Consider the following 57671-nt stretch of genomic DNA (forward strand, 5'->3'; position numbering starts at 1 on the left):
TCAATCCCTTACAGATGAGGGCTATACATTCGTCACGGTAGATGAGCTTCTCAACTATTCCGAATGATACACGCCGCTAAGAATCTGCACCTCCTTTTGTGCAGATTCTTACTATATAAAAAGCAGCAGTTCTTCCCACTTTTTATATAGTCTTATCATTATAATTTGTATAACTTTCTCACTCTCTTCAAATTTTGCTTTCCACATCGCATAAAGCCTACTACTCCATAATTAAAACAATACAGTTATATAATGTCATTAGATGTTTAATTTTTCAGAAATGTCTATAAATATTTTTTCAGTAAAATATAATCACCATCTCTGCTAAAATATGCTATTATACCTTTAGTATAATGTCCTATTTTTATTTAGGTAAAAATAGAGGAAATATGAACTATAAAAGGATGATGAATATGCAAAATATCCAACAATTATTCCAGAGCGAAGATGGAAATATCCAACAAAGAGAGAATTTTTTATCCCTATTAGAGAAAATTGTTTCCTCATTAGATGAATTAAAGAATCCAAATAAGACAACTCTTGGCCCAATAAAAGAACGATCTGCTAATTTTTATCAAGAGCTTATACAAGAACATCAAGTGCCAACAACTGGTATTGGGCTAGAACAAGTTGTAAAAGAATTGACACATTTAATGCAAGGACATCCTTATCATACACGTAACTTTGTTACCAATGTTTTACCAATGGCAAGTATTCCTGGTGTGTTAGGCCAGTTTACGAATGCGCTATTGAATGGCAATAATTTATGGGATGTTTATGGTCCTGCTGCCGCTGAGTGTGAGGTTAAAGTAGTAGCCATGATGTCTAAATTAGTAGGCTATGATTATACAAAAAGCTTTGGCTATACAACATGGGGTGGACAAGGTGCCGTTTTCAGTGGACTTCGTCTTGCCATTGCAAAACAATTCCCTCAAGCAAAAGAAGATGGTGTTCCTAATAATTTATATTGCTTTGCTTCAGAGAATGCCCATTACAGTCTTTTAAAATCGGTAGAAGCAGTAGGGATTGGTAGTAAACACTTAGTGCGTGTAAAAGCAGGCAAAGATCACTCGATGGATGTGGAAGACTTACGTGCACGTATGACAGAAGTCATCGAAAATGGCGGCATTCCCGTCTATGTAGTAGCGACAACAGGTGCAACTGATCAATTTGGTATTGATGATGTACAAGCCATCAAAGAAGTCACAACAACGCTTGAAAAGAAATACAACTTACAACCAGTACATATTCATGCTGATTCGGCTTTAGGTGGTTTTTATGCCTTCTTCAATGATTATGATTTTAATAAAAATCCACTCCAATTCGAGGTGGAGGTTTTACAAGGTTTAGTACAAATCCATGAACGTATGCAACATCTAGCCATTGCAGATAGCCTGTGCTTTGACTTCCAAAAGCTTGGACAAACACCTTATTTAACTAGCCTATTCTTAATTAAGGAAGGTAAAAGTTTACAGCTACTGGATATTGAAGACTTTGATACGCCATATGTCGGCAATCGTGGTTATGGCTCTTATCATACTGGTTATACATTAGAATGCTCTCGTATGGGTAGCTCCATCGCTATTTTTGCTGCATTGCAGGCGTTTGGTAAAGAAGGCTATCAACAACTATTAGCTAATTATGTACGGGTGAATTTAGCATTCCGTGCACAATTAACTGAGAAAACCCCTATGCTACAGGTAGTTAATGAAGCCAATATTGGGCCAGTCACAGCGTTTCGTTTATATCCAGACGGCATGAATTGGCAAGCTGAACAGGCTGGTCATTATACACAAGACCAAATTGAACACATAAACGGCATGAACGCTTCATTTTTTGAAATTATCGGAGAAGGTCGAGACGAAGTATTCTATGGTGACACAACGCGTGTCTGCACGGTTAGCACGAGTGATACAACACAACAGGTTCCGGTTGCAGCGGCAAAATTCTTCTCCATTTCACCTTATACGGAGACAGACCATATCCCTAATATGATTCATTTCTTACAGCAAAAGCTTAAAGTACTGGAGGCGTCACACATTGCGTATCGTCACTAAATTTAAGAGTTCTTTACTCTATAAATATATTGCTAGTTTCACTATTCCAATAGCGATTATTTCCTTGCTCTTTAGTGTTGTGTTATTTGCAGTTTCTTACCGCATTATTGACAATTTTGTTATTAAACAATTCGAATCTACTTTAGAGATTACATCGAATACGATTTTTGAAGATATTGAGAAAAATGATGTAAAAGCAGCGGATAACGGTAGCCCTGACAAATATAAAAAACTTTTAGATCAATTGAATGCTACGGTTAAAAAATATGATGTCGAAAACGCCTATGTCCTTTCTAAAGCAAATGGTAAAGAGCATATCATCGCTCTAAGTAATACCGACAATCATCAGCAAGATTATGTATTTAGTAAAGAAATGCATGAAGCCGTAGCCACTGGCACCACTCAAACGAGTGATATTTACAAGGATGAATACGGTATCCATAAGTCCATTTTTATCCCTTTTAAAGATACGGATATTATTTTCGGTTTAGATATGGATGCTTCCTTCATTTCTAAGCTACAAACGGAAACACTTTGGATTTGTATTATTTTAACGATTGTCTTTGTGATTTTTGGTATAATCGTTGCTTACTTTATTAGTGTGGGCATTACGAAGCCAATCAAAAAAATGACGCGCTATGTTGGTCAAGTTGCACAGGGTGATTTAGCTGTCGAACCACTTCAAATAAAAGGTTCCAATGAAATTGCCCAGCTTTCATCAGGCATTGAAAATATGACGGAAGATTTGCGTTCATTAATTAAACAAATCGCCCAAAACGCTGAACAAGTAGCCGCAATGTCGGAGGAATTAACAGCAAGCTCCGAACAAACAAGTGCATCCATTCAGCAAATTACCTCTTCTATGCAAGAGGTGGCAGCGGGTTCTGAGAAGCAAACCTCTTCGATTGAGGAAGTGGAAAATCATATTACAACCATTTCAAGCAAAATGTCAGAGGTTGTGACAAGTGTAACTGATGTTACAGATAAGGCATTCCAAGCATCTGCTATATCAGAAAAAGGCAATACAACGATCCAAGATGCAACTGAAAAAATGGCCGTGACATCCCAAGCCATCCAAGAATCAGCAACTGTCGTAGAACGATTAAGCACGTACACAAATGAAATTGGTGATATTGTGACATTGATTACGCAAATTACGGATCAAACCAATTTACTTGCTTTAAATGCTTCGATTGAGGCAGCGCGTGCAGGCGAACACGGTAAAGGCTTTGCAGTTGTAGCGGAGGAAGTGCGTAAGTTAGCTGATCAATCATTAGAGGCAACAAACAGTATTCGTACTCGAATTGAAACGATTAAAGAAGAATCTGCACAAGCCGTCAAATCTATGGCTATCAGTAGCAGTAATCTTGCCGAAAGCTCAACAACTTTCAATGCATCTGGAGAGGCATTTGCTGATATCTATTCCCAAGTCACTGCACTGACGAGAGAAATGGACCATGTCAAAAACGTGATGTCCAATATCAATGAAGGTGTTAGCAGTATCGCTAGTTCTGTTGAACAAGTTGGCGTTGTAGCTGTACAAGCTTCGGGCAATATTCAAAACGTAGCAGCTGCCTCTGAGGAACAATCCGCAAGTATCGAAGAAATAACTGCTTCTTCTAATAACTTAGCTGAAATGGCTCAACAACTCCACAATATCATTCAAAAATTCAAGTTATAAAATGAACAAATCCGCAATGCCATAATCGGGCATTGCGGATTTCTTTGTGTGATTTTAAAATATAGAATTATACTGCAAAACTTTAAAAAGCTCCTAACAAAATGGTAGAAGATTAGGCAATAATGCTTTTCACAACTTTTGAAATAACGGCACCTTCAGCTTGACCTGTAAGCAATGGTTTAGCAATTTTCATGGCTTCGCCCATGTTCATTCCTTTTTCAACACCCGCTGCCACTAATTTCTCTGCAATTTCTTCTTCTGATAATTGCTTTGGTAAAAAAGATTTCAAAAGTGTCAATTTGGCTTCCTCTTTTTCAATCAGGTCTGCTCGCCCAGCCGTTTGTGCACCTTCTAAAGCCTGATTCGTTTGTTTGACCTCACGATTAATAATGGCCATTTCTTCCTCAGGTGTCAATGTCTCTCCCTTTTCTTTTTCAGCAGAATCTAATGCTGACTTTAAAAGAGATAATACACCCTTCGCTAAAGTATCTTTCTCTCTCATTGCCGTTTTTAATTGTTCAAATACTTCTGTTTTTAACAATGATCTCACTCCTTCTAACCGTCTATATCAGAAAAATTATAGCATAAAAATCATGAAGGATTACAGTTCATTGCATTTCTGCTAATTTTACTTTGTAATGTAGCATTCCTTGTAGCTCGCCTTGATAAGAAAAAACCCCTTGCTGAATTAATTGGCGCAGACGATATTCAATCCATTCAACCTCTCTCAATTCTTCCATATGACCCAGTACCTCTCCAATTAACCTAGCTGCAACTTGATAGTGGACTTCCTCTTGCTCTTCCTGTAAACGTCTAGCACAGGCAATAATAAAGTCATCCTCTCTATCTTCATTGTTATTGCCCCAAAGTTCATGATATTGCCAGGTGTGTATGCAATGGTAATCATCCATTAACAAATTTAAACCTTCTTTGCATAAGGACTCCCGCAATGCTTTTTTTAATGGCCGTCCTTGAGATTGTTCATAAAAATAAAGTAAATTCTCTGTGCTGACCTCTCCAGTGGATCTTGGATAATTATCCTCTGCTAACTGTGGTAAAGTATACAACTCATGAAATAACTGAAAAGTGTCTAATACATAGATATCATTTATTTTTTGTTCGAGCATCGCCAAAACCAGTCGAAGGCCTATTTGTTCATGAGCATTTTGACAAGTCCAAATCATTATTTCCTGATGAGGTGGTATATTTTTTATTTTCTCTACAGCTGCCTTCATCTCTCGCTCAAAAATGATCAATCCGTCATCATCCATTACATAACGCTCTTCCAACCATTGAAAACGAGCTTCAATCCCGCCCCATGTATGTACATCTTTCAAAGGACCAACAGAAAAATTACCTGGCATAACAATGATTTCCTCGGTCTTAGCATAGTCAGTATGACGAAAGGCTGCTTTCAAGCTCCCCCCAGGTGAATGACCGAATACAATATGAACCGTTTGTACCTTTGATAGATCCCGCTCCTCAGCTTGCTGTAATAAAAACTGCAGCATGCTGTCCCTTGACTGTTCATTTATTAAAGTTAAAAGAAGCATCGTCTTCGCATCAGCTTCACTCAATTGTTGTATCGACTTTTTTAATTGGTTGATCTTCTCCATATTCTGTACTCCTTTATATAAAAACAGCTAATCTTATCATACCTTTTAATACCTCTAATTACCAATTTAGTAATTTTATAAAATTATATGTTACTACTATTGCAAGTGTTTTTTTTTGGTCGGAGCGGGGGATTGCTTACTTTGAGCGGCTTTCTTACTTTTTGGAGCGGGGCTTCACTTCTTTTGAGCGGCTCTCTCTTTTTGGAGCGGGGCTTCGCTTCTTTTGAGCGCCTTTCTTACTTTTTAGAGCAGTTCTTCGCTTCTTTTGAGCGGCCCTCTCTCTTTTTGGAGCGGGGCTTCACTTCTTTTGAGCGGCTTTCTCTCTTTTGGAGCGGGGCCTCGCTTCTTTTGAGCGCCTTTCTTACTTTTTGGAGCGGGGCTTCGCTTCTTTTGAGCGCCTTTCTTACTTTTCGGAGCGGGCTTCACTTCTTTTGAGCGGCTCTCTCTCTTTTTGGAGCAGGTCTTCACTTCTTTTGAGCGGCTTTCTTACTTTTTGGAGCGGGGCTTCACTTCTTTTGAGCGACTTTCTTACTTTTTGGAGCAGGTCTTCACTTCTTTTGAGCGACTTTCTTACTTTTTGGAGCGGGGGCTCACTTCTTTTGAGCGGCTCCCTCTCTTTTTGGAGCGGGGCTTCACTTCTTTTGAGCGCCTTTCTTACTTTTCGGAGCGGGGCTCGCTTCTTTGGAGCAGCTTTCTCTCTTTTTCGAGCGGGGCTTCGCTTCTTTTGAGCGGCTCTCTCTCTTTTTGGAGCGAGGGCTTGCTTTCTAAGCAGGTTCTCTCTTTTGGAGCGGGGCTTCACTTCTTTTGAGCGGCTTTCTCTCTTTTTGGAGCGGGGCTTCGCTTCTTTTGACCGCCTTTCTCCTTTTTTGGAGCGGGGCTTCACTTCTTTTGAGCGCCTTTCTTACTTTTCGGAGCGGGGCTCGCTTCTTTGGAGCAGCTCTCTCTCTTTTGGAGCGGGGCTTCACTTCTTTTGAGCGCCTTTCTTACTTTTCGGAGCGGGGCCTCACTTCTTTTGAGCGGCTTTCTCTCTTTTTGGAGCGGGTATTCACTTCTTTTGAGCGGCTACCTCTCTTTTTGGAGCGGGGCTTTGCTTCTTTTGAGCGGCTACCTCTCTTTTTGGAGCGGGGCTTTGCTTCTTTTGAGCGGCTACCTCTCTTTTTGGAGCGGGGCTTCGCTTCTTTTGAGCGCCTTTCTTACTTTTTTGGAGCGGGGGCTCGCTTTCTAAGCAGGTTCTCACTTTTGGAGCGGGGTTTCTCTCTCTTTGAACGGTTACCCCTTCACAACTAAAGAAAACATCCACTTCCTTATAAAAAAACATACTACCAGTAGCAGCTCATCCATAGTGGACCTACTACAGTAGTATGTTACTTAGTCAACGTTCGTTAAAAATACTTTTCCTTTTTTAGACCTCTCAACAGCATCGATTGCCTTATGAATGTCCAGTAATGGATAATGGGCATGTACTTTCATCATTTTTAGTGAACCATTATGTACAAGATTTACAAGATGTTGCATCGTTTGTTGCCATTTTTCTATTGACGTCTGATGTTGCCAATGACGCAAATGGAACATCCTCGCTTGTACCTTTGCTTCCTTCACAATGTTTGTCCAATTTACCTGAATACCCGACAAAAGACCAATGGCTAAAAAAATTCCACCGGGCTTTACGCAGAACGCAAGTTGATTGCCAGCCTCTCCTCCAATGGAATCAATTGCTGCATCTGCCCCCTTACCATTTGTTAATGCCATAACGGTTTCATAGAGTGGCATTCGAGAGGTATCGATGACAAAAGTTGCACCAAGTTGCTGTAATTCTTCAGTATGCTGATTACTGCGTGTCACTGCAATAAGTTGAAATCCTAGCAATTTCGCAAGTTGAGCATAGAGATGTCCAATGGCTGAGCCACATGCATTTACTAATAAAACATCGTTTGATTGTAAATGGAGAACCTCTGAACAAGTTACGAAAGCTGTGATCGGATTAATATACATTTGCGCTGCAGTAAAATCATCCATTGTGGCAGGAATAGACACTGCAAAATCAGCTTGAGTTTTCACTATTTCCTGCCAAGTTCCCTCTCCCCGTAATGGTAATACGCGCTGGCCAATAAGCTTGGGTGAAACAAGTGGTCCAACATCTTCAATAATTCCTACGCCTTCATAGCCAGGCACTGTTGGTAAAGTGATTCTATGAGCATATTTCCCCCATATCGGTATTAAATCTGAGGGATTGATTGGTCTTGCTAGCATGCGAACAAGAATTTCTTGACCTTGTGGAGGTGCAATGGTTTTATTCTCTAGCCTTACCACCTCTTGCGGATTTCCAAATTCATAAATTTTTAAGCATTTTGCTTTCAACGATTCTAGCTCCTTTATTCATTACGTATAAAACAACATCATACCAGGAGCATTTATTTCACGTTCCTTAAATCCAAGCTTCTGATAGAAAGGTTGTTTACCTTCAGCACAAAATAATTGAACCCATTTTATATTTTCTTTCTGACATTGCTCTAAAAGAGTATCCATCACCATAGTGCCAACTCCTTTTCGCTGATAATCAGGGTGCACCATCACATCACAGATAAAGGTTTGATAGATACCATCAGAAATAATACGTCCATATCCAATTAGATTGTCGTCATCATAAATAGACGTACTGAACCAGCTATTGCAAATAGCCTTGTATAATTGTTCATACGTATACAGCCCTTTTGCATTCCAGCCCGTTGTTTGGTGCAATGCTTTATACGACTCTATCGTCGGATTTGTTTCTTTGATTACATACATCTAATACCACTCCTCATTTTGAATAAATATACAAAATAAAGCATATTTAATCAATAATAAGTTTATGATGTTAGAGTTGGACAAGGGTTAGTTGACCTTTTTCATCCATATTTAATTGTAAAGCTTCATCTAGTTCAATACAAATCGGGCTGATTACCGCTTTCTTATCAGAAAAATACCAAAGACGTTCACTCGGCCCTAATAGTATATTGGCTCCGTCTTCATAGTTGCCCAGAAAATTAAGACCATCTAGTTGGATTTTCTTGTTTGCTATAGGCTTTATAGCATATTTTTTTAACTGTTCAGCTATTGCTAGAATGTCATCTGTCGTTAAATTGATTTCCCCAATATGTAACACTTGCTCAGTAGAAAAATAGGCTGCATCATGTTTTGAATTTATTTCTTGTCTTGCAATAAACTCCACTATATTGCCTTCAGGATCGTAAAAATAACATGAATAAGCTTTTAAAAATTCAAAATAGACTTCATCCTGCCCCTCTGAATCCAGCAAACCTACATGCTCCTTTGCCCAAATTTTTGCCTGTTGAAATAAGTTGCTAGGAATATTTAATGCAAAATGATACTGCTTTGGAATATAAGAATAAATCTTTTCAAATGTTATCCTACTTTCACCCACGGCTATTGTAAAATGGTCAGCTGTTCTTTCTAGCAAAGCAAAGCCTAACAAATCAACATAAAACTGCTCCATTTTTTGCACATCGTGAACATATAATTTTACCTTCGTAATCTTCATTTTTAAGCACCCCTTTACACTCCCTACTATACAAGCAGCTGATAAGAATAGCTTCATGCGAAAGAATGAAATTCAATGTAGAACGATTCAAGCAGCTCTCGGTCTCCCCTGCTATTTGGTTGCGAAATCACGAGGAATTCTACATCTTCCTGTGAATCGTTTTGCATTGGTTGTTGTAAACGCGGAGGAAATTCAATTCCCTCGTGTTGTTTCTAATGTTCTATTAATTTTCATCCTTTCTTCATTTCATATTACAACTATTTATAAGTATTTTTACCTCTTTTTTAAATATTTTTACCTATGTTTACCTTGTAAGTAAAAAGAACTAAACTTTAAATATCCCTTCCCGATATATCTTCTATAAATTAGACAGTCTATTTTTTATCTTTAGTATGAAAGGGAGCTATTTATGAAGTCGATCAAACAAAAAATCATTAGTATATCATTGATTTTATTTGCATTACCTTCTTTTATTATTGGATACATTGGATATAGCCAATCAAAGGAACACCTTACAAACTCAGGTGAAATTACCTTGAAAAATAGTGTAGAAATGACCATTCGCATGATCGATAGCTTGAATAAGGAAGTTGAAAAAGGAAGAATGACGCTTGAAGAAGCACAAGAGCAAGCAAAAGTTGCTTTAATCGGTTCAAGAAAGTCTGATGGCACACGAGAAATTGAAAACCCTGTGGATCTAGGAGAAAATGGTTATTTTTTCGTTTTAGATAAACAAGGGCTTGAAGTAGCAAGTCCTCTTTTTGAAAATGAAAACACATGGGATATGGAAGATGCAAAAGGTAAGCTTTACATCCAGAATATCATCCAGCATTCACAATCGGAGGGCACCTTTACAACATATTATTGGCAGCACCCAACAAATGAAGAAAAAATCGAAGAAAAGATTGCTTATAGTAAAATGGAACCTGATTGGGGTTGGATCATTGTTGCTACAACCTATACAATGGATTTCTATAAACCTGTTGATTCCATACTTTATACCATGCTGATGACAATAGGTATTTTTTTAATCATTGGTACCATTATCACCCTATTATTTTCAAAGCATTTGGCATCACCCATCAAAACTATTGCAATCCAACTTAGCGAGATTGCAGAAGGAAATCTTCAAATTGACACTATAAATGTCAACAGAAAGGATGAAATTGGTCAATTAAACAATTCATTAATTCAACTAAAAGGAAATCTTGCTACAATGATTAGCAACATTGTAAATGTCTCTAAACAGGTGACCGTTCAAAGTGAAGAAATGACATATACCGCTGAGGAAGTTGGAATAGGTTCAAGACAAATCGCTCTTACAATGAACGACCTTTCCAATGGTGTCGAAGAGCAAGCACATTCTTCCACATCATTGCTGGAACAAATAAGTGCGTTCTCTAAAACCATACATGTTGTTGCAACAGAAGGGGACAACATTAAAGATCAATCTCAAAAAATGTTGACCATCACCAATGAGGGAAACCAACATATGACTTCCTCCATTGAACAGATGACAATTATTGATAGGCAAATTAAAAATTCTTTAGAAATGGTACAAGGACTTGATCGTAAGGCTAATCAAATTACGGAGCTTGTGAACGTTATTAAGGATATTTCCGAACAAACGAATTTACTCGCTCTAAATGCTGCCATTGAAGCAGCGAGAGCTGGTGAACATGGTCGGGGTTTTGCGGTTGTAGCAGGTGAAGTACGGAAGCTAGCAGATCAGGTTAATTTCTCCATCACGAATATTACCTCTATTGTGATAGATATTCAATCAGCGTCCAAGCAAGTTGTCGCAACATTAGAGGATAGCTATCAAAAAGTAGCATTTGGTACGCACCAAATTGATGTAATGGGTGGGGCCTTCCATCATCTAAAAGAGATAATTGAAGCCATTAGTATCAAAGTAGATTCAATGGCGAACTCCATGACGGCTGTTTTAGAGAATACGCACGTTATTAACGCTTCAATTGATACGATTGCCGCTGTATCGGAAGAAACGGCGGCTGGAATTGAACAAGTGACTGCCACAACTGAACAATCTAGCAGTTCCATGGAAAGTGTGGAGGTTAGTGCAAAATTATTAAAAGAGCAAGCGACTACATTAAATGACTTAGTACAACAATTTAAACTTTAGCTGTCCAAAGGAATCACGTCTATGTTCGTGATTCCTTTTGATTTTCCTCATCCAATAAATTCCGCTAAGCTGATTTTCTTTTTTTGAAAATCTGCACGGATATGCTGTAACTCGGCCTCTAACTTTAAGGCACCTGCTTCAATTCCCCTATAAATTACTAGTGGGGGCTGCTCTAAAGCCTTTCTCGCTTGTGAATAATCATAAGATAATAATTTTTTTAGCAACAATAATGTCTTTAGCTTATCTTTTCCTTCCCCAGTAATAGTTAGTTCATAGTACGCTACAGAACTTTCTACTGGCAGCATATCCTCTAAACCAGGTGGAATCAGTACACTTTCAAGGAATAAAATTAGATTGTCATAAGCCATTGAGAAATGCCAACTGCCTGTCCCATGAGTAGCGGTAAAAATAGCTGTATCACCTCTTGTTAAATCCAGACAATAGGGATCGCCTTCATCTGTAGCGATGACTAAATAATCATGTGGCCAATCCACAATCGCCTCATCTGTCACTGGATTATAATTATAGCCATCCTGCCCACGTATTAAATCTCTTGCTCCATAGATCTTTAGATTAATATAATCACCTGTAGCCCATGTGACCCTTTCAATGACATAATGTCTCAAAAAATAAACATACTCTGCTGGCAATGACCATCCACTATCCATAAAATGGCTAATATCCTCTTCGGCTTGATGATGAAAAACCATTGGATAGGCTGATTCCCGCTCTTGAAACTCTTCGATAAAATCACGCATTTGCTCTAATACTGCATCGAGTTTCTTTTGTAAATCTTTCAATGGGATTTCCTCCTTTTAGTTGCCAAATGTCTTTCTTTGCATTTTAACACATTCCATCATTAACCAATTAAGGGGAACATGTTATAATCATAAAAATAGACTGGTAGTATGCATAACGGGCACAAAAATAACGGATGGGAGCGATCTGTCATGTCACAACATACGAATGAACAGACAATACAGCAAGCCAACACGGAATTTTTGAAAGCACTTCGCTATTTGGATTATGGCAAGGTAACACAAGGGGAACAATGTCTCAAACAAGCCACCCATTTAGCAAATCTGGTGGATGACCATCTCACATTTATTCGAGCCGCCATTTGCTATGGAGAGTTGCTATGGCATGCTGAAAAATATGATGCCTCCGATCATTGGTTACAGCTTGCACTAGATCGATTGCCCACAGTACAGCAAGATATAAATGGTTTACTAGATGTGGATGTGCAACGAGCTCGATCCCTACTAAACCATAGACGACACCCATCATAAGGAGCAAGCAATCATGAAATTACTTATTAGACGTCCAAACCAATCGGACATCCAGGCGTTACACCAATTCTTTTCTCTTGTCATTCAAGATACTTTTGCAAAAGAAGGCATTGCCGAGCTAGTGGACGATCAACAGCATGAATGGAAAACGAAAAAACAGTATGTAGCAATGGATTTAGAGAGCCAGGGCGAAAAAAGATTTTTCTGGTTAGCTTTGAGCGAAGAAACCGATGAAATAATAGGCACTATCGAATATGGTGAAGCCAACGAAATCATCCAACAAACGATCAAAGAAGATCTATCCCAATGTCCAGAAATCGGTACCATATTTGTTCATCCGAACTATCAAAATCGTGGTATTGGCACCATGCTATTAGAGAAAATGCTAATGACGTTAAAAAATCGAAGGGTTCTTGGTTTTTGTTTAGATAGTGGGTATAAACAAGCCCAAATCATCTGGCAGAAAAAATTTGGCCAGCCAGATTTTGTCCTTGAAAACTATTGGGGAACAAATAATCACCATATGATTTGGAAACGAACATTGCCATTTCGACTAAAGGAGTAAAAAATGTCCTATCAGATTCTACCAGAACTACATGTAAACAGATTTTATGTCAATAACATGCTCTATGCATACAATGTAAAACACTTTCCAAAAGATTTATAAGGTCGATATTAGGAAATACACACACTAATGGTAGACGAAAAGCTTTATAGTTTAGGGCATGGATCTAACCATTGATAACAATTGAACAAATTGCAATGGATACTCAGTGTGATTTCATTAAAGTTGACACAATTAGCTTTCAAGCGTTAACATTTTATGAAAATCATCATTATGAAATATATGGGACTCTTGATCGCGTGGGAAGAGGCTTTAAACATTATTAAAAAAAAGACATTAGGATAGATTTTAAATAAACCATTACGATGGGTCAGTATCTTTATTGGTAAGTAATAAAGAGATTATTAATGCCAATACTTATTATGTTTGGAGGGAAATGAAATGTTAAAATTCATTGATGATTTAGCCGGTGCGGTTTTCGATGTTTTTATGTTGTTTTGTTATTTCTTTGCAGGCGTAATAATTGTAGGAGTCCCCATTTTTTTATTGGCTAAGTTTTTTCTATTGTTTTACTAAATTCCAAAAACAGGTGTCACTAAAAAAGGAATCACTCAAAATAGTGATTCCTTTTTTTGGTTGGTTGCTGGCAATCAATAGTACTATGATAAACTTTTGGAATTATTTCGTTACCACTTCCATGTGCAATTATGAATGGAACATAATATTCTGTTCATACACAGCAGAAAAGTTACCATTTCTTTCATCAACAATTCTTCTATACGTTATCTAAAAAGACGCATAAATTAAGGGGTCACTACCATACCGAACTCATTTTACTCAAGCTGCCTAAGGAAATAACCATGTCTAACTTTTAGGGGTCACTTCAATTATGGAGTGGTCTTTTTACGAATTATTAAAGCTTTCGTTTGCCATCCATGTAACGCAAAATCAACACTACATCCCAAAAATGCAATATTTTTTTACGTTCTTTCATTGGAGTTTAACAACACCTCTTTCTTTATGTACGGCTGTCTGAAAAACAAAAATAGCGGTAATGCCAATGATAAACCAACTGTAAACAAAGTTAATAGACATATCCACTTTTCTTTAATGTTATATTTTCTTGACTCATTGAACATAAAGATTATAAAAACAAAGCATGAAATAAAAAAGTCAACAGCGAAGAAGGTGGATATTGAGTTTGTAAATAATAAATCTATTAATAACCCTAAATCAAATCCGTTTTCTTTCAAGAATTTCACCAAAAAATAATACGGAAATACTGTGCCGATAATCGCAAATAATAAGTACACTTTTCTCATTTAAAATTAATTCCCCTCTCTATGATTTTCACAAATATTATACTTCTTAATGAAACTCTTTTAGTTTAATAATACCTATAAATAATTAATTTTAATAAATATTTCCATTTGTCATTCCAGCCAATTTTCTAACTAGGGTTTATCATGCACTATTGATTGTGGATGGCTATCACGTTCATTCAACCAGTTATAGAAAGGTACTGGACGTTCATTAGCAGGAGTTTCTTCTATAGACAGGGATTTACTTTGCTTCATATTAGAACGCTCGACAGCCTTGTTATATGCGCCTGTGAATACGGCTCTTAATGTGCTTGTAACTGTCAGAATACCCTCTTTAATATCCATAGCGATTTTAAATAGCACGTTCTTAGCTTTTATAAATTCATCCAAAGAATTTACTTGTGCAGCGAATACAACCTTGTGTAGTTCTTGCTAGATTTGTTGAAAATGAATGAACTACTAAAGATGAAACAGCGAAAGCTGATAAAATCTTCTTTGATACCATAATAAATGCTTTTTTTCTTTTTATTCTTAATATGCTAATTAATTACATCTTAACATTTAAGATATTAATATAAAAACTATATATTTCAAGAGAATATTGTAAAATTATTTCTAATACTGAGAAAAGGTGGATTGATTATGAATTCAATATATAAACCATTAATTTTAGCGGTGGTAGTAGGGTTATACGTATATATAGCCAGTAAAAGTGAAAATAATCTGATACTAAATTTTGTCATACTTTATATTATAATTACAATAGTTTATTTATTATTTAGAAAAATTGAAAAGAAAAGAAAAAGAGTAAGGAGAAGATAACTTAATTAAAAGTAGGAGATTCGAGACTCTGTGAAAACTGAAAAAAAGCAGCTGATAGTAGCCAAAACAAAAAATGCCCAGGTACTCAATAAAAACGAGTATCTCGGCATTATTATTAACTATGCTAATTGAAAGTGGACAACCCACAAAAACTGTTCAGAAAAGATTAGGACACAGCAGATCCGCAATTACTGAAGACCGCTATGTCCATTTAACACAGAAGATGGCAAGAGATGCTGCCGATATTTTTAATTCCATCGCTAAAGATTTATAAATTGCTGGCACAATTTAAATGCGGTGCAAATCGGTGACAATCTCCACCCAACTGATACAAAATAATTTGATTAAACCCTTATAAACGCTGTTACATCAATGTTACTTCGAATCATCCATCTTCAGCACAGCCATGAATGCCTCTTGAGGGACTTCGACTGAGCCTACTTGTTTCATACGTTTTTTACCTTCTTTTTGTTTATCAAGAAGTTTTCGTTTACGAGAAATATCTCCACCGTAACATTTCGCTAATACGTTTTTACGGATGGCTTTAATTGTTGAACGTGCCACGATTTTTTGTCCAACTGCTGCTTGAATTGGTACTTCAAATTGTTGACGTGGGATTAATTCTTTTAATTTTTCTACGATGATTTTGCCACGATCATAGGCAAAATCACGGTGTACGATGAAGCTTAATGCATCGACTTGCTCACCATTTAGTAAAATATCCATCTTCACTAATTTCGATGGCTGGTAACCAATAAGTTCATAGTCGAATGATGCATAGCCCTTTGTATTTGATTTTAAATAGTCAAAGAAATCATAGACAATTTCGGATAATGGCATTTCATAAATAATACTTACACGTGATGTATCAATATAGTCCATCGTCATGAAATTACCACGCTTCATTTGACAAAGTTCCATAACCGCTCCCACATAATCATTTGGTACCATGATTGTTGCTTTCACATAGGGTTCCTCAACACGATCAATTTTTTGCGGGTCGGGCATAAAGGATGGATTATCGACTTTAAGTTCAGAACCATCTGTCATATGGACCTTGTAAATTACGGAAGGTGCTGTTGTAATTAAGTCGATATTAAATTCACGCTCAATACGCTCTTGAATAATTTCCATATGTAGTAATCCTAAGAATCCACAGCGGAAACCAAAACCAAGTGCTTGCGATGTCTCTGGCTCATATTGTAGAGCAGAGTCATTTAACTCTAGCTTTTCTAACGCTTCACGTAAATCATTATATTTGGCTGTATCAATTGGATACAAACCACAGTAAACCATTGGGTTCAAGCGACGATAACCAGCTAATGGCTCAGTTGCAGGACGATTCGCATAGGTTACAGTGTCCCCTACACGTGTGTCACCTACATTTTTGATAGATGCTGTTAAATAACCTACATCACCCACTGTTAATTCAGCCTGTGGCACAACCTTTGGTGTATGTACCCCAACTTCAATAACCTCGAATTCTGCACCTGTTGCCATCATGCGAATTTTATCGCCAGGCTTGACAGTACCATTGATGACACGAATCGAAATGATAACACCTTTATAGGCATCGTAAACCGAGTCAAAAATTAAAGCTTGTAGTGGCGCGTCTGGATCACCTGTTGGCGCTGGTACCTTCTCTACGATTTGCTCCAGAATATCCTCGATACCAATACCTGCTTTTGCAGAAGCTAAAACTGCTTCAGAAGCATCTAATCCGATTACATCTTCTACTTCTTGACGTACACGCTCAGGGTCAGCTGCAGGTAAATCAATTTTATTTATTACAGGTAAAATTTCTAAGTCATTGTCAAGTGCTAAGTAAACATTTGCTAGTGTTTGTGCTTCAATACCTTGAGCTGCGTCCACAACTAAAATGGCACCCTCACAAGCAGCTAAACTACGTGATACTTCATATGTGAAATCGACGTGCCCTGGTGTGTCGATTAAATGGAATGTATACACTTCGCCGTCTTTTGCTTCGTACTTTAATTGAACTGCATTTAACTTAATTGTTATGCCTCGCTCACGCTCTAAATCCATTGAGTCGAGGAGCTGTGCCTTCATCTCACGGGAAGTTAAAGATTTTGTTTGCTCTAAAATACGGTCAGCAAGCGTTGATTTCCCATGGTCAATATGTGCAATAATAGAGAAATTTCGTATATTCTCTTGTCGTTTTAAACGTGCTTCTCGGTTCATCTTTTCCACTCCTAATTAAACTATAATGAATTATACTATGAACGTTATGCAAAGTACAACAGCAACTAGACTAGAAAGCCTATAATATCAATACTTTCAGTGTTTCATGTCGTTTTTAAATTTTACAGTATTAAGTATATAAATACAGAGAAATCAACTGTGGAAGCACACGATGTGTAACAGTTTAGATGGAAATGCGTCTACTGGACAAGAGGAGGAATTGCGTTGAAAAAATTCATAGTAGGATGGTTGGTGCTTCTTGTCTTAGCTGGATGTGGCACAACAAAAGACCATGTAAACAGTAAAGAGACGGCCACAATTGAAGGATATGTGACAGCCGCTCAAGCAAGCAGCTTTCTCGTTGTAAGCAATGAACCTGTCCCTTCAAATGATTCCAACACACAATTTGTAGATGCACTATGGGTAACAACAACCAAAACGTTAGAAATAGGGGATTATGTTCAAGTATGGGCGGATACGATTGATGAATCTTACCCTGGTCAAACAAAGACAGAGAAGATTGAGGTTTTACCCACAACTGTGAAAAGCACGCTTTCTACAAAAGATATCATCATCCATGTAGCAAAAAAACTTGAACACAATCCCCTTATTACAAACATAAACTATGATAGTAAAAAGAAAGAATGGACATTGTACTATTTTCCACGTACTGAAGGAACAGATCAATTGGTCCAGCTTACTATACAGGATCGACAACCAATAGAATAAATATAGGCAGAGCGAATAGTCTGAAGGTCAACTGTTTTGAAATCGTAACTCTCCAAGAAAAGATGTCAGATATAGAAAAAGTCAGCTACGCAGGTAAAACTGTGTATACTGACTTTTTCTTTATTTTAATTGTTTAAGGATTGTTGAATGAGCTTTGTTAAAACTTCTACCCCTTTTTTCTCTAAATGTACTCCGTCAGGGGCAAAGTATTCAGGGTGATTGATTGCAGCTGCATGCCAGTCAATTAGTGTGATTCGCTCATGTTCCTGTGCTTTTTGCAGTAAAGCTTCATTCACTTTTGCTTCCCATGAACGCGGCACACGTGTATTCACTAAATAAATATCGGCATTTGAAAATGCTCCAAGGAGTGTATCCATTTGGTTAGTTGTAAAATAACCATTTGTCCCCAATTGTAGAATGACTGCATAATTAGGCTGATTAAAACTTGCATAATTTGGTGCAAGTTTGACAGCTTGCGAAACTTGTCGGCCTATTTTTCCATCGATTGTAATCGTCGGATACATAGTATGTAAGCTCGGTGCAATATCAATCATTAAGGAATCGCCAATCGCTAGTATGCCACGATAAAATTCATCCTTTTCAGGCTCTGTCATTGTGTTATTTTCTTCTTGCTTAGGCGTTTCAATCTCCTGAACATCTTCTACTCCCTCTTCCTTGTTTGGAGAAGGCTTGTCGGTTGAGGTTTCAGCTTGTTTGTCATGCTTGTTCAGATCGGCTGTAGGCTCATCGCCATTAATTTTTATCGTTGTTGGAAACGTTTTAGATGGGTTTTGCTGACTTTCGCCTACTACGCCTGTTATTCCTGTGAAAAATACAAGCAGAAAAAGCGGAACCATAACTGTTGATATTTTTCGTGGAAAAGAAAGGCTTCCCCATTTATTTTTATTACAAACCAGATATTTTTGACAATAGACTCGGAATCCATCTTTCCGAATAGGCATCTCAATGAAGCGATAGGATAGCTCTGCAATCAGCAAGATTAGTAAAAGCTGTAGGAAGATGCGCCAATAGGAGGGGTTCCCGATTTCATGAATGGGTGTCCCTAAAACCATGACAGGATAATGCCATAGATAAATGCCGTAGGAACGAGAGCCTAGCCAACATAGTGGCTTCCATGCCAATATTTTTCCTAGTATGCTAACAGGATGACAAATACATGCAATCAAAACAGCAGCATTCAAGCAAAATAAAAACATACCCCCTCTATAAAGAAAGGACTGATACTCATCAACATACACTATGCTTACTAAAAAAATAGTAAGTGCAATGAAGCTCATAGTATTTAGTTTCTTCACATGGTTTGCTGATAATTTTTGAGAAGATAGTCTTTTCATTGGCCAAACAAGGGCTAGCCAACAGCCTATTAACAATTCAAAACAGCGTGTGTCCGTCCCATAATAGACGCGACTTGGATCAGTACCTGGCTGATAGAGTATCGCCATTACGAACGCTGAACAAAGGGCGCCACAAAAGACGATGTATGCTAGTTTACTTTGTTTTTTAACAACAAAAAGCCCAATCATTAAAAGCAATGGCCAAATCAAATAAAACTGTTCTTCAATGGCTAATGACCATAAATTTTTTAAAGGTGACGGAGAACCGAAACTATCAAAATAAGAGAGTTTATGAAAAATGAACCACCAGTTACTTGAATAAAAAATAGAGGACAAAGCATCCCCACGCAAAGTATGGAGAAGCTCTTTATGAAAGAGCATTGCCCAAACAAATGATGTAACAATCATAACGTAGGCTGCTGGAAGTAGCCTTCTCAATCGTCCGACCCAAAATTTCTTTAGGCTGACTGTTAATTGATTGCCCCTTAAAGGTAAAATGGTAGAGGTGATTAAATAGCCCGATAATACAAAAAAGATATCTACTCCTAAAAAGCCACCTCTAGCCCAACTGAAGTTAAAATGATAAGCAATAACTGCTAATACGGCTAATGCTCGAATCCCGTCTAGTCCAGGAATATAACGATGATTTAATGACTTGCCTGACATACTATTCCTTCCTTCAATAATCTCTCAATTTCGTTTCGGTATAATGGTGTTGGTTTTTTTCTAGCTGTCCTGTGAGAAGTTAATCTAAAAGTCGTCACGACCTCTGACAACCGCCTGAGGCTTTGGATAAATGATGTTAGTTACATCCTTATGCCACAAGAAGTAACGCTTTTTGATGCTATTCCCTTCTGCATCAAGATAAAACCTGTTGTCGCGTAATAGAACCTTTTGATTGAAAATCATCCCCTCTCTATTATTTTTTGTTTGTTCACTTATATGTTTGACGTTTGAAATACGATAAAAGTTTGAGAGAAAAATGAAACGTTATCACTTTTTGTCTTCTAAAAAATTCATATGTATGTTTGCTATTGACTTGAAAAGGCATTCCCAAAAATGGTATATACTTCAAAAGTAAACTTGCTTTACTTGCATATGCCTTCATTTAACGTTTTATCATGAAAATCGAGAGCCAACTTGAAAATTATAAGACAAGAATGAAGTGATGGAAAGACAAATAAAGAGAATTTTTTCTGGAAATTTTATTATCATACAATATTAAAAAAGTGAGCCTACAAGAGTCCCACTTTTTAATATGATTGGTTTATTTTTTTGAATCATTTACAAAAGCTTTTGATATGGCTTTACCTATGACAGCAATCGTACGATTAACCTCTTCCTCTGTGTTGCCAATTCCGCCAATCTCAATAATCATCATTTGCTTTGCTAAATCTTGATTGTATCGTCCATCAACACCATCACCACTTTTAGAAATAACCCCTTTAGAGATTTTTGGTACGATGGCATTTAATGTGGATGATAGACTTTCAGCATACGCTGTATTCCAGCGGTAATTGGCATGTTCTGCCCCAACAACAATAGCGATTTTCGCATAGTTTTCCCCATTATATGAGATCGTTGTAAGATCATGTTTTAATGAGTCACGATGTAAATCAAGTATTAAATCATAATTATTTGTTTCTAAATGCTTACTTAGGTAAGGCCTCATCACATTATAAGATTCGTGATATCCTTTACCTTCTTCTTGTAATTTCTTCATAATATCTACATCAAGAACATCCGTCTTTAAACCATTTACATTAAAATGATTCACAATCTTATCCTTCAGGCTCATAATATTGACCGTTTCATGAGAAGTCGCTACCTTACCACTCACTGCTTTCACTATCGGTTCGTATGCTTCATGCGTATGAGTAAATAACACTAACACTTTAAATGGGTCCGGGTCTAGGGCTTGATCTGGTTCAGGCTCTTGCGTTTGTTCCAGTACACTTTGTTCAGCTAAATTGGTAGCGGCAAACACGACTTGCTTATCTTCTGATTGTTTGATCGGAGTCGATGCTTGCTTGTTGAACGGAAGTTGCCCAGCAATGACAGGTAATACGAAAAAGAACAATAATATACCAAATGACCATTGTAGTTTTTTTAGCAAAGTCACACCCTCCTCCCCATATCGTATGGAGGGGGGGTGTTAATTAGAACGAAAATAATTTTCTTGTTTTACGCATAAATAAGCGTGTTTTAGAAGGACTTTTATAAGCATTGTTTTTTGATTTTTTTATAAATCACTTGCCCAATCCATTAGCATAGAAGCCACTAATTTTGCATAGCGATCAATCCAATAGTCTGCTTCTTTTGGTGTCACCATTAATTGGGTGTGGGAGCCAGCGAAGGTTTCCTCAAACAGCTGCTGCCGTTCCTCTTTTGTCCATGTCGCCCATTCTCCAAAAATAGGTTGTACTAACGTCATATCCAGTTCCTTGTTGATATCTGGTTGCCACGAGGATAAGGAAAGCTTCGATGACGGTTTACCGCGTTCAGCCACACGGGCAGCTATCGAACGAAGCATTGTTTCTACCGCATCCGCAATTAATACGGGTGCATCTACTACTGTCGGTATACCAATCGCTGTTACTGGAATGCCAAGCATCTCATAAGAAATTTCTTGCCGTTGGTTGCCAACCCCTGAACCTGGGTGTATACCCGTGTCAGTTAATTGAATCGTTTTACAGAGTCGATTACTCGCTCTTGTTGCAAGTGCATCCACTACAATGATCAATTTCGGTTGTAGACGCTCTGCAATAGCAGCCACAAACTCTCCTGTTTCGTAGCCTGTTTGTCCTGTTACACCAGGAGCATACATAACAAATTTTTCATCAATGACATCTAAACTATGCAGATGGTCAATTAAATAGGGACCTATTGCATCCGGTGTAATGGTACGATTTCCTAAACCAACTATTAAAATTTTATCGTTTTCTTGCCAAGCAAGATCAGCATGCATTTTTTTGAAATTTACAAGCAATTCTTGCTCAAGTTGTGCAAAACCTTCTTGATCTTCTAATGTCAGCGTCGGGACAGAAAGTGTAATATACTGCCCTTCTTTTTTACCAATTTGTTTTTCCCCTTCAGCGTCTACAAGAACATCTGTAATTTTTACTCTACCAGCATTCCGATCTTCAATTTGAATGCCACTTGATTGTTCAAGCTTTTCTTTTTGCTCTTTCGTCTGATGGACAACTACCTCTTCTGATTCATCGATTAAATCTGTTCGTTGCCAATTAAAATTTTGCATACAGTTCACCTCAAGCTGTAGTTTGTTCAAACTGTCAAGTAAATATTCTTTGCATTTATCTATTGCAATTTGGCCAAGCGTTTGTTAAAATGATTTTTGTTGTATTGACACAAGAAATCAATGAGAAGATATCATCTCGTACCTAATTTAGGAGGTGAAATATATGCCAAACATTAAATCTGCGATTAAACGCGTAAAAGTTAACGAAAAAGCTAACATTGCTAATTCTCAAGCTAAATCTGCAATGCGTACTACAGTGAAAAAAGCTGAAAACGCTGTTGCTGCCAACGCTGAAAACAAACAAGAACTTTTACAAGCAGCTTTCAAATCTTTAGATAAAGCAGCTTCAAAAGGACTTATCCACAAAAACGCGGCGGCTCGTAAAAAGTCTCGCCTTGCTAAAAAAGCGTAATTGTTTAAAGGATCAGGTACTCTATTAGGAGTAGCTGATCTTTTTAATTTTATAGAGAACTTAAAAAGCTGCCCCATATTGGACAGCTTTCTTTGTTATAGTTGGCGCAATAAAAATAGCTCTAAATAGCGCTCTCGATTCCCACCAGTCGATTTTAGCTGTAAATCAACTTCCGCTAATTGATATAATGCTCGCAGCAAATTTTCTTCTGACGGGCGATGACGTTGCTCAATCATAAGTTTGACGCGATATGGATGAATTTTTAGATTTTTAGCGATTTGCTGTGGATGATATCCTTTCTTTAACAAATAAAAGACATTTGACATGGTACGAACATTGGATGCGAGCAAGCCCACTAACATAATAGGCTCTTGTTTTTGTCGTAATAAATCATGATAGATGGACAAGGCTCCGACAGAATCATTAAACAGATAAGCATTGAGCATTTTAAAGGCATCTTGCTCCAATGTTTTTGCCACCAAATCCTCCACTAACGAAGTTGTAATTTCGCCACCTTCACCTAAATAAAGGGTTAGCTTGTCAATTTCCATCTGTAATTGTAGCATGTTGGCTCCGACCATCGAAACAAGCAGTTCAATAGCATCTTGTGCAATGCTATTACTCTTTGCCTTGACAATGCCCTGAATCCAGACGGCTAAATCCTGCTCTTTTGGTGTCTCAGCTTGTACAAATAATGCATGCTCCTTCATCATTTTGGTCACTTTTTTGCGTTCATCTAATTTTTCATAAGGAGCAATAAAAACCGTTACGGAGAAATCAGACGGATTCGACAGCCATGTTTCCAATCGTTTCACATCATGATCGATTTTTTCCTTCCCTTTCTCGGTGGCCTTTAAAAACGAAGCGTTTTTAGCAATAATGAGCTTACGTTCTGAGAAAAAAGGAATGGTATCTGCTTCATCCATGACCGCATCTACTGGCACTTCCTCTAAGTCAAATGTGGTCATCTCCAGATCTTCTTCTGGACCCATAGCCTCTTTTAAGCGTTTAATGGTTTCATCTATAAAATAGCTTTCTTCACCAACAAGCAAATATACTGGTGCAAGCTCACCTTTTTTTATTGTATTCCAAACCGTTGAAATCATAATTTCCCCTCCATCTAGCAATACTATTAGTATACATGATTTTATAGCCATTTGTGTCTTTGACCGAATTGTGTCGATTCCTTGCCAGACGGGGAAATCACCTTTTGGATATAGCTTTTATGACCATGTTGTCTTATAATAAATAACAGAATTGGAGGGATAACAATGAATCCATTTGAAGGAAAGAACATACAATGTCGACGTAACGATGCCATCGATTCTGGTGTTGGTTTCGGTGTATCATTTGGCGTTTTCACAATTATGTTTATTATTGCAACTATAGTAGAATTCGTATCACAGTAATTGGACTTATGCAGGAAAAGGGCCTTGGTCATTGGACAAGGCCTTTTTCATTTACTGACTGACCAGCGATTATCCCAAATACGTATTTCGATTGTTCCATCCAATCCTGTTGTCCATGTCGCTAAATTTCGACTGACAAAACGTTCTACTACTTCTTCATGTGGATGACCATAGCGATTATGGAGACCTGCACTAAAAACTGTTAATTGGGGCTGTAGCAGCTCAACAAAGGCTTCTATGCTCGATGTCTTACTCCCATGATGTCCTGCCTTCAGCAATGTGAGATTGGTCAATAAAGGCCCATAGCGCTTGATCAGCTGTTGTTCACCATATTGCTCCAAATCCCCTGTAAACAACGCTGTAAATGCCTTTTGTCGCATGTACAGGACAAGGGAGTCATCATTTCCCTCATAAAAGGTGTCATTAGGCCATAAGTAATAAAAATCTGTCACTCCTACACGCCACGCATTCCCCTTTATCTTTTCTTTAATAGGAATATTTCGCTTGTTTGCTTCTTGCAATAAATCATTCATTAAAGGCTCATTCAATGAACCAGGTGTAACGTGTATTTCCTTCATGTTAATCTCTTGTAATACTTCCTCTGCTCCTTCAATATGATCTGCGTCCGCATGCGAGGCTATAAAAATATCAATGGTTCGTATGCCCTTACCTTTTAAAAATGGCACGACAACTTGCTTTCCAACCTCATAAGGACGATCTGTTTTTTTCCATGACTCCTGCTCAAAGCGTAATACGCCTCCTGCATCTATAACATAGACTGCCCGCCTAAATGGCAATTCAATGACGATACTGTCTCCTTGTCCTGCATTTAAAAAGGTGATCTTCGTTTCGTTATACAACATGGGTGACAGATGAACCCAAATAGCGGGGATGACAAGGACCATAATAGCTTTCCTGAAACGTCTTATTTCCAAGTAATAGAAGCTTGCTAAAACACTTAGCATCGCAACGCAGCTCAGCCAACTAGATGGTTTACCTGGTGACCATAATTGCCAAGGAAGCGCCTGCATATAAAAGATCATTTCGGTCAGCCAATTACGCAGTGGTTCATAGCCAGCAAATAGCACGTTGGCAAGTGGTAAGGAAAGATAGGATAGCACAAAGGCTACAATGTTAAAGGGTAATATAACAAAGGAAAACAGTGAAACAAAAACAATATTGACAAAAAACGAGGATATAGATAACTCATAAAAATGATGAAGTAGTAGTGGGTAAACGAGCAATTGGCACACGAATGTGATAAAAAAAGAACGACTGAGCCAATTCCTCGTCTGCTTGAAAATGATACTGGAATAAATAAGACTAGCAGCTGCTAAATAGGACAGTTGGAAACCAATTTGAAAAATAATACCTGGCTCAAGCAAAACAAAGCCTATAAAGCTAATCGCTAGTGCATCATCCATCGATATACCCCACTTAAAAAAGCGCAATAACATCATTAATTCAACTACAGAAACTGCACGCCATACGGAAGGTGCACCACCTGCGATCACTCCATAAACGGGTAAGAGGATCAATAGCACTACAGTAGCCATTTCTTTGCGAACGCTTATTCTAAGTAACCCTTCAAAAAATAGCCAAGACACCAGCGCGACATGTAACCCGGAAATCGCAAATAAATGGGTGATACCGAGCTTTTGATAGGCTCGCTGCAGTTCATCCTCCATCTGATCTTGTACCCCTATTAGAAGTGCTTGTGCCTCTGCTACAAGGGATTTTGGAAAGGTCCTCTCTATATGCTTTTTCATACCGTGTCTTACTTCAGCAAGAAGGGTGAAAAAGGAGGCACGTTTTCCTACATAACGCCAATTTGCGATTTCAACAACGCCTGTTGCTCCTTTGCTCGTTAAATAATTGGACATGGAAAAGGCATAGGCATGCGCAGGAGAAGAGGGTGTCACAAGTTCACCTTTAGCAACATACGTCATTCCCGATAATGAGGTATGTTCATAAAAATTTTTCTCTTGTTCCGAAGAAAACGTATAAACAACGTAAAGCTTTTGGCCATTTGTTGTTGTAGCAAACCCACGGAGTTTTTGCCCGTTTATTTTATAGTCATTTGACCAAGTTAAAGGGAAATTTGACGGTAAAGGGGGAGGTTCCGTCAGTTGATTGATAGAAAGGAAAAAATAAGCTAGTAGACCACTAGTTAGCACAAAAATTGCAAGAAAACGTGACTCACCTTTTATGATGAGCCACAGGGCTAGTAGCAGTAAAAAAATGAGTAGCCATACTGATTTATGTGCCGCAATAGCAGCTACAAGTACAGCAAGTGCTACCATGATCCATCTATGCTTTAAAGCTCGATGCCAAATAATGCACTCACCTTCTGTTCATATGGGAGCAATTTTTCAGCCGATACCCCACTCTCGCGAAGCTCATGCAACATTTCTGTGTACAAGGCTAGCTTGTCATCTCGTAAAAAATCGATTTTACGTTCATCAAAGGGTACATGAACTACTTCCACTCCAGCTTTTGCAAATAGTTCCTGTGCATATGGATTATTTTTATAATCTGTAGCGTAATACACACGTTCTATGCCAGCTTGAATAATGGACTTTGTACATGGTAAGCATGGAAAATGTGTCACATACAAGTCAGCACCTTTTGTCGGTGTTCCATATTTAGCACATTGCAGTAAGGCGTTCATTTCAGCATGTACGGTACGCACGCAATGGTTATCAACCACATAGCATCCTTTTTCGATACAATGCTCGTCCCCTGTAATGGAACCGTTATAGCCACCTGCAATAATGCGTTTATCACGCACAACCGTTGTTCCTACAGCTAGTCTTGTACATGTACTTCGTAATGCGAGTAAATGGCTTTGTGCCATAAAAAATTGATCCCAAGTAATTCGCTCCATATGACTACCTCCAAAAATTATCTAACAAATTATCTTTCTCTTGCTTTTCTACTATAGTGTAGCCCTTTTAGAAAAGGGGCGTCAATATCACATCATGTAAAAGCCTTTACTTTACGGTAATCGCATCCTTTAGCTTCTCAAATGTTTTATCACCAATACCACTCACATTTTTTAAGTCATCTATCGTTTGAAAGTGTCCATTTTCCTCTCGATACGTAAGGATACTTTGCGCTTTCGAAGGACCGATGCCTGGCAATGTTGCCAAAGTTGCCACATCAGCTTTATTAATATTAATCTTTTGCTCTTTATTATTACTTTCCATAGGTATCGTTAAAAGAGAAGGGGCTCCTTCTTCTAGCTGTTCGCCCTTGATAGGAATATAGATCACCATCTCATCCTGTACTTTTTGGGCATGATTGATAAGCTGTGTGTCAGCATTCTCTGTATAGCCACCAGCAAGCTGTACAACATCTTTTATACGTTGGTCTTGCTGAAGTTCATAAACGCCTGGATACATCACAGCACCCTTTATATCCACAAATATCTGCTGCATCACCGCTTCCTCAGCAGATGCACTCAAATTCTTTTCTTCAATAGGTTGGATTGTCTCGATGAGCTCTTCTTGGGGATGTGAAGAGTCAGAACTCGAAAAATAGAAGTAACAAAGTCCACTGACGACTAGTATGCTGGGGAATAACATACTTTTTTTGTACTTTTGCCATAAAGATTGGAGCACAGTACCATCCTTTCCTTGCAAAAGGTCATCATATGGAGTTACATATATCTTACACTATGGTTAGTTGGTTGAAAATGATAAAAAAATTTCAGGCATTTCTCTTTACCTGTTGAAGAGAGCTATCCTCTTACTTTAGCCTTTCTATCCACCTGTTCTAGTGTTCTATCCGCTACTTTAGCCTTTCTATCCACCTGTTCAGGAGTTCTATCTGCTACTTTAGCTTTTTTATCCACCTATACAGGTTCTATCCGCTACTTTAGTTTTTCTATCCACCTGTTCAGGAGTTCTATCCGCTACTTTCGACTCTCTATCCACCTGTTCTAGAGTTCTATCCGCTACTTCACCCTTTCTATCCATCAAAAAAGCCACACTGCCTCTTACACAGTGTAGCTTCTTTTTCTTTATTTCACCGCACGAATGAAAATGCGTTCACTTTCATCATCAGGTGCCTCATCCGTAAAGTCTGCTGTGATTTCCACATAACTAAAACCGATGGCACATAACCAAGTCATATACTGCTCGATAGTGAAAGTACGTTGCACGTGCTCCTCATCAAAGCGTTCATATAATTCACTTGACTTCTCTCGCACATAGAAGGTCATTTGATGAATAACCGAATGCTCGAAGTCAGCAGGCTCCGTATGCCAAATATAGCTAATATCACCGTCATCATACGTGAACGGACCATCTAAAAAAATCTCATTCATTTTAAATAATGAGTGAACATCAAAAAACAGCTGACCCCCATCACGCAAAGCCGTATAGATACGTTCTAATGTGGTATAGACAGACTGCTCCTCTACTACGTAATTCAAGGAGTCAATTGTGATCGTGACAATATCCATTTCCTCAAACCCGTCTAGTTCGACCATAGACATACAGTATAATGGAGCATGGTAACCTGCACCAGCAAAGCGTTCTGCTGCAATGGACAGCATCTCTTCTGATAAATCGATTCCACTGACTTGATAGCCAGACTGTGCAAATAACAAGCTAAGTACACCAGTGCCACAACCAATATCTAAAAGTTTTGGGTATTGGCTGCTTGGTGCATGTTGTACAACCCAATCTACATAGAGATTGTAAGGAATATCCGTTTGAAGCTCATCATAGACATGGGCAAAGCGTTCGTAACTCACTTAGGCCTCTGGCATGTCTAGTTGCGGTGCATCGCCCCAAAGACGCTCTAAATTATAATAAGCACGCTCATCCTTATGGAATACATGTGCCACTACATCTCCTAAGTCGACAAGTACCCAACGAGCTCCATCGAAACCTTCGACACGGCGAATTTCATAGCCATCTTTTTCAGCTACATCCTGTAATTCACGCGCAATTGCTTGCACTTGGCGATCTGAGTTACCATGAGCAATGATAAAATAGTCCGCTAAAAGGGAAATTCCTTGCATATTTAAAACGACAATGTCCTCACCATGTTTGTCGTCAATTGCTTTGTACGCTGCTTGTAATAAAGTTGAAGTCATCCTTCACTTTCCTCTCTGTTCATCATATCGTTATAACATTCTATTGATAAAGGATAAATTGGCTGCTTTGTGTCAATTAAAAATGCCAAAGTATGACGTACACATGCACTCATCGCCTTATCCAAATTTTTTTGCGCTTTTTTGCGTAGACGATCAACACCATCAAATCGACGGTTCGGTTCAATCATATCTGCGACAAAAATGATTTTTTCTAAACGGCTCATACCAGCGCGCCCAGTTGTATGGAAACGAATAGCATTCAACAGCTCTTCGTCTGTGATGGCAAACTCACTTTGTGCTATATATGCTCCGACTGGACCATGTAGTAATTCACTGCCCCACCCAATGAGTCTTGCATCTAATTCTTCATCACGAACGATCTTCTCCATCCACTCAATGTCTGCATATTTAGCAATATCGTGGAGGATAGCTGCTGTTTCAGCTTTTTTCACGTCCTCTCCATACTTTTGAGCTAGGTCGATGGCCGTTTCCATCACACCGATTGTATGAATATAACGTTTTTCAGGCATTCTTGGCTTAATCGCCGCTAAATACTGTTCGCGTTCCATAAAGACCTTCCTCTCGTATGAACGTCTCTACCGCTTCTGGTAGTAAAAATGTCACCGTTCCTCCAGTCGCAAGGCGTTCACGAATCAGTGTGGACGATAAATCGATTTGAGGCACTTCCACCATACTTATAGGGTACTCGGTTGTCGCCACTGTCCCTGGACGCTTTACTCCGACAAACTGAACTAGTTTCACTAAATCATCGATACAATGCCATGTATGTAGCGAATCAATCATATCGCCACCGATGATAAAGTAGAATTTTACATTCGGTTCTCTTCTACACAAGGCAGAAAGTGTCTCATAGGAATAGGATACGCCACCCTTCTCAAGCTCATACGACTCTACTGAAAAATAAGGAAATGGACGAATCGCACGCTTTACCATTTCAAGTCGTTCGACATTACTGGCATCAAAACGTGCATGCTTATGTGGTGGTATGGCATTAGGCATAAAGCGAATTTCATCAAGTTCTAGCGCATGAAATACTTCATTTGCCATCAAAAGATGCCCCATATGTGGTGGATTAAATGTACCTCCTAGTAAACCGACCCTTTTCATCGTCTCACCTTATTTCGTTGCTTTTGGTAATACAATCTTTTTATGATTGCGTGACTCTTTATATAAAACAACTGTTAGGCCGATTAATTGGACAAGCTCCGCATGAGCGCCTGTTGCTAATGCTTCAGCGACTTCATGTTTATCCTCCTCACAGTTATCTAAAATACGTACTTTAATTAACTCACGTACTTCTAATGCCTCACGAATTTGCTTTGTCATTTCATCATTAACGCCGCCTTTTCCTACTTGGAAAATTGGTGTTAAATGGTGTGCTTCTGCACGTAAAAAACGTTTCTGTTTACCTGTTAACATAAAAATTAGTTTCCTCCTAATTGCGCCTTCAGTTGCGCAATCATTGAATTTGTATTTGGATAGTTTCCTAACCAGTGTTCAAAAGCGATGGCTCCTTGATGGACAAACATCCCTAAGCCCGTGACGATCGTTGCCCCTTTTTCTTCAGCCGCTTGTAAAAAAGGCGTCATTAATGGATTATACACAATATCCGCAACAATTGCTCCTTTCATCAGCCGATCTAATGAAAATGGCATCGAAAAATTGCCCGTGGAAAGACCAGCCGATGTCATTTGCACAATAATGCTGAAATCAGCTAGCGTCTCTTCCGCTTCTTGTAATGAAATGGCACGTCCCATACCCATTTCATCAATAACCGTTTGTGCATTCTCCACTGTACGATTGGCAATGGTTAAATGAAAATAGCCTTGTTGCTGCATAGCAAAGGCAATGCCACGAGCAGCACCACCAGCACCAACAAGTAATACAGGCTTGTCTTTATGAGATACTCCAACGGCTTCTTCGAGTGATCGAACAAAACCTATACCATCTGTATTATAGCCTTTCAGCTTTCCTTCTGTTGTTCGTACAACTGTATTCACTGCGCCCATTTTTTGTGCCAGCTCATCTAGCTCATCTAGATATGGAATGATTGCTGTTTTATGAGGTATTGTCACGTTCCAGCCACTTGCGCCTAATGTCTTCAAACCAGCAATAGCTGATTCTAATTGGGCCGGCGTGACATGTAAAGGAATATATGTTGCATCAATGGACATGTCCTCGAACCAAGCATTGTGCATGGCAGGTGATTTTGAATGTTCAATTGGATCACCCATAACTGCAAACCACTTCTTCATGTTCTAGTCCCTCTCTCTACTATGTCCTTCCATTTAAATCAGTGAAGGACGAATTGAAACTTGTACACCTTTTGGTGCGTAAGCTGCTACTACTACATTGGCATGCTGAACAGTAATCCAGCCTAGCCCAGAAAATACAACATCTGTTTTCTCTTCTTTGATGGAAAATTCATGACGAACCAATGGCGGCAGCTGGTCGATAAATTCCGCAGTTGGGGGTGCCAATAGTTCTCCTTTATGTTCTTCATATAACGCATCTGCCTTCTCAAGCTTTGTACGATGAATTGGTAAATCATTTGCCACATGGATTGTAAAGGCAGAACGGTCTCCCTGAATAAAATCAAATCTCGCCAATGCACCAATAAACAAGGTTTGCCCAGCATTTTGTTGGTAGACTTTCGGCTTAATTTCTTTTTTCGGCATAATATATTTTAATTCACTTGAATCAATATGATGAGCCATTTGATGGTGATTAATAATACCTGGTGTATCATATAATGCACTACCATCATCTAATGGAATGTCAATCATGTCTAAAGTAGTGCCTGGGAAATGTGAGGTTGTGATAACTTCACCCTCCCCTGTTGCCTGCTTAATAATTCGGTTAATGAACGTAGATTTCCCAACATTTGTACAGCCAACAACATATACATTTTGTCCTTTGCGATACGCATCGATGGCTTCCATTGCTTCTGCCATCCCTTTGCCTTTATGGGCGCTGACTAATAGGACATCGACAGGTTGTAGTCCAAGAGCCTTTGCTTCTCGTTTCAACCAGTTGATAACCTTTTTCGGTTTCACTGATTTTGGTAATAAATCTGCTTTGTTGGCAATCAATAGGACAGGATTCTTCCCTACAAATCGGTGAAGTCCAGGTAGCCAACTTCCATTAAAATCAAATATATCAACAATTTTTACGATTAAGCCTTGCTGTGTACCAAGACCATTTAAAATACGTAAAAAATCGTCATCTGTTAATGATACTGGTTGAATTTCATTGTAATTCTTCAAACGGAAGCAACGTTGGCAAATGACCACATCCTTTTCTAATGATGATGGGGGTGCATACCCAACTGCTGTTTTATCTTCTGTTTGAATTGTTGTACCACAGCCAATACAATTTGGCATTTCAATCATTCTTGTTCCTCCCAAGTTATAATTCCTTTTCGTTTCAAATCATTAAATACGCGACGTTCAATGAAACGATTCAATTTTGTTACAAGCCCATCTGATTGTGCAACAGGCTTCACAAGCACTGTGTGTAAGCCTAAGCGGTTTGCTCCCATTACATCTGTAAGGAGTTGATCTCCTACCATAACCACTTCATTTGGACGCAAGCCTAGTTGAATCAGCGCATTATAAAAAGCATTACGAAGTGGCTTTTTCGCCTTGTGAATATACGGGATACCTAATGGCTCAGCAAAATGCTTCACACGAGCTTCATTGTTATTCGACGCAATAATAACACGAATACCTGATTCTTTCATAATGCGTAACCAAATGATTAGCTCCTCTGTTGCATCTGGACGATCCCATTCAACAAGCGTATTATCTAAATCCGTAATGATTCCTCTAATCCCTAATTCCTGTAACTTTTCCGGCGTAATTTCAAAAATATTCGTCACAAATTCGTTCGGTAATAAAAAATTATACAAAATAGCGACCCCTAATCTTAACGTATTATTCGACCATTATAGCATATTTGCAAAAGCTTCACCCATTCGAATTGGGCTGCCTTTTACAACATTATCCGTAAATTTAATCGTATCCTTTTCAAACAGCATCACAACAGTTGAACCAAATGAGAAATAACCAACTTCCTGCCCCTTACGCCATTTCGTTGTTGTATTGGTAAGCACAATGGAATTCACAAAGGTCGCACCCACTTTGATAAAGGCAACATGCTGATTATTAGCTGTTTTTAGCTCTGTCACTAAACGATAATTATGAGAAATTGGTTTTTTACCGTATGTAAGACCTAGCTGATTCACAGGATAAGATTTCTGACCAAGTGTATATTGTCGCAATACTTCTCCATCTATCGGGCTATGGATACGATGATAATCAGCAGGACTTAAATAAAATACGATATAATGTCCGTCTGCATATTGTGCTGCTCGTTCTGTATTACCAAGTAAATCTTGTAATGCATAGGGTTTGCCCTTCACAAGAAATGTCATATCCCATTCAATACGTCCAAAGGATTCCACTTTGGCATCCACAGGGCTGGCATAAACGGTAGGACTTTGTTCAATAGGTCGAGCCTCTTCTATCAGTTCTCTTGTAAAAAAATCATGTAAACACGAAAATTGTTGTTGTTTTTTTGAAACTTCTTCAAGGTTAATATCGTATAACTTCATGTAGCTTGGAATTATACGTTTACTCCACTTCGCTTTCGCAATTGCTTGCAAAAGATGGGAAGATTGCTTACCATTCGTTAGTTCTATCAAGCGTTGATATAGTTTTTCTTTCATACAGTAAAACCCCTATCCATTAATTTAGACTGTCAATTTTTTCGCATTCGAAGTATAATGGTACAATATCTTAAGTGCAAAGGAGTGATCCCCCTTGTTTTTTTATCACAAGTTGGTGGATACCACGGTTAAGAAAATGAAATCGCACGCAGCTAACTTCATCACAATTAGTAATATGTCCTTTGGAGGCGCGGCTATTATGGCCACTTTACATGAATACTATAGCTATAGTGTCTTGTTTATCTTTTTAGCAGCTCTTCTTGATCGCTACGATGGTAAGGTAGCGAGAGCGCTCGGACAAGTGTCTGAATTAGGTAAACAATTAGATTCTATGAGTGATATTATATCATTTGGTGTGGCGCCTGCATTATTAATGTATGAAGTTGTTCTAGTTGATTTTGGTTTTGTCGGCATGATGATGGCCGTATTATTTATCGTCTGTGGCGCGATGCGTTTAGCTCGCTTCAATATTAGTGAAGCAAACGGTTATTTCACAGGTTTACCAATTACAGCCGCAGGTACGTTCTTAACTTTAACGTATTTCGCAGCTAATACGTTCCATCCGGCATTTTATCTTTTCCTTTTTCCCATTTTAGCTTTACTCATGATTAGTACATTTACGCTAAAAAAAGTGTAACAGCACATTTGCTGTTGCACTTTTTTCATTTCCCACAGTTTTTAAACATATACTGTCGAAAAATGGGGAAAGGATGAAATCATTCAATGAGCGGAATTTTTACATCAATGTTGCAGTTATGGCTTGAAATCCCTGCGTTGCTTGGCTATTTAAAGGGGCAAACATTCCATAAACCCTTTTCAAAAGAAGAGGAAGCTGCTTGTATTGAACGATTTTTAGGTGGCGATGAGCAAGCGCGTCTTGACCTAATAGAACGTAATATGAGGCTTGTCGCGCATGTCGTTAAAAAATTCCATCCAAAACATGAGCAACTCGATGATTATATTTCCATTGGAACAATTGGACTAATGAAAGCCGTTGAGAGCTATACCCCTGACAAAAAAACAAGACTTGCCACATATGCAGCTCGTTGCATTGAAAATGAAATTTTAATGCATTTGCGCACTCAAAAAAAAGTACAAAAAGACGTTTCACTATTTGAGCCGATTGGAACTGATAAAGATGGGAATGCACTGCAAATTCGTGATTTACTTCAGTGTGACGAAGAAAGTGCCACAGAGAAGCTAGAGCATAAAGAGCATGTAGCACAGTTATACCACTATTTGCATATGCTTGATGAACGTGAGCTCGAAATTGTGACACTACGTTATGGGTTAAATCAACAGGATGCACTTACACAAAAGGAAATTGCAGCACGCTTAAATATTTCACGCAGCTATGTATCTCGCATTGAAAAAAGAGCACTCATTAAACTCTATCAACTGTACAAACGAGACCAAAAAACTATCGAGTAATATATTGTAAAATGGCCATAAGAAAAATTCAATCCATCAATGGCGGAGAATGTGCCTATTTCATGGCATATAAAAAGCTCCCCTGCGACATGACTATGTCGCAAAGGAGCTTTCCCGTCATACTAATGTGCTGATTCCGAGAGTTCTGCTGAAATCAACGTACCTATTAAAGTTGTAATAATGACTACACCTACTGTTAAAAATAACATCATGAATGCCTCCCATTCTATTATGAAGAGATTTATTAATGTCAGTGTAGCATTTGTTTTTTGGAATAACTGTGATTTTTCTCACAGGATAAACCACACATTTTGACCATTTTGTGTAGTTTACAGTGAGGCAATTGCTTTTAATACTACCTGTGTTGAATGCTTTGCAGCAACTGGTAAAAACTCATCGAAGCTAATATTCGATTCTTTACCTGCAATATCTGATAATGCGCGAATAACTACAAAAGGTGTAGCAAACTGATAACAAACTTGTGCAACTGCAGCCGCTTCCATCTCTACAGCTTTCATTTGAGGGAAATGACGACGAACAGCCTCTACACGTTTAGGATCATTCATAAAAGCATCCCCAGAGCAAATTAAGCCAACGCCATACTGATGCTCTCCAACTGCCTTCACAGCCTCCTCAGCTGCCTTCATCAATTGCTCATCTGATTTATATGCTGCTGGCATACCAGCCATTTGTCCAATTTCATAGCCAAAGATTGTGACATCTACATCATGGTGGCGAACTTCATCAGAAATGACAACAGCGCCTACCTCAAGTGCTTCATCATATCCACCTGCAGAGCCTGTATTAATCACAACATCAGGCTTAAACTCATGTAAAAGGATTGTCGTAGACATAGCAGCATTTACCTTACCGATACCGCTTTTTAATAAGACGACTTCCTTCCCCTCATAAGTTCCTGTTGTATACTCACTACCTGCAATTGTTGTGCTATGTGCATCGTTTAATGCTGCTCTTAGAAGCTCTACTTCCTCTTCCATTGCGCCGATTACTGCAATTTTCATGTACTGTTACTTCCCTTCTTTATCAACTCTATTAAAAATAATCAAAAGAGTGATTTTCGTCAATAGGCGCCTTCTAATGTATTTAGTTGCTCTAGCTTCACAGGCATCCAACCTTCATTATCAACCCATTCCATGCTTACACGATACATTTGAGATTTATCATTGCTCGAAACAGTAGCAATGGATGAATTAGGACCACCATTGTTTTGCATACGCCAGATAATCATATTGCTTTGGTCGATACCTGTCACAGTTGCTACGGTTGCTACCTTTTCAGCCCAGTCTACTGATTTGTCATTATATGAAGACACATGCTGACCTGTTTGTGTTGTAGGTGTTGGCTGCCAATTTTTATTCGTGATGACCTTTTCAACAATTGGATTATCTGATGTTGATTCTTCTGGTGTGCCTTGTTCTTCCGGAGATGTCTCAGGTTCTGATTCTTGCTCTGAAGGTTTATCTTCTTCTACAGCAAGATCTTTCTCTTCTTCATTCGACGGTTCTTTCTCTACGTCTTTTTCGGCATCGCCGCTCTGTTCCTCTTGAGCTGGTTCCTCTTTCACTGCTTGATCTGCATCATCTTGCCATTTAAACACATAGGTTGCTGTGATAATAATAAGTACAACCACAACACCAATTAAAACATTCAATAGTTTATCTAGCTTTTTATTACGAGATGGCTGCAAATGACGACCACTTCGAGTTTGTCGTTCACTCATAATGTCTCCCCCTCTCTAGCAAATATTCTATCAAGTTCGACAGCACTTGCAAAATAATTATACTCACTATTTTACTACATAGCTTTCACTCTAAAAATGGTACAAGCAGTCAGCCAAAGGCTAACTGCTTGTACATATACAAATTATTTAATTGAAAGAATTTTCACTTTCATTTCGCCACCAGGTGTTTGAACGACAACCTCTTCACCTTCAGCACGACCAAGTAGACCTTTTGCAATTGGGGATTCATTCGAAATACGGAATTCCATAGGATCTGCCTCAGCAGAACCAACAATTGTATAAGATTCTTCATCTGTTGATGGCTTACCATTAATGATTTCTACAAATGTAACCGTTTTCCCTAGTGATACTACACTGTTATCTGTCTCATCCTCAGAAATAATCACCGCGTTACGAATCATTGATTTTAATGTAGAAATACGACCTTCTAAAAAGGCTTGTTCTTCTTTTGCTGAATCGTACTCAGCGTTTTCAGAAAGATCTCCAAAATCACGTGCTATTTTAATACGTTCAACGATTTCTTTACGTGTTTCAGTTTCTAATTTTACTAATTCTTCTTCTAATTTACGTTTCCCCTCAGCTGTCATAGGGTACTGTTTTTCATTTGCCAAAGTCCTTCACTCCTTGTTTCTTCAATATAAAAACATAAAACTCGACTAAATGCGTAGAAGATGCATTTAATCGAATTTTATTATTTTTAAACGTTTTCAAATTACGCTTTGACCTAATAGTATGCATGCTTTTTCAAAATATGCATGTAAATATTGTCAATACCACTCTATCTTATTACAATACGTTGTCGGTTTCAAGAATAGTTTTAATTTTCGTTACCATTAAATCAATCGCCACCTCATTATCCCCACCTTCAGGAATAATGATATCAGCATAACGTTTGGTTGGTTCAATAAATAAATTATGCATTGGTCGAACTGCCGATAAATACTGCTCGATCACTGAATCCGTTGTACGTCCACGCTCTTTAATATCACGCATGATGCGACGAATAATGCGTAAATCTGAATCTGTATCCACGAATAATTTGATATCCATTAAATCACGTAAATCAGCATCCTCTAGCACTAGAATACCTTCTAGTATAATAACATCTACTGGTTCAACATGGATAACTTCTTCTGCTCGTGTATGCTGGACATAATCATAAACAGGTTTTTCAATTGGTTGACGCACTAACAATTTTTTTATGTGCTCAATTAATAAATCATTATCGAAAGCTAACGGATGATCGTAGTTTGTTCCTAAGCGTTCTTCAAATGTTAAATGACTTTGATCCTTGTAATAAAAATCTTGTTCAATTACCACAACAGAATGCTCACGGAAAACATCATAAATGGCGCGCGTCACACTCGTTTTTCCTGAGCATGAGCCACCTGCGATTCCGATGACAACAGGACGCTTCACTGCCATTAGTTATTCTCCTTTCGCATCATGTTATGCGGTTTCAATAGTGTGTCGCATTTAAATTTAACAATTTGTAGTGGGTGACGAGCTGCATCTAGGCTATTGCCATCCTCATCCCAAATTTCGCCCATTGTTAAACGGAAATTCTCAATTTCAGGACCAAAGAATTCTACTTCGTCACCAGGTTTAAAATAATTACGTTGTTGCATTGTCACTATTTTTGTTTCTGGATCATGATCTAAAATAAGACCAGCAAATTCATAGGTTGTTTTACGTCCATGCACACCAAACATTTGCTCCTCAACGCCAGGTGCATCATGGAAGAATGCTTCAGCCGTATCACGGTTAGCACATTTGTCTAATTCCTCTAGCCATTCCCGTTTAATGTTAAAGTTTTCTGGATCTGCACAATAGGCATCAATTACTTTACGGTACACAGAAACGACTGTCGCTACATAGTGAATGGATTTCATACGACCTTCGACTTTTAACGAGTCGATACCAAGCTCAATCATATGAGGAATCGCTTCAATTAATTTCAAGTCTTTCGGACTCATCGCAAATGGTGCATGACTATCATCGAAAAGTGCTTTTTCTTCACCATCTTCTAGTTCATATAGATCATAGTCCCAGCGGCATGATTGGCAGCATCCCCCTCGGTTTGAGTCACGAGCCGTCATATGATTAGATAGAACGCAACGACCAGAGTAGGCAATACACATTGCGCCATGAACGAAGGCCTCAATTTCAATATCCACCTTTTCCTTCATCAGCTTCATTTCTTCTCCGCCTACTTCACGTGCTAAAACGACACGATGTAAGCCTTCTTCTTTCCAGTACTGAACGGCCTTCCAGTTGGACAGCGATTGCTGTGTGGAAAGGTGAATTTCAAGCTTAGGTGCTGCTGTGCGACATGTTTCGATAATGAGTGGGTCTGCTACAATAATACCCGTTACCCCGACTGATTCAATGTCCTTTAAATAACGTTCTAAGCCATCCATATTTTCATTATGGGCAAAAATATTTGTCGTTACATATATTTTTGCTCCATATCGATTGGCAAATTCTACACCTTCACGCATCTCTTCAATGGAGAAGTTATCCGCATTCGAACGTAGACCAAACTCTCGCCCACCGATAAATACTGCATCTGCTCCGTAATGAACAGCTACTTTTAATTTCTCTAAGCTACCTGCTGGGGCAAGTAACTCTGGTTTTTTAGTAATGACACGTTTACCGTCGACAATCTCACGGATTTTGTCATTTTGCTCTAACGCTAATGCCATGGTATTGCCCCTCCTAGTAAACTGTTTCCTTGAAGATAAAGCCTGTATCTAATGGTCTAATGGCTGGTTGAATATCTTCAATTTTTGCTAATAAATCATCTTTGATCTCTTCATACGCTTCTTCTGACTCGTCAAAATACGTATCGATTGCTTTTCGATAAGCTTCTGTTACCGCTACCACATAGTCTGGAGCTTGAAGAACACCTTCAATTTTCAGAGCATGGATGCCACCTTCAAATAATTCACCAAGCTCATCAATAATACACATATCATTTGGACTGAAAATATGTGTACCGTTTACATCTTCATATATTGGATATTTATTATTTCGTTCATCATCATGTAGGAACATATTACGATTATCTTGGCGATTTTCAATAGCCATTACTTTATCTTGATATAAGAAATAATGGCCGAGTAATGGACGTTTAGATTGGAACATACATGTCATCCCATGTACTTGTACTTCAATCTCCATCTCGGTATTTTCTTTAATTTCTAATACTTCATCAAGAGAAAGCTCACGTGCTAACACGGCACGCGTTGCACCACGTTTCCCCCAGTAATTAGCCGTAAACCAGTTTGTAGCCGTCGTTTCTGGATTCCAATGTAATGGAATCGTAACATCTTGCTCTTGGCGAATAATGAGTACCGCTGGATCACCATAAATTAAACGATCCACCCCGATACGTTGCATTTCTTTTAAATAGTCAGCAAGTGCCTCTAGCTTCTCATTATGGAAAAGGGCATTGACTGCAACATACACCTTTTTACCTGCTGCGTGAATAAGCTTCGTTGCTTCTTCCACTTCTTCAACAGAAAACTCCCCTGCTAGACGTAGACCAAATTGTTGTTCACCTATAACAAAAGCATCTGCTCCAGCTTCTAAAAGTGCTTTTATATGTTCTAATGATTGTGGTGTCACAAGCAATTCTGGTTTTTTCATAGTAGTCACCTCTTCAAACATAGTAATAAACCGTCACCGACTGGTAAAAAAGCACTTGTATAATCTGGGTGCTGCATAATCCAATCCGTGAAGTTTTTTAAATTGCGAATCATTGTGCGCTTACGACGTGGAACATCCTTCAACTCTAAATCAGACAAGCCATGCATGTACATATTATCGATATATAATACCCCACCTGATTTTACTAAAGGAGCGTATTTTTCAAAAAAGCGTTGGTATTGTCCCTTCGCAGCATCAATAAAGACAGCATCAAAAGTCGTATCGATGGCCTTATCGTCCACCTCTAAAGCGTCCCCCTCAATGACCGTAATTCGATCTGATACAGTCGAACGTTTAATATAGGCTTTTGCCCTTGTTACACGATCTTGATCACGTTCAATTGTAACAATTTGGACATTGGGCAATGCCTCTGCCATACGAATAGCAGAGTAACCAATTGCCGTACCTATTTCTAAAATTTTTGTCGGATTTTGAATACGCAACAGTTGATTTAATGCATCTATACCTGCAAGTTGCATAATCGGTACATGATTCTCCTCCGCATAGGCTTCTATTTCTAAAAGCAATTCATTACGTGGCTGTATAAATGATTGTATATATGCATCTGATAATTCCATTGTTTCCACCCTCATTTAAAAGGCAACGAGCGTTTGTCGTTGTCTGTACTTCATCATTTATCAACAAAAAGAAAAGGACCAAACGTGATGTCTTGGTACTTTGCCATACAAAAATGAGCAATTGCTTAGATATGCTCAAACAATTGCCACCACGCATATTTGTCCCGCATAAATGAACGGATTGATCAAAAATCACACTTTATAATAGCATGAAAATAGAAGGAAAGCTATTTTTCTTTCCTTCTATTCCTCTGTTTGCTATATGATTTTTATTCTTCCTATACGTTTACTCTTCTTTTCGTAAATATTTTTCTACCTTCTGCAAATGTTCATCATATGTTTTCGAGAAGTGGTTGACACCCTCTTTATCTGCTAAGAAGTAGAAATAATCTGTTTGACTTGGATTTAATGATGCCTCAATCGAAGTCTTACCTGCGCCTGCAATTGGACCAGGTGGTAAACCTTTATTTTTGTAAGTGTTATAGGCATTGTCCACTTCTAAATCTTCATATAGAACACGATCTTTATGATCACCCAGTGCATATAACACGGTTGGGTCTGTTTGTAGAGGCATACCTTCATTGATTCGATTATAGAAGACACTCGCGATAGTCTCTCGATCTGTTTGAGCAGTCGCTTCTTCTTCCAATAATGAGGCAAACGTTAACAGCTGATGCACTGACATTTGTTTTTCGGCTAAAACATCACTATAGTTCTTCACCACATTATTCATGGCCGCTATCATCTCTTCTACAATGGCTTGTAAAGATGGTTTTTCTTCATAATAAGAATACGTAGCTGGATAGAAATAGCCCTCTAAATCATAGCGAATATTGTCAGCTAAAACGGCCTCTGTAACTAGCTCAGGGTAATTAGCCATCATTTGTTGAACAAATGTGTCACTCGTCACAAGATCCATAAATTCTTTTTGTGTGTACGGTGTTTTCTTTTCAATCACTTTCCCAATTTGTTCAAGTGTTAAGCCTTCTGGTACTGTCATCGTAAAGACAGGCTTACGATATACCTTCCCTGTTTTCAAGCTTTCAATGAGTTCATCAAATGTCATTGCCTGTGTTAAATCATAATTTCCCGCTTGAAATTGTGATTCATTTTTAAATTTTGCATAGTATTTAAAAACACGTGCATCTTTTATGACACCTTTTTTCTCTAGTAGTGTTGAAATGGAGGACAAACTAGAACCAATTGGTACTTCCACCGCAATTGTCTTCGTTGCATTAGGGTCTAGTGGTTTTAGTGCACCCTTCACATAATTGTACCCAAATAAACCAGCACCCCCAATTATAAGTACGAAAACAATGGCAATAATGGCGACGATTTTTCTCACGATTTTTACCTCAGATTTTCTTTCCTGCATTTTTGAAAACATTTCTTGTTTTTTAGAACCGTTATCCACGGGTTTCCCCCCTATCACTATTCAATATCATACTAGAAATCAACTTTCACGACAAACAGAAATCGACAATTCAGGAGAAATTGCATATGTAAAAAAATCTGCCAGCTATTTTTGCTGGCAGATCCCCTCTCTACAAACCTTTTACGGTTCAGAATCTTCATTATATATACTATAATTGAAAAGTTTCTCGCTTCTTATCGACAAGTAATCCCATCGCAAGTTGAGATATAACCACATCATCTGCTGGCGGATTAAAGCGGCTACATTGAACATCTCTAAATAGACGTTGGATTTTGTTTTCTTTAGATAGACTACGTCCCCCTACAACCTGCATAGCTTTTGTTACAATATCAATGGCGTAATTACAAATAACATACTTTGCAATACTAACAGACTCCGATAGTTGCTCCTTAAGAACTGGATTTTGTTCAACCTGTGTTGCAATACTATACAATGTTCTTCGTGCAGTTTGATAAAGTACTTCTATTTCACCAATTTTTTGCTGAACATGACCAGCATGAGCGATTGTATTTTCTAAGCTATGTGAATACGTATTTTTAGCAAAATCAATGGCATAATCTCTTGCTGCTCCTGCCACCCCTAAATAAACGGCTGGAATCTCTAACGAGTACACGCGACCATCAGCTAAAAAACGATTAACTTCATTTGGACGATGTCTGTAAAGTAACGCTGCTTCTGGTACAAACGTGTCATGAAAAATAATATCATGACTGCCCGTTGCTCTCATGCCCATCGCATCCCATGTTTCAACAATTTCCACTTGTTCATTTTTAGTAATGAGAAACTCAGCTGTTAGATTTTCTTCTTCCAGATAAGCAATAATGGTGAATTGTTTTAAAATCGGCGCTAATGAAGCAAATGCCTTTTCACCAGTAATGCAATATCCTCCCGGTACCTTTTTAGCGATTGTACCAGGTAAACTCCCTCGAGAAATATTCCCCTTTCCACGTTCACTGTTAATAATATTCAAAAGTGAGCCTTCCTCTACTGCTTTTCGGCATAATTCTGCAAAGATAGGCTCTGGCCATGTTTTCGCCTCACGAACATTCAAAAACGTCAATAAGTGCCAGCCAACAGATAATGCAGTAGACGCATCACCTCTAGCTAATTGTTCTTGGACTAATAACATTTCGTATAGAGAAATTTCTTCTCCACCGTATTTTAAAGGCACTGTTAATCGAAAATAACCTGCATCTTCTAAAATCTTAAAATGCTCAAATGGAAATTCTCCACTCTCATCATATTGATTAGCTGTATTCTCAATTTGTTTCGCTAAATTCTGAGCATATTGAACAAGCCTTTGCTCTCGTTCATTTCGAATAAAAATATCAATCATCCCTGAGTCACCTTACTTTTAGCAAAACGATTCAGCGGCTTTTTCAATCCTAAATGCTCTCTTAACATTGTGCCTGTATAATCTTTACGATAAATACCTCGCTCCTGCAAAATCGGTACAACCTTGTCAACAAAATCCTCTAAATCGCGTGGTAATAACGGAAACTGTAGCATAAAGCCATCTGCTGCTTGCTCTACTATCCAACGCTCCATCTCATCTGCTATTTGTGTTGGTGTTCCGACAAAAGCATCGCGCTTTGCAGGTCCAAAAAGGCGTGCATACAAATCACCAACTTTTAAATTTTCCTTTTTAATAATCTCTAAGTGTTCATAAAAGTGACTTTGAATACTATTAACTTCTGGGAATTCCACTTCGATAGCAGGTGTCTCAAGTGAGTACTTTGAAAAGTCGACATTTCCCATGTACCCAGAAACAAATTTTAAGCTTTCGTATGGATCAATCAATGCCTGTAACTCATTATATTTACGAACTGCCTCCTCCTCTGTATCACCCACTATTGGGGAAATTCCTTGTAAAACAAGAAGCTCCTCCTCCTTACGTCCAAATGGAATAAGCTGTGCCTTTAGTTGACGGTAGTGTTCTTTCGATTTTTCAATATCATCCCAATGGACAAATACAACTTCCGCTGTACGTGCAGCTAATTGTTGGCCTGGTTTAGATGCACCAGCCTCTACAATTACAGGCTGCCCCTGTACAGAACGAGCAATATTTAATGGACCTTTAACAGATAAATAGTTTCCCTTAAATGATGTTTCATGCACTTTATGACGATCATAAAATCGATTATTATCTCGGTCATAAAGAAAAGCGTCGTCTTCCCATGAATCCCATAATGATTGAACAACATCGATAAATTCCTCTGCACGTTCATAGCGATGGTCATGCTCCCAATGCTTATCGCGACTAAAATTTAAAGCCGTTTCCCCTGTGGCATCTGCTGTGGTTACTAAATTCCAAGCAACCCTCCCATTGCTTATATGATCGATGGACATTAACTGTCTTGCTAGCACATATGGCTCACTGTATGTCGTTGAAGCAGTTGCACCCAGTCCAATTTTAGTTGTTGCCGCCGCTAAAGCCGTAATTTGAATTAATGGATCAAAGCGATTTAAAATATGTGGGTGTGACTCATGATTAATGGCTAAACTGTCAGCAACAAAAGCTATATCAAATTTTCCTTTTTCCGCAATCTGCGCTACTTTTTGTAATGCTTGAATATCGATGCTTGCATTTGGTTGGGCAGATGGGTGCCTCCATGCAGCCACATGCATACCTGCTCCAATTAAATATAAGGCCAGTTTTATTTCTTTTTTCTTAGTCATTATGTTTCTCCTCCCTAATATGAATAGAAATCCTTCCATGTTGCTAATTCATCCAGCGGCATCTCCACTGGAATATAATTGCCATTCGATACTTCTTTAATAAATTTCCCCGTTTCATCGCCCTGATAAATTTCCACTATTTTCTTCAATGTGTCATTATTTTTATCTTCTGCCTTTGCCACGATAACATTAATAAATGGTTTAGCTGTTTTACTCTCATGAATGATGGCATCTTTCAATAAAAGACCAGCTTCTACAGCAACACCATTATTAATAATGGCAAAATCAGCATCCTCCATCACACGTGGCGTTGTTGCACCATCAACAGGCAAAATTGTTAAGTTTTTGGGATTACCTTTAATTCGATCTTCTCCACCGTTACCATCAAAATTGTCCGTTACGGTTAGTAGTCCATGCTCCTGAAGCAGCAGCAAAGCTCTACCCCAGTTGGAAGGATCATTTGGCACAGCGATTTTTGCGCCTTCTTTTATATCATCTAGCGATTTATATTTGTTTGAATATAAGCCAATTGGTGCCATTATCGTTGTGCCAATTGCCTGTAAATCCGAGTTATTGTTCGTATTAAATAAATTTAAATACGCAACATGTTGAAAAGCATTAATATCGACTTCTCCCTCCGCCAATGCCTGATTCGGGTCATATTGCGCAGAGAATGTTACTAATTCCAGGTTAATGCCTTCCTTACTAGCCTGTTCCTTTACATACTCCCATGTTTTCAATTCTGAGCTACGGATACCGACCTTCACAGTATCTTTTTCATCTGCTTCTGCACATGCTGCTAGTAAAAATAATAATGTAAAAAGTCCTATTACATATTTCAGCTTTTTCATGTTCTCATTCTCCCTTAAGACACCCTACGTATTTTTCGTTCAAGACTATTACCAATGCTTTGAATAATCTGTACAAGTACAACTAAAATGACCACTGTAACTAATATCGTCGTATTATCAAAACGTTGATATCCGTAAGTAATAGCAACATCACCTAAACCACCGCCTCCAACAGCTCCTGCCATAGCCGTCGCACCAATAAGTCCAATCGTTGCGGTCGTGACACTTAAAATTAAGGATGGAAAGGCTTCAGGCAACAAAAACTTTCGAATAATTTGAAATGGAGAAGCTCCCATTGCTTTGGCTGCTTCAATAATGCCCTCATCCACCTCTAATAATGAATTTTCTATTAATCTTGAAATATATGGTCCAATATGCAAGACTAACGGCACAATAGCAGCAGTTGTACCAATGGCGGTGCCAACGAGTAATCTTGTGAATGGAATGATTGCAACAAGTAAAATAATGAATGGAATGGAACGCAATGTATTGACGATCGGATTGACAATCGAGAAGATTAATTTATTTTCAAGAATATGTCCTTTTCTCGTCACAACTAAGATGATCCCTAAAATAAAGCCTAAAATGGCACCAAAAAATAAAGAAAGGCTAACCATGTACAGCGTATCTAGAACCGCGTTGATAATAATTTGTGTGCTCACTTTCACGTGCAACAACCTCCTCTATTTGAATATTTTTAGCCTGAATAAATAGAAATGCTTTTTGTATATCTTTTTCAGAACCAACAAGCTCCACGATTAAATGGCCGAATGGAATTCCTTGTAACTCAGTGATATTGCCAAATAAAACATTGACATCTACAGCAAATTTCTTAGCTACCTGTGAGACAATCGGCTGTCCGACGTCTACTCCTATGAATTTTAAATTGTAAATTTTTTTAGAGGCATCTATACTTTTTAACTGTTCATAAACAGAAGATGGGATTTCGTCCCGAACAACTGATTGGACAAAATTTTTAGTTGTCTCTTCTCTTGGTGTAGAAAAAATTTCAAGTACATTACCTGTTTCAATGATTCTTCCATTTTCCATGACAGCTACACGATTACAAATATCCCGGATAACTTCCATTTCATGCGTAATCATCAAAATTGTAATACCATACTCTATATTGACCTTCTTTAGTAAAGCTAAAATCGATTTGGTCGTTTGTGGGTCGAGAGCCGAAGTTGCTTCATCACATAAAAGGATAGTTGGTTTTGTCACTAGTGCTCTAGCAATGCCGACTCTTTGTTTTTGCCCGCCTGACAGCTCGTCAATATAACGATCAGTTTTGTCCGCTAAGCCAACAAATGCTAAAGCCTCTTTAACTTGACCTTCCAAATTCGATTTTTTTACGCCACTTATGATTAAAGGCATTGCCACATTTTCAAATACAGTTTTAGAATGAAGAAGATTAAAGTGTTGAAAAATCATACCGATTTTTTTCTTCTCCTCTCGAAGCTGCTTTTTAGTGAGCGTAGTTAATTCTTTGCCATTCACAAGTACTCGTCCAGAAGTTGGCTCTTCCAGTAAATTTACTGTGCGAATCAGTGTACTCTTACCAGCACCACTAAAGCCGATAACACCAAAAATATCCCCCTTCTGAATCGTTAAATTGATATGATTTAGGGCCGTTACAGTCGAAGTACCGACCTGGAATTCTTTTGTCGTTTCAATAAACTCAATCATGCACGTCTACCTCCTTAGCATTTATGTTGATTGCAAAGCTTTAAAATGCTGGGACAACAGCACCCTTATACTGATCTTCAAAGAAAGAACGCGCCTTTTCACTTGTTAACCACTTAACAACTGTCTGTATAGCTGGATCATCCTTTTTTTCATTTGTCGATGCTATTATATTGACATAGGGTGATTCAGAATCTTCTATAATGAGGGCATCCTTCACAGGATTATAGCCCCCTTCTAAGGCATAATTTGTATTAATAGCAGATGCTTCGACATCATCTAATGAACGAACAAGTAATGGAGAATCAACACCTATAAATTGAATACTCTTCTCATTTTTCGTAATATCTTCGACTGTATAATCACTTTTCTTGGTTTTATCTAATTCAATCAAGCCATTATTTTGAAAAAGTAATAACGCTCGTGAAAAATTGACAACATCATTAGGTACAGCAACCTTTGCATTTTGTGGCAAATCATTAATTTTTTTTATTTTCTTCGAATACACACCAAATGGTTCAATATGAATTCCTTTTACACTGACTAAATCTAAATGACTTTCTTTATTCGTCTGTTCTAAAAACGGAACATGTTGAAAATAGTTAAAATCCAGCTCGCCATCTGCCGTTTGTTGGTTCGTTTGAACAGCATCTTTTATTATGGTAATGTCTAGTTTCACTCCATCCGTTTCAAGATCTTTTGCTAAATACTCCAATACTTCCGCATGAGGAACACTGGCAGCTCCTACTTTTAATGTTACAATGTCCTCTTTACTAGCCTCTCCTTTGTTTGTGCAACCAGCCAACAAGCCTATTACCAATGCACCGATAAGCAATTTCCAACCTAATCTCATTACATTTCCTCCTTAGTAAATAAATTTACTTGGTTTAATTTAAAACAAATCTTATCTATTTACTCAGAATTGGTCAATGCCTCTTTTATTCTATTTATTAAAAAATTCAGAAAACGAAGAGGAGAAATACATGTTTTTTCTCGAAAATCCCTTAAATTCATTTAAAAATACAAAAATTTCATTTACAGATAGAATATTTTTAGACCATTGATAGAAAATTTCTATTAATAAACAAAAAACTCTGAGTGGTTGTTAGCCACTCAGAGTTTTTACAATTCGTTTAATACATCTTCAACAAATACCCATTCTTCATCAGTTTCAATTGGTAATAATTCTTCTATAGAACCGTCATTTCCAGACAGATATTGAGCCGCAAAAATATCTCGTTCCCCTATAGGTTCATCCGTCGCTGGTACATACAAAACATACGATTTACCGAATTGCTCAGATGAAAACGTATGAATGACTTCACAAACTTGATCTTTCCCTTCTTCATCCGTCACGGTAATTAGCTGTGGCTCTTCCTCAAATTCATCAAGTAGTGTTAACACCACTTCATTAATCATTTCCCATTCTGTATCTGTTTCAACAGGCTGTAAATTGGTCATCTCACCTGTACTATCATCGTAATCAAAAGTCATCGCTGACAGGTCCCCTGGGATTTCTTGACCTTTTTCATCTACAAGAGAAAATAACACATAAGACTTGTCCTCTGCATCAAATGTAAAGACCACACGACACTGCTGTTCCTTTCCATCTTTTCCGATAATCATAAATTCTTGCGTTTCTTCATTCATACGGTTTCCTCCTTTTTGACAATTTGATGTCAATTATTAAAAAGTTTTTTTATCGAGTGGGGTTAAGGCACTTTTTGATTAGGTTCTTCTATTTTTGAGCGGAGCTACTCTACTTTTGAGCGAGTTCTCTTATTTTAGGAGCGGGTCCACTCATTTCAGGAGCGCTTCTTCTCTACTTCTGAGCGGGTCCCCTCATTTTAGGAGCACTTCTTCTCTTCTTTTGAGCGGATTCACCCTCCTTAAGAGCACTTCTTCCCTACTTCTGAGCGGGTCACCCCATCTTAGGAGCGCTTCTCACCTAATTTTGAGAGGGTCGCCCCATCTTAGGAGCGCTTCTTCTCTACTTCTGAGCGGGTTCTCCTATTTTTGGAGCGCTTCTTCTCTACTTTTGAGCGGGTCCACCCTCCTTAAGAGCACTTCTTCCCTACTTCTGAGCGGGTCACCCCATCTTAGGAGCGCTTCTCACCTAATTTTGAGCGGGTCGCCCCATCTTAGGAGCACTTCTTCTCTACTTCTGAGCGAATCCACTCATTTTAAGAGCAATCTCCATCATTTGTGGATCAAAATTCACACATTTATCGAGCATTCACTCCTTAATTTAACAATCCTTGTACAAAGAAGAGTGTCAATAAAAAAGGAACAAGGACTGCAAGCTGCGATCCTTGTTCCTAGCTTTGAAGTTAGAAGATTATTCTTCGTTTTCATCCTCTAATGCATTTAAAACGTCCTCTACCATATCCCACTCTGCTTCAGTTTCGATTGGTGTTAATTCACCATCTTCGCCATTTTCAGATGGTACGAATGAAGATACAAAGATTTCAACTGAACCATCTTCATCTTCCTCTGCACCTACCATTGAGTAAAACACATATGATTTGCCAAACTCTGGAGATTCATGAACGTGAATCACTTCACAAAGCTGCTCGTTTCCGTTTTCGTCAATCACTGTAATGTGTTGAACATGTAGTTCTTCTTCATGGTTATGCTCGTGTGTCATGCCTAAGTCACCTCATCAATTAATTTTTGCTATCTAAGTAGCCTTGTAAAATCATCACAGCTGCCATTTTATCAATGACCTGCTTGCGCTTTTTGCGACTCACGTCCGCTTCAATCAGCATGCGTTCTGCAGCCATCGTCGTTAAACGTTCATCCCATAACTTAACCGGTAGTGAAAATGTTTCTTCCAACAACTTTTTATAGTTCTCGGATGCTTCACCACGCGGTCCTACCGTATTATTCATGTTTTTTGGGTATCCTACAACAAATTCTGTTATAGTATATTCCTTTACTAGCTCGGCGATGCGGTCAATGCCGAACTCTCCGTTAGCCTCATCAATTTTTACGGTTTCAATACCTTGAGCAGTCCACCCCAGTGCATCACTTACTGCCACACCAACAGTTTTCGACCCAACGTCTAATCCCATAATTCTCATTTCTAGTCCTCGTTATTCTTTTTGATATAAAATTTAACAAGCTCCTCTAGAATTTCGTCACGCTCAAGCTTGCGAATTAAATTACGAGCATCCTGATGGCGAGGAATATACGCCGGATCACCAGAAAGTAAGTAACCAACAATCTGATTGATAGGATTATATCCCTTTTCCTCTAATGAAGAATGTACTTTCAACATTACCTGCTTGACTTCCTGTTCCATTGATTCTTCTGGAAAATTAAATTTCATCGTTTGATCAAATGAACTCATGACCAGCACCTCGCTTTCAGAAATAAGGAGATGTGCAAACACGCTCATCTCCAATTTCTCTTTATTATAACATGTTTTGGTGAATTAATTAAATGGATTTAATATAATCATACACAGAAAGTAGTGCTTCATCAAGTTTTGATGCATCTTTTGCACCTGCCATCGCCATATCTGGACGACCGCCACCTTTACCACCGCATGCTTCTGCAACCATTTTCACAATATTCCCCGCATGGTAATTGCCACCAACTAATTCTTTTGAAACACCAGCACATAACATGACTTTTTCGCCATCAACTGCTCCAAGAACAATGACTGCTTTTGGCATTTTCACTTTCAAGTCATCCATCATTTGACGAAGTTGATTGTTATCCTTGGCTTCCACTTTTGTAGAAAGAACTGTCACATCTCCAATTATTTGAGCGGCATCTACAATTGCTCCTGCTTGTGCATTGGCGATTTTTTGAGATAAAGCTTCGTTTTCACGTTGCAATTCTTTATAGTCGGCTTGTAATGCCTGTACTTTTGTGACAATATCTTTAGCATTTGATTTTAATAATGCTGCTGCATCATTTAATAATGCTTCTTCTTCTTTTACTGCTTCATAAGCAACTTTACCTGTAACAGCTTCAATACGACGAGTACCTGCACCGATACCACCTTCTGAAACAATTTTGAAGAAGCCAATTTCAGAAGAGCGTTTAACATGGATACCACCACATAGCTCAATAGAATAATCTCCAATTGATACTACACGTACAACATCTCCATATTTTTCACCGAACAAGGCCATGGCACCCATTGCTTTTGCTTCATCAATGCCTTTTTCTTCAATAACGACCTCTATATCATCCCACACTTTTTCATTTACAATACGTTCAATTTGTTGTAATTCTTCTTTTGTAACTTGACCAAAGTGAGAGAAGTCAAAGCGTAAACGGTCAGGGCCTACATATGATCCAGCTTGGTTCACATGATCGCCTAGCACATCTTTTAATGCACGTTGCATAATATGTGTCGCTGTATGGTTTTTAATGATTAAATTACGATCATCACGATTGACCACTGCTTGCACTGCATCTTCCACATGCATTTCACCAGATTCAACTACTACTGTATGAAGCGGTTGACCATTCGGTGCTTTTTGAACATCTTTTACAATAGCCGTAAAACTATCATTTGAAATTGTACCACTATCGGCAATTTGGCCACCCATTTCAGTGTAGAATGGTGTCTTCGCTAAAATAACCAATGCTTCTTGACCTTCTGAAGCGACTTTTGCTACTTGACCATTGACGATCATTGCAGCGATTTCAGTACTAGCTGTTAACGTATCATAGCCAACAAATTCACTTGCAACCGTTAAGTTTGCTAATACTTCATTCTGTACTTGCATCGAGTCAACATCTTGACGAGCAGCACGCGCACGTTCACGTTGTTCTTCCATCGCTGCTTCAAAACCTTCATGATCTACTTTCATGCCGACTTCTTCTGCATATTCTTCCGTTAACTCGATTGGGAATCCATAAGTATCATATAAACGGAAAGCATCTGCTCCTGGAATATAATCATGACCAGCTGCTTTTTGAGATTCCACTACTTCATTAAAGATAGCCAAACCACCGTCTAATGTTTCATGGAAACGAATTTCTTCATTTTTAATGACACGTTGAATAAATTCGCATTTCTCCGTAACTTCTGGATAGAAGTCTTCCATAATTTTACCCACAGTTGGTACAAGTTCAAACATAAATGGTTTTTCAATACCCATTTGCTTAGCATAACGAACAGCACGACGTAGTAAGCGACGTAATACATAGCCACGGCCTTCGTTTGATGGCAGGGCACCATCGCCTATAGCAAATGCTACTGTACGGATATGGTCTGCAATCACTTTAAATGGTGTATTAATATCTTCTTCTGAGCCAAAGATTTCATTTAAATCTACTTCACCAGGACGCTTATATTTACGGTTGGCAAATTCCTCGATTTTTTCAATGATTGGCATAAATAAATCTGTATCAAAGTTCGTTGGTACATTTTGAACGACTGATACAATACGCTCTAAGCCCATACCTGTATCAATATTTTGCTTTGGTAGTGGCGTGTAAGTGCCATCAGGATTATGGTTGAATTGAGAGAACACAAGGTTCCAAATTTCAAGATAACGCTCGTTTTCCCCACCTGGATACATTTCAGGATCATTATCATCTGAGCCGTATTCTACACCACGATCATAAAAAATCTCTGAGTTAGGACCAGATGGACCTTCTCCAATATCCCAGAAATTTCCTTCCAAACGAATTAAACGTTCTTCTGGAATACCAATTTCCTGATGCCAAACATCATATGCTTCCTGATCTTCTGGGTGAATCGTAATAGATAATAACGCTGGATCAAAGCCCATCCATTTTTTATCCGTTAAAAACTCCCAAGCGTAATGAATCGCTTCTTTTTTGAAGTAGTCACCAATAGAGAAGTTTCCTAACATTTCAAAGAACGTATGGTGACGAGCTGTTTTCCCAACATTCTCAATATCGTTGGTACGGATTGATTTTTGTGCATTTGTAATACGTGGATTATCAGGAATGATACGCCCATCGAAATATGGTTTCAATGTTGCAACACCTGAGTTGATCCAAAGGAGTGATGGGTCATTTATCGGCACAAGTGGTGCTGATGGCTCATGATGGTGCCCCTTTTCTTTAAAAAATTCCAAATACATACGGCGAATATCTACTGCTTTCATTGGATAAATTCCTCCTATTTAATATTGTAAAATCACGATACGAATCCTGCGATTTACCGAAGAAAATAAAAAAAGCCCTCATCCCCAAAAAAGGGACGAGGACTTGTCATTAGTCTCGCGGTACCACCCTAGTTGTAAGTAAAAATTCTTACTTACCTCTTTAGCACTTGTAACGTCAGTGAACGGCAGGGATTAGCTGCACTCTGGAGTAGCTTTCGGCATTTGCTGCTGTGAGGATTTTTTCAGCCTAGAAATCCCTTTCTTGTACACAGACAAATACGTACTTTTTCCATCATCGTTTTTACTTTTTCTATCAAAAATTATAAAAAAAATCTATTGCGCTGTCAATTAGTACTAGTATGACTAACACGAACTAAGCAATCATTTTTTTGAAATATACCCACATACCCCACGTAAAAATAACTAAAAAGGCACTGATAGCAATAGTTGTATAGGGTGAATCTTGATAAGGTAAAGGTACATTCATACCAAAAAAGCTAGTAATTACAGATAGCGGCAACATAATTGTCGAAATGACCGTTAATAAATTCAGCTTTTCAATAGATTTACCACTGATTATTGAAAAATACGTATCAAGCGTGCTGTTAACTAAATCACGATAAGTCTCTGTGGAGTCGACAATTCGTTCTAGATGGTCATTCAAATCTTTATAGAATGGAATATTTTCTTCTTGAATATCAAATTTCCACTGGCCATTGATTGATGAAAAAATTCTTCTTTGTGGCATAATGGCCTGACGAATTAAAATAATTGTCCGCTTCAGTGCAAGAAATTCCTCTGTCACCACTTTTGGTTGATAATCATAAATTTCTTCTTCCAGTTCATCTATACGTGCTCGAATTCGTTCTAATACCGGGAAGTATTCGTCTGTAATCCCGTCAATAATGGTATGCAATAAAAAATCAGTACCCTTTTCCAAATATTTTGGACTATTGATACAAACATTCTCCATGTTGCCTAGCCATTGCAACTTTTGTTTATGCACAGTTACAATATAGTTTGGTCCCATAAAAATATTTAACTCCACTGTTGTAATTTCATTATTACTTTTCTCATTATAGATTGGTGCATGGAGCACAAAAAATTTATAATCACCATAACTATCCATTTTCGGACGTGAGCCCTCATGTAAGCAATCTTCCACTGCTAGTGGATGAAAGCCAAATATATCTGCAATATTATTCAATTCATTATAACTATACGCATATAAATCTACCCATAATAAGTCTTCGTTATGAATAGGAAGTTGTAAATCAATCATATTGAAATCATGTTGGACTGTCTTGCTGCTGTTATTATAATAGTGGATTTTAATCATTGCATTTCACCTCGTGTTTTGTTATTGAGGGAAACAAAAGGTCATCCTTTATCACCTTTTGTCTGCATCGGTGATCAGAAATCGATGACTTTTTAATTGTTTCCGTTTGCCTAAATGAAACTTATTCGGTTCAGGACTACTATCCATTTCTCATCACCTTCCTTTCATAACAAAAACACGCCTTCTACGAATGAAGGCGTGTTGAATACACATATCAAAAAATAGCAATTAAAAACATTGCATGCTTGTTACCTTCAAACGTTGAGTTTTAGCACTATGCGGCATAGGAATATGTCCAGCTACGTTAAAAAACACCTTATTTCGATGATTTCTGTTGACCCATTGGCGTCTCTCGACATTTTTGGGTAGTAGCGTATCTCCAGCATAGGAGCCTCACCTAACGAAGGGATATTAATTTTTTGTTCCTCCACATCATAGCGGATTGCCTCATGACTGTCAATCAATCATTTTTCAAAAAGTCTTCCACTCTTTGCACTAAATGCTCCCGTTGATAAGATTGATAGAGCAGGCTAGATAAACGCACAGGATCACCAAAGAAAAAGCGTTCGTACAATGTTTGCCTTGTGCCAAAACTACTCATCGTTAAATCCCATGCTAAACGGAATTTCTTTACTCGCTCCTCGCCTTTATCTTGGAATGATTGTAAATAATGTTCTAGGTCACCCTCATCTGCTGCAAAAGCTTTTTCAGTCGGTATGGACATCAATCCACTTGCCCCAAGTTGCTGGATAATTTCCGTAAAAGTTGGATAAACTTTCGGGAAAATTTGAATGGCTACTTGCAATGTTGAGAGATCTGGTCGAAGAAAGCCAAACATATCTCTGTGTGCATCTATTTCTGATTTTACTAGCATTGCCTTCATCGTTTCTAATGTCACAATCACATCCACCACTTTTTGTTGTACATGTTGGTAGTCACCGATATTAATGGTGTCCACAATCGACTGCACAACGCCTAGTACAAATTCGGTCTTCGCAATTTGACGAGAAAGCACTTGATGTAAACTGTAAGCTTGGAAGCCGCTGACATTCATAAATTGATTGGCTACTTCCACATTTTCGTAGTAAAAAACGCGTTCCCATGGGACAACTACATCATCAAACACAACGATTGCATCCATTTCTTCAAAACGCGCACTTAACGGATAATCAAAGGTAGAATCTCCTCCTACAAATGATTGCCGACATAAAAACTTTAGTCCTTTGGTGTTACTCGGTATAGAAAAGCCAAAACCTTTTCCCTCATCATAGCCATTTGTTGATAAAACAAGGAGCTCATCCGTTATACCACCCTGTGTTGCGAGTAATCTTGCTCCTTTGATGACTAAGCCTTCACTTGTCTTTCCAATAATTTTAGCAGCAATGGTCACTTCTTCATCCTCATAGTAATAGCGCTTGCGATTTACCTGTGGTTCGATAAAGGTATGTGTCATCGTAATATCATTTTCACGAGCATACTCATAAAACTTCAGCAAATGCTCTGGAAAACAATTTGGCTTATCTTTTAAAAAGTCTGACGCCGATGCCAAGGCCATTAATGTTGTATTCATATAATCAGGGCTTCTCCCCATAAAACCATGAGAAGATAATGCCCACTCCCTTGCCGCATGGCGCCTTTTCACAAGATCTTCTGGCGTCAATACTTGAAGAAAGGACATGCCAACTCTCTGTTTGCTAGTTGGCGATTCATAGGTCATTTTTTCAAGAAATGCCGCTTGATGTTGTAAATCAAAAAGTTTCGCTTGACTTTGCATAATTCCTTTAAAGGCAGGATGTTCTGACACCTTTCCTGTCACGACTTCCCCATCTATCGAAATAT

Annotated in this window: 59 protein-coding genes, 1 pseudogene, 1 riboswitch and 1 other annotated feature (2 of these 62 running past the window's edge); of the genes and pseudogenes, 13 read left to right on the forward strand and 47 right to left on the reverse strand. The window is 38.3% G+C overall.

What is annotated here, in order from left to right; genetic code table 11:
* From JTI58_RS00535 to JTI58_RS00545, 3 genes are all read left to right on the forward strand, one after another.
* On the forward strand, positions 1 to 67 hold the 3' end of the coding sequence (locus JTI58_RS00535; protein WP_205444497.1) for a polysaccharide deacetylase family protein. The gene continues 638 nt to the left of window position 1, outside the view; the window shows 67 of its 705 coding nt (coding positions 639–705); the start codon falls outside the window, past its left edge; its stop codon occupies positions 65 to 67.
* 346 nt (positions 68 to 413) lie between these two features.
* Complete coding sequence (locus JTI58_RS00540) at positions 414 to 2057, forward strand: pyridoxal phosphate-dependent decarboxylase family protein (protein WP_205444499.1); 1644 nt, start codon at positions 414 to 416, stop codon at positions 2055 to 2057.
* Positions 2041 to 3738, forward strand: coding sequence for a methyl-accepting chemotaxis protein (locus tag JTI58_RS00545; RefSeq protein ID WP_205444500.1), 1698 nt, complete (start codon positions 2041 to 2043; stop codon positions 3736 to 3738). The genes JTI58_RS00540 and JTI58_RS00545 overlap by 17 nt, the downstream gene beginning before the upstream one ends.
* A gap of 112 nt (positions 3739 to 3850) precedes the next feature.
* Here the strand turns inward: JTI58_RS00545 and JTI58_RS00550 are convergent, their stop codons facing one another.
* The 6 genes from JTI58_RS00550 to JTI58_RS00575 form a co-directional block, all read right to left on the reverse strand.
* Complete coding sequence (locus JTI58_RS00550; RefSeq protein ID WP_205444501.1) at positions 3851 to 4279, reverse strand: GatB/YqeY domain-containing protein; 429 nt, start codon at positions 4277 to 4279, stop codon at positions 3851 to 3853.
* Between the two features lie 67 nt (positions 4280 to 4346).
* Positions 4347 to 5354, reverse strand: a complete 1008-nt coding sequence (locus tag JTI58_RS00555; protein WP_205444502.1) for a DUF1835 domain-containing protein — start codon at positions 5352 to 5354, stop codon at positions 4347 to 4349.
* A 403-nt stretch (positions 5355 to 5757) separates the two neighbouring features.
* Positions 5758 to 6237, reverse strand: a complete 480-nt coding sequence (locus JTI58_RS00560) for a hypothetical protein (protein ID WP_205444503.1) — start codon at positions 6235 to 6237, stop codon at positions 5758 to 5760.
* Positions 6238 to 6722: 485 nt separating this feature from the next.
* Complete coding sequence (locus JTI58_RS00565) at positions 6723 to 7712, reverse strand: zinc-dependent alcohol dehydrogenase family protein (RefSeq protein WP_205444505.1); 990 nt, start codon at positions 7710 to 7712, stop codon at positions 6723 to 6725.
* 21 nt (positions 7713 to 7733) lie between these two features.
* Positions 7734 to 8141: a GNAT family N-acetyltransferase gene (locus JTI58_RS00570; protein WP_205444506.1), complete on the reverse strand. Its 408-nt coding sequence runs from the start codon at positions 8139 to 8141 to the stop codon at positions 7734 to 7736.
* Positions 8142 to 8211: 70 nt separating this feature from the next.
* Positions 8212 to 8895, reverse strand: coding sequence for a VOC family protein (locus tag JTI58_RS00575; protein ID WP_205444508.1), 684 nt, complete (start codon positions 8893 to 8895; stop codon positions 8212 to 8214).
* A 409-nt stretch (positions 8896 to 9304) separates the two neighbouring features.
* Here JTI58_RS00575 and JTI58_RS00580 point away from each other — a divergent pair, with 409 nt between their 5' ends.
* Entirely contained in the window at positions 9305 to 11038 is a 1734-nt protein-coding gene (locus JTI58_RS00580; RefSeq protein ID WP_205444510.1) for a methyl-accepting chemotaxis protein, read from the forward strand.
* A 47-nt stretch (positions 11039 to 11085) separates the two neighbouring features.
* Here JTI58_RS00580 and JTI58_RS00585 read toward each other — a convergent pair whose 3' ends face one another.
* Positions 11086 to 11838: an SMI1/KNR4 family protein gene (locus JTI58_RS00585; RefSeq protein ID WP_205444511.1), complete on the reverse strand. Its 753-nt coding sequence runs from the start codon at positions 11836 to 11838 to the stop codon at positions 11086 to 11088.
* A 150-nt stretch (positions 11839 to 11988) separates the two neighbouring features.
* Between JTI58_RS00585 and JTI58_RS00590 the strand changes: the two genes are divergently transcribed.
* The 3 genes and pseudogenes from JTI58_RS00590 (at position 11989) to JTI58_RS25165 (ending at position 13218) form a co-directional block, all read left to right on the forward strand.
* Positions 11989 to 12327 (forward strand): hypothetical protein, encoded by a 339-nt coding sequence (locus tag JTI58_RS00590; protein WP_205444513.1) that lies wholly within the window; start codon positions 11989 to 11991, stop codon positions 12325 to 12327.
* A gap of 13 nt (positions 12328 to 12340) precedes the next feature.
* Positions 12341 to 12892, forward strand: coding sequence for a GNAT family N-acetyltransferase (locus JTI58_RS00595; RefSeq protein ID WP_431844390.1), 552 nt, complete (start codon positions 12341 to 12343; stop codon positions 12890 to 12892).
* 3 nt (positions 12893 to 12895) lie between these two features.
* Positions 12896 to 13218, forward strand: a pseudogene (locus JTI58_RS25165) (GNAT family N-acetyltransferase).
* A gap of 654 nt (positions 13219 to 13872) precedes the next feature.
* Here the strand turns inward: JTI58_RS25165 and JTI58_RS00600 are convergent.
* On the reverse strand, positions 13873 to 14214 hold the full coding sequence (locus tag JTI58_RS00600) for a DUF2834 domain-containing protein (RefSeq protein WP_205444515.1): 342 nt from the start codon (positions 14212 to 14214) through the stop codon (positions 13873 to 13875).
* A gap of 132 nt (positions 14215 to 14346) precedes the next feature.
* A complete protein-coding gene (locus tag JTI58_RS00605) occupies positions 14347 to 14604 on the reverse strand; it encodes a hypothetical protein (protein WP_243456265.1) in 258 nt (85 codons plus the stop codon).
* A 553-nt stretch (positions 14605 to 15157) separates the two neighbouring features.
* Here JTI58_RS00605 and JTI58_RS25170 point away from each other — a divergent pair.
* Entirely contained in the window at positions 15158 to 15310 is a 153-nt protein-coding gene (locus tag JTI58_RS25170) for a hypothetical protein (protein WP_431844405.1), read from the forward strand.
* 101 nt (positions 15311 to 15411) lie between these two features.
* On the opposite strand, the gene lepA is transcribed toward JTI58_RS25170, so the two are convergent.
* Positions 15412 to 17238 (reverse strand): translation elongation factor 4, encoded by a 1827-nt coding sequence (gene lepA / locus JTI58_RS00610; RefSeq protein WP_205444516.1) that lies wholly within the window; start codon positions 17236 to 17238, stop codon positions 15412 to 15414.
* A gap of 225 nt (positions 17239 to 17463) precedes the next feature.
* Between lepA and JTI58_RS00615 the strand changes: the two genes are divergently transcribed.
* Complete coding sequence (locus JTI58_RS00615; RefSeq protein WP_205444518.1) at positions 17464 to 17967, forward strand: DUF3221 domain-containing protein; 504 nt, start codon at positions 17464 to 17466, stop codon at positions 17965 to 17967.
* Between the two features lie 125 nt (positions 17968 to 18092).
* On the opposite strand, the gene JTI58_RS00620 is transcribed toward JTI58_RS00615, so the two are convergent.
* From JTI58_RS00620 to gpr, 3 genes are all read right to left on the reverse strand, one after another.
* Positions 18093 to 19988 carry an acyltransferase family protein gene (locus JTI58_RS00620; RefSeq protein ID WP_205444519.1) on the reverse strand — a complete coding sequence of 632 codons (1896 nt, stop codon included), beginning with the start codon at positions 19986 to 19988 and terminating at the stop codon, positions 18093 to 18095.
* Between the two features lie 601 nt (positions 19989 to 20589).
* Positions 20590 to 21444 (reverse strand): stage II sporulation protein P, encoded by an 855-nt coding sequence (spoIIP, locus tag JTI58_RS00625; protein ID WP_243456267.1) that lies wholly within the window; start codon positions 21442 to 21444, stop codon positions 20590 to 20592.
* 120 nt (positions 21445 to 21564) lie between these two features.
* Positions 21565 to 22581, reverse strand: a complete 1017-nt coding sequence (gene gpr, locus JTI58_RS00630; protein WP_205444523.1) for a GPR endopeptidase — start codon at positions 22579 to 22581, stop codon at positions 21565 to 21567.
* Between the two features lie 163 nt (positions 22582 to 22744).
* On the opposite strand from gpr, the gene rpsT reads away from it, so the two are divergent.
* Entirely contained in the window at positions 22745 to 22993 is a 249-nt protein-coding gene (gene rpsT / locus JTI58_RS00635; protein WP_004226906.1) for a 30S ribosomal protein S20, read from the forward strand.
* A gap of 95 nt (positions 22994 to 23088) precedes the next feature.
* Here the strand turns inward: rpsT and holA are convergent, their stop codons facing one another.
* Positions 23089 to 24099, reverse strand: a complete 1011-nt coding sequence (holA, locus tag JTI58_RS00640; protein ID WP_205444524.1) for a DNA polymerase III subunit delta — start codon at positions 24097 to 24099, stop codon at positions 23089 to 23091.
* 165 nt (positions 24100 to 24264) lie between these two features.
* Here holA and JTI58_RS00645 point away from each other — a divergent pair, with 165 nt between their 5' ends.
* Positions 24265 to 24402 (forward strand): YqzM family protein, encoded by a 138-nt coding sequence (locus JTI58_RS00645; RefSeq protein WP_036121877.1) that lies wholly within the window; start codon positions 24265 to 24267, stop codon positions 24400 to 24402.
* A 47-nt stretch (positions 24403 to 24449) separates the two neighbouring features.
* On the opposite strand, the gene JTI58_RS00650 is transcribed toward JTI58_RS00645, so the two are convergent.
* From JTI58_RS00650 to JTI58_RS00705, 12 genes are all read right to left on the reverse strand, one after another.
* Complete coding sequence (locus JTI58_RS00650) at positions 24450 to 26705, reverse strand: DNA internalization-related competence protein ComEC/Rec2 (protein ID WP_205444526.1); 2256 nt, start codon at positions 26703 to 26705, stop codon at positions 24450 to 24452.
* A gap of 14 nt (positions 26706 to 26719) precedes the next feature.
* Positions 26720 to 27289: a ComE operon protein 2 gene (locus JTI58_RS00655; RefSeq protein WP_205444527.1), complete on the reverse strand. Its 570-nt coding sequence runs from the start codon at positions 27287 to 27289 to the stop codon at positions 26720 to 26722.
* A gap of 106 nt (positions 27290 to 27395) precedes the next feature.
* The gene (locus JTI58_RS00660; protein WP_205444529.1) at positions 27396 to 28025 is read right to left on the reverse strand and encodes a helix-hairpin-helix domain-containing protein; all 630 of its coding nucleotides are present in this window, start codon (positions 28023 to 28025) and stop codon (positions 27396 to 27398) included.
* 401 nt (positions 28026 to 28426) lie between these two features.
* Entirely contained in the window at positions 28427 to 29164 is a 738-nt protein-coding gene (locus JTI58_RS00665; protein WP_205444531.1) for a class I SAM-dependent DNA methyltransferase, read from the reverse strand.
* Positions 29165 to 29509, reverse strand: a complete 345-nt coding sequence (rsfS, locus tag JTI58_RS00670; RefSeq protein ID WP_008180916.1) for a ribosome silencing factor — start codon at positions 29507 to 29509, stop codon at positions 29165 to 29167. It abuts the gene before it with no gap.
* A complete protein-coding gene (gene yqeK, locus JTI58_RS00675; RefSeq protein ID WP_205444533.1) occupies positions 29506 to 30078 on the reverse strand; it encodes a bis(5'-nucleosyl)-tetraphosphatase (symmetrical) YqeK in 573 nt (190 codons plus the stop codon). The genes rsfS and yqeK overlap by 4 nt, the downstream gene beginning before the upstream one ends.
* The gene (locus JTI58_RS00680) at positions 30047 to 30637 is read right to left on the reverse strand and encodes a nicotinate-nucleotide adenylyltransferase (RefSeq protein WP_205444534.1); all 591 of its coding nucleotides are present in this window, start codon (positions 30635 to 30637) and stop codon (positions 30047 to 30049) included. Before JTI58_RS00680 ends, yqeK begins: the two co-directional genes overlap by 32 nt.
* Positions 30638 to 30646: 9 nt before the next feature.
* Positions 30647 to 30949 carry a ribosome assembly RNA-binding protein YhbY gene (gene yhbY, locus JTI58_RS00685; protein WP_205444536.1) on the reverse strand — a complete coding sequence of 101 codons (303 nt, stop codon included), beginning with the start codon at positions 30947 to 30949 and terminating at the stop codon, positions 30647 to 30649.
* A gap of 5 nt (positions 30950 to 30954) precedes the next feature.
* Entirely contained in the window at positions 30955 to 31785 is an 831-nt protein-coding gene (aroE, locus tag JTI58_RS00690) for a shikimate dehydrogenase (RefSeq protein WP_205444537.1), read from the reverse strand.
* A 33-nt stretch (positions 31786 to 31818) separates the two neighbouring features.
* Complete coding sequence (yqeH, locus tag JTI58_RS00695; protein WP_205444539.1) at positions 31819 to 32922, reverse strand: ribosome biogenesis GTPase YqeH; 1104 nt, start codon at positions 32920 to 32922, stop codon at positions 31819 to 31821.
* A complete protein-coding gene (locus JTI58_RS00700; protein WP_058844216.1) occupies positions 32919 to 33440 on the reverse strand; it encodes a YqeG family HAD IIIA-type phosphatase in 522 nt (173 codons plus the stop codon). The genes yqeH and JTI58_RS00700 overlap by 4 nt, the downstream gene beginning before the upstream one ends.
* Before the next feature lie 36 nt (positions 33441 to 33476).
* Positions 33477 to 34259 carry a phosphatidylserine decarboxylase gene (locus tag JTI58_RS00705; RefSeq protein ID WP_205444540.1) on the reverse strand — a complete coding sequence of 261 codons (783 nt, stop codon included), beginning with the start codon at positions 34257 to 34259 and terminating at the stop codon, positions 33477 to 33479.
* Positions 34260 to 34395: 136 nt separating this feature from the next.
* On the opposite strand from JTI58_RS00705, the gene pssA reads away from it, so the two are divergent.
* Together pssA and sigK are read left to right on the forward strand one after the other, a co-directional pair.
* On the forward strand, positions 34396 to 34896 hold the full coding sequence (pssA, locus tag JTI58_RS00710) for a CDP-diacylglycerol--serine O-phosphatidyltransferase (protein ID WP_205447010.1): 501 nt from the start codon (positions 34396 to 34398) through the stop codon (positions 34894 to 34896).
* Positions 34897 to 34982: 86 nt separating this feature from the next.
* On the forward strand, positions 34983 to 35690 hold the full coding sequence (gene sigK / locus JTI58_RS00715) for an RNA polymerase sporulation sigma factor SigK (RefSeq protein ID WP_004226867.1): 708 nt from the start codon (positions 34983 to 34985) through the stop codon (positions 35688 to 35690).
* A gap of 329 nt (positions 35691 to 36019) precedes the next feature.
* Here sigK and mtnN read toward each other — a convergent pair whose 3' ends face one another.
* The 21 genes from mtnN to hpaB form a co-directional block, all read right to left on the reverse strand.
* Positions 36020 to 36712, reverse strand: coding sequence for a 5'-methylthioadenosine/S-adenosylhomocysteine nucleosidase (gene mtnN, locus JTI58_RS00720; RefSeq protein WP_205444542.1), 693 nt, complete (start codon positions 36710 to 36712; stop codon positions 36020 to 36022).
* Between the two features lie 59 nt (positions 36713 to 36771).
* Complete coding sequence (locus JTI58_RS00725) at positions 36772 to 37431, reverse strand: YrrS family protein (protein WP_205444544.1); 660 nt, start codon at positions 37429 to 37431, stop codon at positions 36772 to 36774.
* Positions 37432 to 37574: 143 nt separating this feature from the next.
* Positions 37575 to 38063 carry a transcription elongation factor GreA gene (gene greA / locus JTI58_RS00730; protein ID WP_004226860.1) on the reverse strand — a complete coding sequence of 163 codons (489 nt, stop codon included), beginning with the start codon at positions 38061 to 38063 and terminating at the stop codon, positions 37575 to 37577.
* 175 nt (positions 38064 to 38238) lie between these two features.
* Positions 38239 to 38877, reverse strand: coding sequence for a uridine kinase (gene udk / locus JTI58_RS00735; RefSeq protein ID WP_004226858.1), 639 nt, complete (start codon positions 38875 to 38877; stop codon positions 38239 to 38241).
* Positions 38877 to 40157 carry a peptidase U32 family protein gene (locus JTI58_RS00740; protein WP_205444546.1) on the reverse strand — a complete coding sequence of 427 codons (1281 nt, stop codon included), beginning with the start codon at positions 40155 to 40157 and terminating at the stop codon, positions 38877 to 38879. Before JTI58_RS00740 ends, udk begins: the two co-directional genes overlap by 1 nt.
* 13 nt (positions 40158 to 40170) lie before the next feature.
* On the reverse strand, positions 40171 to 41103 hold the full coding sequence (locus JTI58_RS00745; RefSeq protein WP_205444547.1) for a peptidase U32 family protein: 933 nt from the start codon (positions 41101 to 41103) through the stop codon (positions 40171 to 40173).
* 5 nt (positions 41104 to 41108) lie between these two features.
* Entirely contained in the window at positions 41109 to 41741 is a 633-nt protein-coding gene (locus JTI58_RS00750; protein ID WP_205444549.1) for an O-methyltransferase, read from the reverse strand.
* 286 nt (positions 41742 to 42027) lie between these two features.
* Positions 42028 to 43155, reverse strand: a complete 1128-nt coding sequence (gene mltG / locus JTI58_RS00755) for an endolytic transglycosylase MltG (RefSeq protein WP_205444550.1) — start codon at positions 43153 to 43155, stop codon at positions 42028 to 42030.
* A 169-nt stretch (positions 43156 to 43324) separates the two neighbouring features.
* Positions 43325 to 44512 carry an acyl-CoA dehydrogenase family protein gene (locus JTI58_RS00760; RefSeq protein ID WP_205444552.1) on the reverse strand — a complete coding sequence of 396 codons (1188 nt, stop codon included), beginning with the start codon at positions 44510 to 44512 and terminating at the stop codon, positions 43325 to 43327.
* Entirely contained in the window at positions 44509 to 45855 is a 1347-nt protein-coding gene (locus JTI58_RS00765) for an LLM class flavin-dependent oxidoreductase (protein WP_205444553.1), read from the reverse strand. The genes JTI58_RS00760 and JTI58_RS00765 overlap by 4 nt, the downstream gene beginning before the upstream one ends.
* 14 nt (positions 45856 to 45869) lie before the next feature.
* Complete coding sequence (locus JTI58_RS00770) at positions 45870 to 46706, reverse strand: MetQ/NlpA family ABC transporter substrate-binding protein (protein WP_205444555.1); 837 nt, start codon at positions 46704 to 46706, stop codon at positions 45870 to 45872.
* Positions 46707 to 46720: 14 nt separating this feature from the next.
* Complete coding sequence (locus JTI58_RS00775) at positions 46721 to 47323, reverse strand: methionine ABC transporter permease (protein WP_243456395.1); 603 nt, start codon at positions 47321 to 47323, stop codon at positions 46721 to 46723.
* Entirely contained in the window at positions 47316 to 48395 is a 1080-nt protein-coding gene (locus JTI58_RS00780; protein ID WP_205444559.1) for a methionine ABC transporter ATP-binding protein, read from the reverse strand. Before JTI58_RS00780 ends, JTI58_RS00775 begins: the two co-directional genes overlap by 8 nt.
* Positions 48396 to 48435: 40 nt before the next feature.
* On the reverse strand, positions 48436 to 49245 hold the full coding sequence (locus JTI58_RS00785; protein ID WP_205444561.1) for a MetQ/NlpA family ABC transporter substrate-binding protein: 810 nt from the start codon (positions 49243 to 49245) through the stop codon (positions 48436 to 48438).
* Positions 49246 to 49514: 269 nt separating this feature from the next.
* Entirely contained in the window at positions 49515 to 50042 is a 528-nt protein-coding gene (locus JTI58_RS00790) for a DUF1292 domain-containing protein (protein ID WP_205444562.1), read from the reverse strand.
* Positions 50043 to 50730: 688 nt separating this feature from the next.
* Positions 50731 to 51039 carry a DUF1292 domain-containing protein gene (locus tag JTI58_RS00795; protein ID WP_036124332.1) on the reverse strand — a complete coding sequence of 103 codons (309 nt, stop codon included), beginning with the start codon at positions 51037 to 51039 and terminating at the stop codon, positions 50731 to 50733.
* Positions 51040 to 51058: 19 nt separating this feature from the next.
* Complete coding sequence (gene ruvX / locus JTI58_RS00800) at positions 51059 to 51475, reverse strand: Holliday junction resolvase RuvX (RefSeq protein WP_016994166.1); 417 nt, start codon at positions 51473 to 51475, stop codon at positions 51059 to 51061.
* Positions 51476 to 51477: 2 nt separating this feature from the next.
* On the reverse strand, positions 51478 to 51744 hold the full coding sequence (locus tag JTI58_RS00805) for an IreB family regulatory phosphoprotein (protein ID WP_004226839.1): 267 nt from the start codon (positions 51742 to 51744) through the stop codon (positions 51478 to 51480).
* 88 nt (positions 51745 to 51832) lie between these two features.
* Positions 51833 to 54493: an alanine--tRNA ligase gene (gene alaS / locus JTI58_RS00810; protein WP_205444564.1), complete on the reverse strand. Its 2661-nt coding sequence runs from the start codon at positions 54491 to 54493 to the stop codon at positions 51833 to 51835.
* A gap of 88 nt (positions 54494 to 54581) precedes the next feature.
* Positions 54582 to 54798: a binding site (T-box leader), on the reverse strand.
* Between the two features lie 68 nt (positions 54799 to 54866).
* A complete protein-coding gene (corA, locus tag JTI58_RS00815; RefSeq protein ID WP_205444566.1) occupies positions 54867 to 55832 on the reverse strand; it encodes a magnesium/cobalt transporter CorA in 966 nt (321 codons plus the stop codon).
* A gap of 246 nt (positions 55833 to 56078) precedes the next feature.
* A riboswitch (M-box (ykoK) riboswitch) is annotated at positions 56079 to 56244 on the reverse strand.
* Between the two features lie 48 nt (positions 56245 to 56292).
* Positions 56293 to 57671, reverse strand: partial view of a 4-hydroxyphenylacetate 3-monooxygenase, oxygenase component gene (hpaB, locus tag JTI58_RS00820; protein ID WP_205444568.1) — the 3' portion only. Its footprint extends 55 nt past the window's final position; only the last 1379 of its 1434 coding nucleotides appear in the window; the start codon falls outside the window, past its right edge; it ends in the stop codon at positions 56293 to 56295.

This window comes from Lysinibacillus fusiformis (assembly GCF_016925635.1).
GTDB lineage: Bacteria > Bacillota > Bacilli > Bacillales_A > Planococcaceae > Lysinibacillus > Lysinibacillus fusiformis_F.

Bases quoted from the DNA above. Each gene is read 5' to 3' on its own strand.
- JTI58_RS25170 (WP_431844405.1), top strand. From the start codon at position 15,158: ATGCTAATTGAAAGTGGACAACCCACAAAAACTGTTCAGAAAAGATTA.
- JTI58_RS00795 (WP_036124332.1), bottom strand. From the start codon at position 51,039: ATGACACACGAGCATAACCATGAAGAAGAACTACATGTTCAACACATT.
- rpsT (WP_004226906.1), top strand. From the start codon at position 22,745: ATGCCAAACATTAAATCTGCGATTAAACGCGTAAAAGTTAACGAAAAA.
- JTI58_RS00680 (WP_205444534.1), bottom strand. From the start codon at position 30,637: ATGAAAAGGGTCGGTTTACTAGGAGGTACATTTAATCCACCACATATG.
- ruvX (WP_016994166.1), bottom strand. From the start codon at position 51,475: ATGAGAATTATGGGATTAGACGTTGGGTCGAAAACTGTTGGTGTGGCA.
- yqeK (WP_205444533.1), bottom strand. From the start codon at position 30,078: ATGGAACGCGAACAGTATTTAGCGGCGATTAAGCCAAGAATGCCTGAA.
- JTI58_RS00620 (WP_205444519.1), bottom strand. From the start codon at position 19,988: ATGTCAGGCAAGTCATTAAATCATCGTTATATTCCTGGACTAGACGGG.
- JTI58_RS00745 (WP_205444547.1), bottom strand. From the start codon at position 41,103: ATGAAAAAACCAGAATTGCTTGTGACACCACAATCATTAGAACATATA.
- JTI58_RS00750 (WP_205444549.1), bottom strand. From the start codon at position 41,741: ATGGAATTATCAGATGCATATATACAATCATTTATACAGCCACGTAAT.
- corA (WP_205444566.1), bottom strand. From the start codon at position 55,832: ATGATTAAAATCCACTATTATAATAACAGCAGCAAGACAGTCCAACAT.
- JTI58_RS00570 (WP_205444506.1), bottom strand. From the start codon at position 8,141: ATGTATGTAATCAAAGAAACAAATCCGACGATAGAGTCGTATAAAGCA.
- JTI58_RS00580 (WP_205444510.1), top strand. From the start codon at position 9,305: ATGAAGTCGATCAAACAAAAAATCATTAGTATATCATTGATTTTATTT.
- JTI58_RS00765 (WP_205444553.1), bottom strand. From the start codon at position 45,855: ATGACTAAGAAAAAAGAAATAAAACTGGCCTTATATTTAATTGGAGCA.
- JTI58_RS00785 (WP_205444561.1), bottom strand. From the start codon at position 49,245: ATGAGATTAGGTTGGAAATTGCTTATCGGTGCATTGGTAATAGGCTTG.
- lepA (WP_205444516.1), bottom strand. From the start codon at position 17,238: ATGAACCGAGAAGCACGTTTAAAACGACAAGAGAATATACGAAATTTC.
- JTI58_RS00600 (WP_205444515.1), bottom strand. From the start codon at position 14,214: ATGAGAAAAGTGTACTTATTATTTGCGATTATCGGCACAGTATTTCCG.
- yqeH (WP_205444539.1), bottom strand. From the start codon at position 32,922: ATGATTGAAATGCCAAATTGTATTGGCTGTGGTACAACAATTCAAACA.
- udk (WP_004226858.1), bottom strand. From the start codon at position 38,877: ATGGCAGTGAAGCGTCCTGTTGTCATCGGAATCGCAGGTGGCTCATGC.
- rsfS (WP_008180916.1), bottom strand. From the start codon at position 29,509: ATGACTTCAACTTTATTACAAGCAGCGTACAAAGCAATTGACGACAAA.
- JTI58_RS00655 (WP_205444527.1), bottom strand. From the start codon at position 27,289: ATGGAGCGAATTACTTGGGATCAATTTTTTATGGCACAAAGCCATTTA.
- JTI58_RS00780 (WP_205444559.1), bottom strand. From the start codon at position 48,395: ATGATTGAGTTTATTGAAACGACAAAAGAATTCCAGGTCGGTACTTCG.
- sigK (WP_004226867.1), top strand. From the start codon at position 34,983: ATGAGCGGAATTTTTACATCAATGTTGCAGTTATGGCTTGAAATCCCT.
- JTI58_RS00775 (WP_243456395.1), bottom strand. From the start codon at position 47,323: ATGGTTAGCCTTTCTTTATTTTTTGGTGCCATTTTAGGCTTTATTTTA.
- JTI58_RS00555 (WP_205444502.1), bottom strand. From the start codon at position 5,354: ATGGAGAAGATCAACCAATTAAAAAAGTCGATACAACAATTGAGTGAA.
- mtnN (WP_205444542.1), bottom strand. From the start codon at position 36,712: ATGAAAATTGCAGTAATCGGCGCAATGGAAGAGGAAGTAGAGCTTCTA.
- JTI58_RS00740 (WP_205444546.1), bottom strand. From the start codon at position 40,157: ATGGCATTAGCGTTAGAGCAAAATGACAAAATCCGTGAGATTGTCGAC.
- JTI58_RS00760 (WP_205444552.1), bottom strand. From the start codon at position 44,512: ATGATTGATATTTTTATTCGAAATGAACGAGAGCAAAGGCTTGTTCAA.
- JTI58_RS00790 (WP_205444562.1), bottom strand. From the start codon at position 50,042: ATGAATGAAGAAACGCAAGAATTTATGATTATCGGAAAAGATGGAAAG.
- JTI58_RS00575 (WP_205444508.1), bottom strand. From the start codon at position 8,895: ATGAAGATTACGAAGGTAAAATTATATGTTCACGATGTGCAAAAAATG.
- pssA (WP_205447010.1), top strand. From the start codon at position 34,396: ATGAAATCGCACGCAGCTAACTTCATCACAATTAGTAATATGTCCTTT.
- JTI58_RS00540 (WP_205444499.1), top strand. From the start codon at position 414: ATGCAAAATATCCAACAATTATTCCAGAGCGAAGATGGAAATATCCAA.
- yhbY (WP_205444536.1), bottom strand. From the start codon at position 30,949: ATGTTAACAGGTAAACAGAAACGTTTTTTACGTGCAGAAGCACACCAT.
- holA (WP_205444524.1), bottom strand. From the start codon at position 24,099: ATGATTTCAACGGTTTGGAATACAATAAAAAAAGGTGAGCTTGCACCA.
- JTI58_RS00705 (WP_205444540.1), bottom strand. From the start codon at position 34,259: ATGAAAGAAAAACTATATCAACGCTTGATAGAACTAACGAATGGTAAG.
- aroE (WP_205444537.1), bottom strand. From the start codon at position 31,785: ATGAAGAAGTGGTTTGCAGTTATGGGTGATCCAATTGAACATTCAAAA.
- JTI58_RS00770 (WP_205444555.1), bottom strand. From the start codon at position 46,706: ATGAAAAAGCTGAAATATGTAATAGGACTTTTTACATTATTATTTTTA.
- alaS (WP_205444564.1), bottom strand. From the start codon at position 54,493: ATGAAAGCAGTAGATATTCGCCGTATGTATTTGGAATTTTTTAAAGAA.
- JTI58_RS00590 (WP_205444513.1), top strand. From the start codon at position 11,989: ATGTCACAACATACGAATGAACAGACAATACAGCAAGCCAACACGGAA.
- gpr (WP_205444523.1), bottom strand. From the start codon at position 22,581: ATGCAAAATTTTAATTGGCAACGAACAGATTTAATCGATGAATCAGAA.
- JTI58_RS00805 (WP_004226839.1), bottom strand. From the start codon at position 51,744: ATGAGTTCATTTGATCAAACGATGAAATTTAATTTTCCAGAAGAATCA.
- JTI58_RS00650 (WP_205444526.1), bottom strand. From the start codon at position 26,705: ATGGTAGCACTTGCTGTACTTGTAGCTGCTATTGCGGCACATAAATCA.
- JTI58_RS00595 (WP_431844390.1), top strand. From the start codon at position 12,341: ATGAAATTACTTATTAGACGTCCAAACCAATCGGACATCCAGGCGTTA.
- JTI58_RS00725 (WP_205444544.1), bottom strand. From the start codon at position 37,431: ATGAGTGAACGACAAACTCGAAGTGGTCGTCATTTGCAGCCATCTCGT.
- JTI58_RS00645 (WP_036121877.1), top strand. From the start codon at position 24,265: ATGAATCCATTTGAAGGAAAGAACATACAATGTCGACGTAACGATGCC.